Below are 56,782 nucleotides of genomic sequence, written 5' to 3' on the forward strand. Positions count from 1 at the left end.
GGTGTCGCGCTCACGGCGTCCCCCTCGAGCACAGGTGGCGCAGGCCGTGGCAAAAAGGCCTTTGTTTATGGAGTGTTACGCGACTATTGCAAGTCCCCGAATAATGCATTGCGTCGAATGATGACAATGATTTCGGGCTGCGCACCTATACTACGTTCCGCGAGAAGTAGACTTTTGCGTTGAGTGAAAAGTCTCCAAACCTTGGCGCGGCCTGCGTGGCCGCGCTTTTTTTTTTGCCCGCGATTTCCGCGGCGCTTCCGGTGCTGCTTTCGGCCGAACTTCATCGCACCTTTCGTTGTACTTTCGGCCGACCCTGCGGCTACGCGCAATATCCCGCGCGCAACGCTTCGCCGCAATCGCGCACGTGCGGGATGCTCAACTGCTTGAGCTTGCGATAGAGCGATGCGCGGCATACCCCGAGCGATCGGGCAGCAGCGGAAATATTCCATCGATGTTGCGAGAGCGCCTGCAGGATGCGCTCACGCTCCTGCGTTCGAGGCGACGCCGGTCCACGCGCGCCGACGAACGCGCTGCCGTGGGCGGGACCGAAAGCATCGGCACGCCCGCCGCCGATCGGACTCGCGCTCGGCAGGCGAGGCGCCTCGTCGAGCCGGGAAAAAGACGGCGACACCGGTGAAGACGCCGAGCCACGCGACATCGACCCTTCGGTCAGTTCAGGTGGCAAATCGCTTGCCCGCAGCACGTTTGCGTTCATGACGGCACACGCATAGCGCAGCGCCGCGCGCATCTGGCGCAGGTTGCCCGGCCATGCATGCGAGAGCAGGCACGTCATGGCCTGCGGCGATACGCGCTCGAGCGCCTCGTCCACATGCACACCCGGCCACTCGTCGCATAGCATGCGGCCGATCAGCTCAACCTTGTCGTCACGGTCGCGCAGCGTCGGCAGCGTGAGCACGCCGACCGCGATGCGGTAATACAGATCCTCCCGAAACACGCCCTGCGCGACAGCGCCCGGAAGATCCTGGTGCGTCGCACAGATGAGCTGGACGTCCACGGGCACCGGCTGGCTTGCGCCCAGCGGCGTGACTTCGCGCTCGGAGAGCACGCGCAGCAGGCGTGTTTGCAGCGCGAGCGGCATGTCGCCGATCTCGTCGAGAAAGAGCGTACCGCCGTCGGCCTGCTGCAGCTTGCCCTTCATGCCGCCGGGCAGCGCGCCGGAGAACGCGCCGCGTTGATAGCCGAACAGCTCGCTCTCGACGAGATGCTCCGGCAGCGAAGCCGTATTGATGGCAACGAACGATTGGGCGCGGCGCTCGCTGTATTCGTGCAGGGCGCGGGCAAGAAACTCCTTGCCTGTGCCGGTCTCGCCGAGGATCAGAATCGGCAGGCCGCGATCGACGAAGCGCTTGCCGCGCGCGAGCAGCTCGCGCATGCGAGCGTCGGTGCCGCACAGGTCGTCGATGGCGAGGTAGTCGGGGCGCATCCGGCTGGCGGCCGCTTGCATTGCCGGCGTCGTGGGGGACGGCGCACGGGCGAGGCGTTCGGCGAGGGCGGCAATGTTGCCGAATGCGGTGTTGGCGCTGGCCGTGGCGCGTTGGCCTTGGCCGACAGGTCGAGCGGGGGCAGGCGCTACAGCAAGGTGAGCGGGCATGACTTGTCTCCTTCTCGTATCGGTACGAAAGGGCGCCGTCGGTGGCTTGTGGCCTGGCGATTCCTGACGTTTCTTTATGTTGCGGCCTGCTCGGGTAGCGACCGCCAATGCAGGATACGTCCGCTCAGTCATAACATCCAATACAATATAGATGCGCCATTAATACCTTCGGGGTATAAGATGATCGAACTGCGTCATTTGCAGTATTTCGTCGTGCTCGCCGAAACACTCCACTTCGGCCGTGCCGCCCAGCAATTGCACATCTCCCAGCCGCCGCTGTCGCGCCAAATCGCGCTCATGGAGGCGGAGCTCGGTGTGCAGCTCTTCGAGCGCACGCGCCGCAGCGTGAGACTCACGCGCGCCGGCACCCGCTTCTACCAGGACGCCGTCGAAATCCTCAACGCCGTCGATCGCGCGCGGCGCAACGTGGTGGCGGCCAGCCGCGGCGAAGACGGCGCGATTACGGTCGGCTTCATGATGTCCTCGGCCTACAACATCCTGCCCGCACTCACGCGCACCTACGCGGCGGCGTACTCGCGCGTGGACATGAAACTCGCGGAGACGCTGCCCAACCTGCTCGCCGAAGCCGTGCGGGCCGGCAAGACGGACGTCGGCATCATGTATCGCCCCGAGGACCTCACGGGGCTCGATACGGCAACGGTCTTTCGCGAGGAGATGGTGGCGGTGCTGCCGCGCACGCACCCGCTGGCCAAAGTGCGGGTGCTCGACGCCAGGCAGCTCGCCGACGAATCTTTCGTGAGCATTCCGCGCGAGATTGCGCCGCTGGTCTACGACCTGATCGTGGTGCATTGCCGGCGTGCGGGCTTCTCGCCGCATATCCGGCTCGAGACGAACCTGCAGCAGACGATCATCAACCTGGTGGGAGAAGGACTGGGCGTGGCGATGGTGCCCATGTCGATGAGCAGCGCGAGCGCGTCGGGCAATGCGGTGTTCAAACCGCTGCGCGACGCGCCGGTCGCGGAGGTGGCGCTGCTGTGGAGCCGCGACAATCACAATCCGTGTGTGGCGACCTTCGTGGAGAATGCGCGCAACGTATGGCGCGAGATGCAGCGCGCGCCGGGGGCGCGGCTGGTGCCGGACATGCCCGACACCGGCGGGGAGTGAAACCGCGCACGAGGCCCCGCCGGGCCTCGATGCCGGCCGATTTTCAGATTTCCAGAATCCCGGCGGCCACGAAACCGCCGTCGACCGGCAGGATGTGGCCCGTCACGTAGGACGCATCGTCCGACGCGAGGAAGCTCACCGCGCCGGCGATCTCACGCGGCTGCCCGTAGCGGGCAAGCGGCGTCGTTTCCGTATAGTTGCGACGCGAGACGTCCGAGTGCAGCACCTGCGTGAGCGGCGTATCGATGGGGCCGGGCGCGATGCCGTTGGCGGTAATGCCGTATGGGGCGAGCTCGATGGCCATCTGCCGCGTCAAGCCGATGACGGCCGCCTTCGACGTGCCGTAGGCCGTGCGCCCGGCGCTGGCCAGAATGCCGGCCACCGAGGCCATGTTGATGATCCGTCCCCAACGCTGCTCGCGCATGAGCCGCGCGGCGTGCTGAGCGCACAGCAGCGTGCCGGTCACATTTACCGCCATGACCTGGTGCCAGTGATCGATCGGATATTCGAGGAAGGGGAACGTCTTGGCAATGCCCGCGTTGTTGACGAGCACGTCGCAACACCCGTACTGCTGCGCAACCTTCGCGAACCCCTCGGCGATCGACGCCTCGTCGCCCACGTTCATCGCCAGGGCCAACGCCTTGCCGCCCGCTTGCCTGAGCGCGGCGACCGTCTCTTGCGCCGCGCTCTCGTTGAGATCGGCCACGACCACGGTCATGCCATCGCTGGCCAACCGTTCGCAGATCGCCGCGCCGATGCCCATGCCACCACCCGTCACTACTGCAACTTTCTCCGTCATGCTATGGACTCCTAAATTTGTTGACATCTACAGCACGGGCCCCGCCGCCAGCGATGCGGCGGAGCCCGTCGGTGAATCGAGAAACCGTTGGCGGTTTGTCCTACTTCAGAAAACCGATCGAGATCCAGGGAATGAAGACCACCACGAGCAGTGCCACGAGCAGGGCGCCCATGTAGGTCCACATCCGGTTGAATACCTTGTCGGGCGAGGTCTTGCCGATCGCGCAGGCGGCGTAGAAGCCGACGCCGAGCGGCGGCGCGAAGAGGCCCATGCCCATCGAGAGAATCACGACCATCGCATAGTGCACGTCGTGAATGCCCAGCGAGCGCGCCACGGGAAAGAGCAGCGGGCCGAACAGCACGATGGCCGGAATTCCTTCGAGCACGCTGCCCAGCACGATGAACACGACCACCGAGATGAGCAGGAAGCCAACCTGTCCGCCCGGCACGCCGTGCATCAGGCCGACGAGCTTGGCCGAGAAACCCGACTGCGTGAGTGCCCAGGCCATGGCCGTCGCCATCCCGATGATGAGCAGAATGGCGCCCGAGAGCGCGGCCGTCTCGGTGAGCAGCGGGTACAGGCGCTTGAAGTCCAGGTGTTTCCGGAACGCGTGAACGATCAGGCCGATCACGATCGTGTAGGCAATGCCCACCGTCGACACTTCAGTGGCGGTGGCGGCGCCCTCGATGACCGCCGTGCGGATCAGCACGGGCAGTGCGAGAGCGGGCAGCGCCACGACGAACGTCTTGGCGATCACGCTCCACGGCGCGCGACGCGCCGCGTTCGGCGCTTCCTTGCGCGAGCGGGCGAAGCAGACCACGACGATGGCCAGCGTGGCGATGACCGCCGGCAGCAGGCCGCCGACGAAAAGCGCCGTGATCGACACGCCGCACACGGCGCCGATGGTGATGAGCACGAGGCTCGGGGGAATCGTCTCCGTCATGGCGCCGGTCGACGAGAGCAGCGCCACGAGGTCTTCCGGCTTCGAGCCGCGTCGCTGCATCTCGGGAAAGAGCGCGGGCGCGACGGCCGCCATGTCGGCCGCCTTCGAGCCCGAGATGCCCGAGACCAGGAACATCGCGCCAAGCAGCACGTACTGCAGCCCGCCGCGCACGTGGCCGAGCAGCGACGCCATGAATTCGATCAGGCTGCGCGCCAGGCCGCTCATCTCGATGAGGGCGCCGAGCAGCACGAACAGCGGCACCGACAGCAGAATCAGGCCCGACATGCCCTCGTCCATGCGGCTCACGACGATTTGCAGCGGGGCGTCCGTGACGAGCGCCAGATAAGCGAGCGTCGCGGTGCCGAAGGCGAACGCGATCGGAATGCCGCCGGCCACGCACCCGCCCACGATCAGCACGAAGAAGATCAGCAGGTTGTAGTTGCCCATGGCGATGAGCGCCGGACGGCCAAGCCACAGCGCAGCGCCGAGCGCGGCCACGAAGAGCACCCCCAGGCCGAACTGGCGCATCGTCGAGCAGCGCGCCATGCGCGAAATCGCAGCGATGAGCATGAGCGCCGCGCCCACCGGCAGGGCGGCGGCGCGCAGCCCGTCCGGGATTTCCAGCGCGGGCGTGGTAATGTCCATCTGCTCGATGGCATGCGTGTAGGCGGGCATGATGATCAGCGCGACGAACACGCACACGGTGAGCGCGGCCATCGTCTGGAACCAGTCGCGCCACGCCACGGGGAGTTTGTTGACGATGGCGGACAGGCGCATGTGCTCACCGCGATCCAGGGCGAGCACGGCGCCGAGCATCGACAGCCAGATGAACAGAATCTGGGCGAGCTCGTCGGACCAGGTGAGCGGATTGTCGAACCCGTAACGCGAGACCACGCCCGCGAGCAGGATGAGAGTCTCCGCCACCACCAGCAGCACGGCAGCCGCCTCGGTGACTTTCATCACCGCGCGGTTGACGTGGCAGAAGAGGCGGGCGAGCGCGTGCGTCGGCTCGGCCGTCATCGTCAACGTTTCCATTTACGCGAGCTTCCCGGTGTACTTTTCCAACATGGCCCATGCCTCGTCGCCGAACTTCTTGTGCCATTCGGCATAGAAGCCGGCCGAGCGAAGCTTCTCGCGGAACTGCTCGTTGTTCGGTGCGTTGAACACGAGCCCCTTCTGCTTGAGTTCGGCCATCACGCCGTCGTTGAGCTTGCGCACGTCTTCGCGCTGAGCCACGGCGGCCGCGTTCACGTTGGCGGTCACGATCGCCTGCAGGTCCTTGGGCAGCTTGTCCCATTTCTGCTTGTTGGCGAGGAACCAGAAGCCGTCCCACATGTGATTCGTCATCGACACGTACTTCTGCACTTCGTAAAGCTTGGCCGTGGTGAGCAGCGCGAGCGGGTTTTCCTGCGCTTCGACGATGTGCGTCTGCAGGGCCGAATAGACTTCGGCGAAGTTGATCGACGTGGGCGAGGAGTCGAACGCGCGGAACATCGAGGTCCACAGCGGGCTCGTCGGCACGCGGATCTTCAGGCCTTTGAGGTCGGCCGGTGAATTGATCGGACGGCTGCTCGTGGTGATCTGGCGGTAGCCGTTCTCCCAGATCTTGTCGAACGCGAACACCGACGTCTTGGCAATCTGGCCGCGCACGTGCGCGCCGAGGTCGCCGTCCATGGCCGCCCACACCTGGCTGTAGTCCTTGAACGCGAAGCCCACGCCGGAGATCTGCGCCGCCGGCACGAGCGTGCCGAGAATCAGCGGCGAGAGCGTGAAGTAGTCGATGGCGCCCGAGCGAATCTGGCTGAGCATGTCGCTATCGGAGCCGAGCTGATTGTTCGGGTAGATCTGGAAGTCGATACGGCCTTTGGACTGCTCCGCGATCTTCTGCGCCATTTCCTTGGCGCGGATGTTCATCGGATGGCTGATCGGCAGGTTGTTGGCGAACTTCAGGGTGAATTCGGCGGCGCGGGCCTGCGTCTGATACAACCCCGTGGCGGCGGCAGCCGAAGTGGCGGCCACGACTTTGATGAAGTGGCGACGATCCATAGTGCTCATACTGCATGTCTCCTGTTATAGGTGTGGTGACTGCGTCTGAAGCGCGAAGCGATTGCGCGTGTTGCCTTGCAACGTTTCGGCCAACTCGGCATTCGCGCGCTGGGCGACTCGCAAGTGGCTTGGCTATCTTACGCAAATCGAATGCCAGATCGCAGGCTGGACGGGAAAACCCTTACGTTGTTAAGCATTAGTGAAATCCCGGGGCCGACGCCCCTCGGTCCGCGCCGACCGCGCGCCGCACGGGTATGTAGGGCGATGCGAGGCGAAAAGCGCTTCGTCCACCGAAACGGCCGGCGGCCCGCCGGCGGGGGCCGGCCATGCGACACCTGTCGCACTGGCGCGGCATGCTGCGACAGGTGTCGCCGCCCGGGCGCGACACCCGTGCGACAGGTGTCGCACGCAGGTGTCTCGTTCCTGCCGTGTTGCGGCACAGCAAATTCCTCTCACCACGTGCGCATCCGAATTCACTTGATGGTGTAGGGAAACCGGCTTTACGCTTACGTCAATTGCACGCGCGCCACCCGCGCGCGAGGTCGCCGTGGCGGCGCAATTCGCAGTCGATGACCACTACCCGTGCGTCGTTGTCGTGCCGCACGCATGTCTGGCATCGAAATTGCTCACCGGAGTCTGGATGACCCCACTTCCCGGAGACACTTCATGGTTGCTGCATGCCTTACCGGCTGGGCCCACTCCCAGTTCGGCAAACTCGATAACGTCGACGCCGAGGTTCTGCTGGCCGATGTCGCACAGGCCGCCCTCGACGACGCGGGCCTCGCGCCCGAGCAGATCGATTCCGTTCACGTCGGCACTTTCAACGGCGGTTTCCTGTATCAGGACTTCCCGTCGTCGCTCGTCTTCAATCGCATTCCCGGCCTGCGTTTCAAGCCCGCCACGCGCTATGAGAACGCGTGCGCCACGGGCTCGGCCGCAGTGCATGGCGGCCTGCAGTCCATCGAAGCGGGCAAGGCCACGCATGTGCTCGTCATCGGCTTCGAGAAGATGACCGAACTGGCCACGCCACAGGTCGGCGAAGTCCTGCTCAAATGCTCCTACGCGCGCGAGGAGGCCGGCATTCCGGGCGGCTTCGCCGGCGTGTTCGGCACCATCGCGCAGGCGTACTTCGATCGCTACGGCGATCAGTCCGACGCGCTCGCGCGCATCGCCGCGAAGAACCATCGCAACGGCTCGGTCAATCCGTATGCGCACATGCGCCGCGACTTCGGCTACGACTTCTGCCGCAACGTCTCCGACAAGAACCCATACGTGGCCGGCCCGCTCAAGCGCACCGACTGCTCGATGGTTTCCGACGGCGCCGCCGCGCTCGTGATCTCGAAGGCCGACGTGGCGCGCTCGATGCCCAAGGCCGTCGGCTTTCGCGCCGCGGTGCAGGTCAACGACTACCTGCCGCTCTCGCGCCGGGACCCTCTCGCGTTCGAAGGCGGCCAGCATGCCTGGCGTCAGGCGCTGGGCGTGGCGGGCGTGTCGCTAAAGGACCTCTCGCTCGTCGAGACGCACGACTGCTTCACCATCGCCGAACTCATCGAGTACGAAGCCATGGGGCTTGCCAAGCCCGGACAGGGGGCGAACGTGATTGCCGAGGGCATTACCGAGAAAGACGGGCTCCTGCCGGTCAACCCCTCGGGCGGCCTGAAGGCGAAGGGCCACCCGGTCGGGGCGACGGGCGTGTCCATGCACGTGATGGCCGCGATGCAGCTGACCGGCACGGCCGGCGAGATGCAGATCCCGGGCGCACGGCTCGCTGGCGTGTTCAACATGGGCGGCGCCGCCGTGGCGAACTACGTGAGCATTCTCGAAGCGCGCTGATTCGCGACAACGCGAGCCGGGCGTCCCGGCGGCGTTTCGAGAACGTCCTGCAAATGCCCGTGCGCGCGCCGCACGGCGGACGCACCGGGCGCAGGGCAGGCAGCAAGACTGAGCAATAAGAATTAGGAGACGAGCGAAATGCTCAAGAAGGTGATGAATCTCGGCCGTCTGCTGGCCGACGTTGCAAGGCGGCATCCCGACGAGCCCGGTGTGATCATCGGCGAGAAGGTACACACCTGGGGCGAAATCGACGCACGCGTGAACGCGGTCGTCGACGCGCTGCGCGAGCTGGGCGTGGGCAAGGGCGACAAGCTGCTGGTGCACTCGCGCAACAACCTGCAGATCTTCGAGAGCGCGTGGATCGCATTCCGGCTGGGCGCGGTCTGGGTGCCGACGAACTTTCGCATCACGGCGCCCGAGGCGGCGTACCTCGGTCAGTCGAGCGGGGCGTGCGCCATGATCTACGACGCGGGCTTCGAGGGCCACGTGGACGCCGTGCGCGCCGCCTCGCCCGCGCTGCGCCATGTGATCGCGCTGGGCGCGCCGCGCGCCGGCGAGCTGCACTACGAGACGCTGGTAACCGAGCATCACGGCGCACCGGCCTACGAGGCGGAAGTCGAGTACGAAGACCCGTTGTGGTTCTTCTACACGTCGGGCACGACCGGGCACCCGAAGGCCGGCGTGCTCTCGCACGGGCAAATGGCCTTCGTCGTGACGAACCATCTGGCCGACCTGATGCCCGGCATCACCTATCGCAGCCGTTCGATGGTCGTGGCACCGCTCTCGCACGGCGCGGGCATTCACGCGATCGTCAACACCGCGCGCGGCGCGGCGAGCGTGCTGCTGCCCGGCGAGAAGATGGACCCGGAGCAGGTCTGGCAGGCGATCGAGCGCCACCGTGTGGACAACATGTTTACGGTGCCGACCATCGTCAAGATGCTGGTCGAGGATCCTGCCGTGGATCGCCATGACCACAGTTCGCTGCGCTTCGTGATCTATGCCGGCGCGCCGATGTATCGCGCCGATCAGAGGTACGCGCTCCAGAAGCTGGGCCGCGTGCTCGTGCAGTACTACGGCCTGGGCGAGGTAACGGGCAACATCACCGTGCTGCCGCCGTGGCTGCACAGCGAGGACGACGACGCGCCCGATGCGCGCGTAGGCACCTGCGGCATGCCGCGCACCGGCATGGAGGTGGCGATTCTGGACGAGTCGGGACAGCGTCAGCCGCCGTTCGCCTCCGGCGAGATCTGCGTGCGCGGGCCGGCGGTGTTCATGGGGTATCACAACAATCCGGAGGCAAACGCCAAGGCGTTCAAGGACGACTGGTTCCATACCGGCGATCTGGGACACGTGGACGAGCAGGGCTTTTTGTACATCACGGGCCGTGCGTCGGACATGTACATCTCGGGCGGCTCGAACGTCTATCCTCGCGAGATCGAGGAAGCGCTGCTCACGCACCCGGCGGTTTCCGAGTGCGCGGTGCTGGGCGTGCCCGACCCCAAGTGGGGCGAGAGCGGGCTCGCAGTGGTGGTACCCCGGGAAGGCATGGCCGCTCAGGCCGATGAACTGCTCGGGCATCTCGAAGCGCGTATTGCCCGCTACAAGTGGCCGCGTCGCTTCGTCTTCTGGAATGCCATGCCCAAGTCGGGCTACGGCAAGATCGTGAAAAAGCAAATCAAGACGATGCTCGAAGAGCAAGGAGACTATCGACTATGAAACCTGCGCTTTCACGGATCTATCGACATGCAGGCGCCCCCACGTTACCCCGTGTGGAAGACTGCGTGTTGAGCGGGCAGCACGAACTGCGCGTGACGATCCGGTCTGGTGCGAATCTCGGCGAGTCGTTACGCGCGGCGTTATCCCGCTATGCGCATGGCGGCGGCGTCGGCCGTTTTTGCGCGGGCACCGCGCGAGGTCTGCGGTATCACATGATCGAGAACACCGCGGACAAGGAGCGCCCCTTCGGCTATGGGGCGCCGGTCGACGAAACCCGGGAAGTGGATCTGATCGGCGGCGCGATCACTGTAGGCCGGACGGCCGACGGTGCCACGTTGATGCATTGCCATGCAGGATTTTCCGATCCTGGCGGCGAACTGCATGGCGGGCACCTCATCCTCGATCACACATGGGCCGGCGACGAGCCCGTGGTCATCCGCCTGTGCCTGTTCGAGCATGGCGGCTATGTGACCGCCGAGGACGAGGAGACACGCTTCCATCTGCTCCATCCCGTTGCCGGAGATCTGTCATGAGCGCAGCAGCCGACGTAGCCGACATTCCCGTCGCCATCGAGAATGGCACGCTGGGCCGACTGGTGGTGGCCCGTCTCAAGCCAAATCAGGACCTCACCGAGAGCATCGAGGCGTTGTGCACCGAGCACGGCATTGCGCGGGCCATCGTGCGTGGCGCGGTCGGCAGCCTGATCGACGCGCGGCTCACGTTTCGCGCAGGCGACGGCTGGCGCGAGCAGATCGTCACCGGCCCGGGCGTGGAGATCCTCAACGTGTTCGGCGAGGTCGACGCGCGGGCCGACGCCTCGCGCGAATTGCCGATGCTCCACGGCATGGTCGCCGATACCGACGGACGCATGTTCGCAGGGCGTTTCGTGCGCGGCGGCAATCTCGCGTTCATCACCATCGAGGTGACGCTGCAGGAATGGTTGCCGGCGTGAGGCAGACGCCGCCGGCCGAGGGCGCCGCGTGACGTGAAAAAACGGGGAGACGCACGTCTCCCCGTTTTCGTGTCGGCGCGGCGATGCGCTCGCCGTTCAGGCGAGCGCGGGCTGCACGAGTCCGTCCTCGCGGAACATGTGTTTGATGCCGCGCACGGCCTGGCGAATGCGTGATTCGTTTTCGATCAGCGCGAAGCGCACGTATTCGTCGCCGTACTCGCCGAAACCGATACCGGGCGAGGCCGAGACTTTCGCCTGGGCGAGCAGCTTCTTTGCGAATTCGAGCGAGCCCAGGGCGCGATACGGCTCGGGAATGCGCGCCCAGATGTACATCGACGCACGCGGCAGATCCACGACCCAGCCCGCTTCCGTCAATCCCTTGTAGAGCACGTCGCGGCGACGCTGATATTGCGCGCGAATCTCCTCCACGCATTGCTGATCGCCTTCGAGCGCGGCGATGGCGGCGACCTGAACGGGCGTGAAGGTGCCGTAATCGTGATAACTCTTGATACGCGCGAGGGCGGCCACCAGTTCCGCGTTGCCGACCATGAAACCGATGCGCCAGCCGGCCATGTTGTAGCTTTTCGACAGCGTGAAGAACTCGACGGCGACGTCCTGCGCGCCGGGCACCTGCATGATCGAGGGTGCCTTGTAGCCGTCGTAGACGATGTCGGCGTAGGCCAGATCGTGTACGACGAGTATGTCGTGCCTGCGGGCGAGATCGACCACGCGCTCGAAGAACTCGAGCTCGACGCATTGCGCCGTCGGGTTCGACGGGAAGCCGAGAATCACCATCTTCGGCTTCGGATGGCTCTCGCGTATGCCGCGCTCCAGTTCAGTGAAGAAGTCGATGCCGGGCGTCATCGGCACCGAGCGGATATTGGCGCCGGCGATCACCGCGCCGTAGATGTGGATCGGATAGGACGGATTCGGCACGAGCACCGTGTCGCCCTGATCCAGCGTGGCGAGCATCAGGTGGGCGAGACCTTCCTTCGAGCCGATGGTGACGATGGCTTCGCGCTCCGGATCGAGCTCGACGTCGTAGCGGTCCTTGTACCAGCGCGTGATGGCGCGGCGCAGACGCGGGATGCCGCGCGAGGTCGAGTAGCCGTGCGTGTCGGGACGTTGCGCCACCTCGACGAGCTTGTTGACGATATGCGGCGGCGTGGCCCCGTCGGGGTTGCCCATCGAAAGATCGATGATGTCCTCGCCGCGTCGGCGCGCCGCCATCTTCAGTTCGGCGGTAATGTTGAAAACGTAGGGGGGAAGGCGATTGATGCGCGCAAAGCTGCGCGAGCTCTGGGAGCCTGACATGATGATCCTGGAACGTAAGCGCCCGGAACCGTCCGAGCGACGCCGGCGTGCTGGCCACACCGTGACGGGGACTGTAGCGCGGCGCGGCGCAAATGCGCAAGCGGTTTTTGCTTGAGGTGGCGAGGCCGTGCGCGGCCGATCCGGGGCGCCGGGTCGGCGCCTCCGGGCGTCGGGGCTGGACGCGGGCCCGGCGAGGCCGTCGGTTAAGATGAGCGATTCGCGAGTCCACAGGCAAAAGGAGAGGGGATGGCGTACATGTACTTGCTGGTCGCGATCGTGGCGGAGGTGATCGCCACGTCGGCGCTCAAGGCATCGGAAGGATTCACGCGCGTGGGGCCGGTGGCGATCGTCGTGGCCGGTTATGGTTCGGCGTTCTACATGTTGTCGCTCACGCTGCGCACGATTCCCGTGGGCGTCGCCTATGCCATGTGGTCGGGCCTGGGCATCGTGCTGATCTCGGTCGCCGCGCGCGTGCTGTTCGGCCAGAAGCTCGACGCGCCCGCCATGCTCGGCATGGCGCTCATCATCGCCGGCGTGCTCGTCATGAATCTCTGCTCGAAGTCGGCGGCGCATTGAGTCCGGCGCGGTGCGCCGATGCAAGGGGGCGCCACGGACTTCGCGCGCCGACGTGCAGCAAGAAACGCTTTCATCGATGCGCCGATCGGCGCCGTATCGAGCAGTTGCCGAGCGCGTGTGGAACGCGTGTGGACCTCATGTGGAGCCCATGTGGAGCCCGCGTGGAGCCCGTGTGGAGCCCATGGTGGCGCGGCGCCGCGGCGACTCAAGGGCGGTCTTCGGCTTCGGCCAATACTGCTTTGAGCGCGGCAATGCAAAGATCGATTTCGCTGCGCCCGATGACGAGCGGCGGCGCGAGTCGCAGCACCGTCGTGCGCGTCTCCTTGGCGAGAATGTGGCGCCGCAGCAGCTGCAATGACAGTTCATGTGCGCTGGCAAAGGATGGATCGATTTCGATGCCGGCCCATAGCCCGCGTCCGCGCACCTCCCGAATGACGGGGGAGTGGATCGCGTGCAGGCGCGAGAGCAGATACTCCCCCATCTCCGCACTTCGCCCGGGCAGGTCTTCGTCGGCCATGACGTCGAGCGCTTCGAGGGCGACGGCAGCCGCGAGCGCGTTGCCGCCGAACGTCGAGCCATGGCTGCCGGGTTCGAACAGGTCGATCACGTCGCGTCGCGCCACGAAGGCCGACACGGGTAGCAGGCCGCCGCCAAGCGCCTTGCCGAGCATGACACCGTCGGGCACGATGTTCTCGTGCTGATACGCAAACCACTTGCCGGTGCGGCCGAGCCCTGACTGGATTTCGTCGAGCAGCAGGAGCACGTTCTGTTCGGTGCATAGCTGGCGGAGTTCGCGCAGGAAGCCGCCGGGCGGTACGATGATGCCGCCTTCGCCCTGAATGGTCTCGAACAGCACGGCGCAGGTGTTGGGCGTGATGGCCGCGCGTACCGCGTCGATGTCGCCGAAAGGCACGCGCACGAAGCCGGGGGCGAACGGACCGAAGTCGGCGCGATAGGCGGGCTCGGACGAGAAGCCGACGATGGTGGTGGTGCGCCCGTGGAAATTGCCCTCGGCGACAATGATCTCGGCCCGCCCGGCCGGAATGCGTTTGACGCTGTAGCCCCAGCGGCGCGCGGCCTTGATGGCGGTCTCCACGGCTTCGGCGCCGGTGTTCATCGGCAGTGCGCCGCCCAGCGTGGTGAGGTCGCAGAGGCGTTCGAGGAAGGCGCCGAGCCGGTCGGAGTAGAAAGCACGGGAGACCACGGCGAGGCGCTGCGCCTGAGCAGTGAGCGCGGCGACGAGGCGGGGGTGCGCGTGACCGTGGCTGACGGCGGAGTAGGCGCTCATCATGTCGAGGTAGCGGGTGCCGTCGACGTCCCACACCCAGACCCCCTTGCCGTGCGAGAGCACGACGGGCAGCGGCGCGTAGTTGCGGGCGCCATATCGTTCTTCGCGTTCGATCTCGTTCATGATCGCGGCCCTCCACGCTTGCAGTCTAGATGCGAACGCCGGGGCGCGCCAAGAGGGCAACTCCCTGAGGGCGCGCCAATGAAATTGGCATGCGCGTGCGCTATAATCGCCGATTCCTCGGGCGCGGCGCGCATGATTGGCGCGTGATTGACGCGTGATTGACGCATGATTGGCGCGTGATGGCATGAAAGCACCAGCGGTGCAGAATGCTGGCGCATCGCTCTCCCGAGACATCTCCGGCAGCGACATCCGGTCGTTGCCGTCACGCACTGCCCATAGCTCAGTTGGATAGAGCATCGGCCTTCTAAGCCGACGGTCGGGGGTTCGAATCCCTCTGGGCAGGCCATCCAGTACAGGCCATCCCGTGCAGGCCATCCCGTGCAGCCCATCCGATGGATCGATTCGCCCAGCGCATTGGGCCCGCCGCATGCGCCGGCTGGGCCGGCCGGGTCCACCGGGGCGTAACGCGAACGGTCCAGACCCACAGGGGCGAGCCCGAGGCTTGTTGTGACCGTGGGGGTGCGGCAAAATGGGCTGCGTCTCATGCTGCCCCGGTGCCATTTTCCGATCCCTCGCGTTGCCGCCGACATGCCCGACTCCGTGGACCTCTTCGAACGTCACCGCCCGCGTCTGCACGCGATTGCGTACCGTATGCTCGGCACGGTCGCCGAAGCGGAGGACGTGGTGCAGGACGCATGGCTGCGCTGGCACGGCAGCGACCATCACGCCGTGGAGAATGCCGAGGCATGGCTCGTTACCGTCACCACGCGCCTGTCCATCGACCGCCTGCGTGCTGCCAAGGCAGAGCGCGAGACCTACACGGGCGTCTGGCTGCCGGAGCCGGTGCTGATGTCTGCGCCCAGCACACCGGAACAGGTCCATGAGTTCGCGGACGACGTCTCGGTCGCTTTCCTGTACACGCTGGAGCGCCTGTCGCCGGACGCTCGCGCCGCGTTTCTCATGCGTGACGTCTTCGACGCCGACTACGACGACATCGCCCTCACGCTGGAAAAGACGCCGGCCGCCGTCCGCCAACTCGTGCGGCGCGCCCGCCTGCAACTGCGCGAAGGCACGCCGCGCGAGCAAGTGCCGCGGGCGACGCTGCACCGCCTGCTGCTCGCCTTTGCGCAGGCCATGCAGCGTAGCGACTTTCATGGCCTGCACGCCTTGCTGAGCGACGACGCCGAACTCATCGGCGACGGCGGAGGCAAGGTGCCCAGCTTCCGCCGCCTCGTGGGCGGCAGGCGTCTGGCGCAACTGTTCTACGCAGGCAAGCGCCGCCATGGTGACGCCCTGCACGTCGAAGTGCTGCAGATCAATGGGCAGTGGGCGTTGCTGCGTTTCATCGCGGGCGAACTCGAGTCCGCGCAGTCTTACGAGACGGACGGTGAACGGCTCACCCGGGTGCTCGTGCAACGCAATCCCGACAAGCTCGCGCGGATCGCGCAGGCGCTTGCAGGGCCCGGATCCGGACGCCCGCAGCGGTACTGATTCCGGGCCGGCGCCACGTTGCCCCGCCAACCCGGGAGAGGCTTGGAGCAAGGCTTTTCAGCGCAAATGCGGATTCTTTTCGAGTCCGATGTCACAGATTCCCGGGGCGGGCCGTCTTAAGGGCAGGATCAACGAAATGGGGATCTGCCACCATGTCCACACCGCTATTCATTCCGCCTGCCATACCCGCGCCGGCCAGGCGAGCTGACTCCCTGGCCGACAGCTTTGCCACGAGCTACGCCGGCGTCGTGGCCTTTATCGCCGTGGCCGCCGAAGGCAATTTCGCGCGGGCCGGCGACCGTCTCGGCATTGGCCGATCGGCGATCAGCCGCAGCGTGCAGAAGCTCGAAGATCAACTTGGCACGCGGCTCTTCGTGCGCACCACGCGCAGCACCACGCTCACCGTCGAGGGCCAGCGTTTCTACGAGCAATGCCAGCCGGGCGTGGCACGGATCGTCCAGGCGCTCGACGACATGCGCGAGCTGCGCGAAGGCCCGCCGTCGGGGCGATTGCGGGTATGCTCGACCGTGGGCTTCGGCCGCAAGGTCGTGGCGCCGCTGCTGCGGGGCTTTCGCGACATCCATCCGAATATCTCGATCGAATTGCTGCTCGACGACGGGCCTACCGACTTCACGACCGACCGTGTCGACGTCTCTTTCCGCAACGGGCGCATGGAAGACAGCCGCGTGATCGCCAAGAAAGTGATTCCGATGCAGATGGTGTTGTGTGCCGCGCCGGCCTACGCCGCAAGGCATGGTCTGCCGGACAGCGTGGAGGAGCTCTCCAGGCACGATTGCGTGAACTTCCGGCTCGCGTCGGGCCGTGTGTACGAGTGGGAGTTCAACCTCGGCGGACAATTGCGCAAATTCGCGCCGGCCGGCTCGCTCACGTTCAACGACGCCGACCTGGTGCTGCAATCGGTGCTGGACGGCCACGGCATTGCGCAGATGGCCGCCTATCAGGTGTGCGATCACTTGCGAGCCGGCGCGCTCGTTGCATGCCTGTCGCCCTATGCGCCCGACGATCGCGGTCATTACCTGTGCTTCCTGAGCCGCGAGCATTTGCCCGCGCGAATGCGCGTGTTCATCGACTACATGACCGAGCGCATTCGTGCGTTGGACCTGCAGATATCGGACCGCCCGCTGTTGATGCGGGCGTAGGCGTCGCTTAGCCGAACCTGGCCTTGTCGAGCCCATACGCCTTGTCGGCCGAGCCCGGCACCGTGCGCAAGCCGACGTTCAGACGATTCCAACCATTGATCGCCATGATGGCGAAGCTCAGATCGGAGATTTCCTTCTCCGACAGTTCGGCGCGCACGTGCTCGTACACGTCGTCGGGCACGCCATGCACGCCCAGCGTGGTGAGCGCTTCGGTCCACGCCAGGCAGGCGCGCTCGCGTGCCGAGAACTGGTCGGACTCGCGCCAGATCGCGATGTGATGCAGGCGCAGCTCGCCTTCGCCGTGGATCTTGGCTTCCTTCACGTGCATGTCCAGGCAAAAGGCGCAACCGTTGATCTGCGACGCACGAATCTCGACGAGCGTCAGGATCGATTGTTCGATGGCGCCCGACTTCACGAGCGTGCTGAATTCGATGTACTTCTTGAAAAGTTCGGGGGATTGCGCAAAGGCGTTCAGACGTTGACTCATGGTGGTGACCTCGATGGGTTGGCGCGAACCGGCAGAACGGACCGGCGTCGCAGACTGGGACGACACGTCCATCGTAGGATCGCCCGCGGCGCAAGGGAAGCGCCGGTGGAGGGACCATGGTGTTGCGTCGACGGCAACAATTCGATCGCACCGGCTCCGGCTCGAGAGCCGCCGCCGTGGGGGTATTTCACGAGGGCGCCCGCTCGCGCGTGCTCGGCATGGCGTCTGCCTCCGGCGCGAGCCGGCGTCGAATCGCCGGCCGGATGAAGTCCACCCACGCGCGGATCTTTGCGTCGAGGTGCCGGCGCGAGGCATACAGCAGGTAGAGACTGAGCGACGCCGGGGGGAATTGCGGCAGAAGTTCGACGAGGCGTCCGTCCTCCAGATCGTCCTCGACGACGAACCATGGCAGCAGCGCGATACCGGTGCCTTGCCGTGTTGCGATCACGAGCGATGCCGAGGTGTCGACCGTGAGAAACGGGTCGATCTTCAGCGGCGCGTCCCGGGCGTCGCCGAAACACCACAGGCTGTTGTCGTATTCCGGGGCCATCAGTTGCAGGCACCGGTGTTGCAGGAGATCCGGCGGCTGCGCCGGCGTTCCGTGCCGTGCAATGTATTCGGGCGCGGCACACAGCACGTTGCGAATGCGTCCGAGTTCGATGCCGACGAGCTCGGAGCCGGCCAGGGAGCGCGCCGCGACGAACGCCACGTCGAAGGGTTCGCGGATGAGGTCGGGCGCACGCGGCCCGATCGTCAGGTCCAGCGCCACTTCCGGATGCGCGCGCCCGAACGGCTCCACCAGCGGGATCAGCAGACGGTTCGCGATACTCGCGCTGCAATGCACGCGCAGCCGACCACGCGCGTGTACGCCCGTGCCCCTGGCTTCGCGCTCGCTCTGGTCGATCGCCGCAATGACTTCACGTGTGCGACGCAGATACTGCTCGCCCGCCGGCGTGAGCGACATGGCGCGCGTCGTTCGGTGCAAAAGCCGGATGCCGAGATGCGCCTCGAGCGACGAAATCGCGCGGGTGATCTGAGACGGGGTCTGGTCCAGTTGCTCCGCGGTGCGGGCGAAGCTGCCCGCGTCCACGAGCAGGACGAACGTGCGCATGCATCGAAGAAGGTCCATCGGTTGCAGATTGGCGGGCGCAGGCGCCCGCCGCGGATTGCCGTGGTCTTCAGTCTATTGGAAAGCCCGTGCGATTCGCGCGCGCGATGTGCGCAACCGTCGTCGCGATCCGGACATCGCTCCTCGCCCTCGTTGTGCGCTGTCTCCTTCTTTGCCTCCCTCGCCTTTCTTCAGCGCGCGCGGAAGTACTCGCTCGGCGGCACGCCAAGCGTCTTGCGAAACATCGCCGCAAAGGCGCTAGGGCTGTCGTAGCCGAGTTCGAGCGCGAGCGCCAGGATCGGCGTGCCAGCCGCGAGCTTCGGCAAACTGAGCAGCACGCGGGCATGGCGGCACCAGGCGCCATGCGTCATGCCGGTTTCCCGCTTGAAGGCGCGCGCGAACGTGCGCTCGTTCATGTGGGCGCGCGCTGACCATTCGGCGAGCGTCGCGGGCACGCAAGGGTCTCGCAGCAAGGCGGTGCACAGGCTCGCGAGCGCCGGATGATGCGGCATCGGGACATGCAGCGACAGCTCGGGTGCGCGTTCGATTTCGTCGAGAATGAGGGCGAGCACGCGGCCGTCGCGATTGACGTCCTCGGGCCGCGAGTGTCGGTCGCCTGCTTCGTCCGCCGTCAGGATCAGCTCGCGCAGCAGCGGGCTTACGGGGATGACCCGACAGCGCTCGGGCAGCGTGGCGCGCGTGCCGGGCGCCACGAACACGGTGCGCATGGCGACGTCGACCGCCATTTCGATGGCATGCTCCGTGCCGCCTGGCACCCACACGGCGCGCCCCGTGGGCACGACCCAGTTGCCTGCGGCCGTGCGCACAATCATTACGCCGGCGATGGCGTGAATCAATTGTCCGTGACGATGCGCGTGTGTCGGGTAGGCCGTGCGCGAAGGGGAGTCGGTGGCGACTACGGCGACCGGGGCGCTCGCCTCACCGGCATGCAAGGCGTTGATGAAACTGTCCATTTTGCGACGATGATTGTGCAGTCTGCGTTCGATTGGTGCAGGCACATCACCATACCATCGAACTTCCTGATTTGTCAGACGAGCAAGTCCGCCATGGTTCATCCAACACGCCCGAAACACCCGGACCGCCTGGAGCGCGTGAAATGCCTGAAATACCCGGGAACGCCATCTCGCCGGCGGCGCTTGCCGGTCGTCTTCGCCGTCTGCGCGCTGAGCGCCTGCGGCGTCGGGCCGACGTACCACGCGCCGCAGCCGCCGGCAGCATTGCAGGGCGGCTTCGTCACCGAGAGCGCCGCGCCGACGAGTGCCGCGACGCCGCCGGACGAATGGTGGCGGCTCTATCGCGATCCCGTGCTCGACGCGCTGGTCGCGCGAGCCCTGACCGAGAACCGGGATCTCGCGGTGGCGGCCGCACACATCCGTCGCGCGCGCGCCGCGTTCGGAGAACAGGAGGCGCAACGGTTGCCGCAGACGTCCACATCGTTCGGACCGCGCTACGGCAAACCGGCGCCCGACCAGATCGTCGCCGCGAGCCGCGGCACCGACAGTCCGTCGGCTCGATGGGGATGGGCGCCATCGTTCGCGCTGTCCTGGGAGGTGGATCTCTGGGGGCGCGTCGACCGTCTTGGCGCGGCGGCGGGCGCCGATGCCGAGGCCGTGGCCGCCGAGCGCGATGCCATGCGAGTAAGCGTCGTTGCACAGACCGTTGCCGCCTACCTGCGGGTCTGCGGATTGGCCGAACAGGCACGCGTGACGCGGCGCACGCTCGACATTGCTACGCGCATTGCCGATCTCACGCGTCGACAACAGGCGGACGGGCTCGTTTCGGACCTCGAAGTCACGCGCTCCGAGGCGTTCGTCGAGGACACGCGAGCCAGCCTGCCCGCGCTCGAGGGCGATCGGCAGTCGGCGCTCTACGAACTTGCTGTGCTGACCGGGCGCGCGCCGGCCGAACTGCCGCGCGAGACCGCGCAATGCCGGACGGTGCCGACGCTGGCGCAACCGTTTCCCGTGGGCGACGGCGCACAACTGTTGCAGCGCCGCCCGGATCTGCGCGCGCTCGAGCGGCGCCTCGCGTCGGCTACGGCTCGGGTGGGCGTCGCCACGGCGGATCTGTATCCGCGCATCACGCTCGGCGGCTCCGTCGACTGGCTCTCGAGCGACAACCGCCTGTCGTCGCTTGGTGATCGCTACGCGGTGAGCTGGGGCGTCGGGCCGCTGATCCAGTGGCAATTCCCGAACCTGAGCGCCGCGCGGGCGCGGTTGCGAGCGGCGAGCGCCGACGGCGATGCGGCCCTGGCGGCTTTTGAGGGACGCTTGCTCGTCGCGGTGAAGGAGACCGAGCAGGCGCTGGCGCACTACGGCGCCGACTGGTCGAAGGGCCGCTCGCTCGAAGCGTCGCGCGCCAATCATCAACGCGCGCTCGTGCTGGCGGAGCGCAGTTACCAGGCGGGTGCCGCCGACTTTCTCGACCTGCTGGACGCGCAGCGCTCGCTCGCGCACGCCGACGCCGAGCTCGCCCGTAGCGCCCTGCAGATCGGAATCGACCAAGTCACGATATTTAAGGCGCTGGGCGGCGGATGGCGGCGCGCCGACGCAGCGGCTGCCTCTTCCGGCTCTTCTGCCTCATTGGCCGCATCCGCCCCCTCGGTCTCATCGGCCGCATGGGCTTCGCCGCTCGATACGTCCGTCGAGCCTTCGGTCGCACGCGACGAAACCCTATCCCACAGGACAGCCGCCCGCTGACGCACGCCGGTGCGGCGCAGTTCATCGCGCGGCTCTCCGCGGTTGCGCCTCAACACGCGTCGCTGTGCACGGTTGCGCGGCGTCGCATTCCTTTCCGTTATCTGACGAGAGATTGTTATGAGTACTGTTGCCTTGCCGAGCCGGCTGCGCTTTGCGAGTCGCAAGACGTGGATGGTCGCCGCGGGCGTCGCGCTGAGCGCGGCCGCTATCGCCGCTGCTGGCCACTGGTGGCTCGTCGGCCGCTTCATCGAGAGCACCGACGACGCTTACGTTCGAGCCGATGTCACGCGTGTCAGCCCGCGAATCGCAGGATACGTCAGTCGTGTCGAAGTCGACGACAATCAGCACGTGCGGGTGGGCGACGTGCTGGTGCGACTCGACGATCGCGACGCCCGGGCCGGCGTCTTGCACGCGAAGGCGACGGTGCAGTCCGCGGCCGCGGACGTGCAGGTGCAGATCGATGCGGCCGCGACACTCGACGCCGAATGGGTCCGCCAACGCAGCCTCATTGCACAGGCGCAAGCCGACGTGGATGGCGCGCAGGCGCAATACGCCCGGCACACCGCGGACGCGCAACGCTATCGCGCGCTACTGGGCGACGGGGCGGCGAGCCGCCAGCGCTTCGAGCAGGCCGAAGCCCAGGCGCTGCAAGCAAGCGCGTCGCTAGCGCACGCGAAGGCGGCAAGTCAGGCCCAGCGCGAACAGTTGACGGTGCTGCAGCGCCGGCGCGAGCAGAGCAAGGCCACCATCGCGCAGGCGAACGCCCGGCTCGCGGCAGCGCAGGCGGCGCTTACGCAGGCTGAGCTCACGCTCTCGCACACCGTGGTGCGAGCGGCGAGCGACGGCGTCGTCGGGCAGCGCAGCGTGCGCGTCGGACAGTACGTCGAGGCGGGCGACCCGCTGCTCGCCTTGGTGCCGCTCGCGGACGTCTACGTGATCGCCAACTTCAAGGAAACCCAGGTGCGCCGAATGCGCCAGGGCCAGTCGGTGAGCGTGGATATCGACGCCTACCCCGAGCACTCGCTGCGCGGCACGGTCAGCAGCTTCTCGCCCGGCTCGGGCGCCCAGTTCGCGCTGCTGCCGCCGGATAACGCGACGGGCAACTTCACCAAGATCGTACAGCGTATCCCGGTCAAGATCCGCATCGACCATGCGCCGGATCGCGGGCCCGTACTGCGCCCGGGAATGTCGGTGATCGCGCAGGTCGATACGCGCAATCGGCGCGATGGGAACGATGGGGGCGACGGGAACGATGGGCGCGAGGGAGCGCGGGAGGCAGGCCAATGAGCACCGCGGCTTCCTCGCCCGCCCACGCCCGCGAATCCGACGGCGTTTCGCTGCGCGCGTGGGTCGCCGTGCTCGGCGGCGTGTTCGGCTGCTTCATGGCCGGCATGAATGTGCATGTGACCAATGCCTCGCTGCCCGACATCCGAGGCTCGCTCGGGGCGAGCTTTGAGGAAGGGTCGTGGATCACGACAGCGTATCTTGTCGCGGAGATCATCGTGATCCCGCTCACGGGCTGGCTCGTCCAGGTGTTTTCCGCACGGCGCGTGCTGCTGGTCGGCACCGCGGGCTTTCTGGTGTTCTCGCTGGCATGCTCGCTCGCTCCGGACATCTCGACCATGATCGTGGCCCGGGCCCTGCAGGGCGCGTTCGGCGGGGTGCTGATTCCGTTGTCGTTTCAACTGATCGTCTCGGAGCTGCCGCCATCCCGGCACCCACTCGGGATGGCGCTCTTCGCCGTGGCAAACAACGTGGCGCAGGCCGCGGGGCCGTCGCTGGGCGGATGGCTCACGCAAATGTACTCGTGGCGCTGGATCTTTTATCTCCAGATTCCGCCCGGCGTCGTACTGCTCGCCGCCATCGGCTGGTCCATCAAGCCGACGCCGGTCCATCTGGAACAGTTCAAGCGCGCCGACTGGTTCGGCATCGGCGCGATGGCCATCGGGCTGAGCGCGCTGCAGATCGTGCTGGAAGAAGGCGGGCGAAAGGACTGGTTCGCCTCGACGGAAATCGTGCAACTGTCGATCGTCGCCGCCATCGGCCTGGCGGCATTTGCCTGGACGCAGTGGCGCCGCGCCGAGCCCTTCATCAACCTGCGCCTGCTTGCGCGCTACAACTTCGGTGTGGCGAGCCTCATGCAGTTCCTGTTCGGCGCCGTGGTGTTCGGCGTGGTGTTTCTGGTACCGAACTATTTCGCGGAGCTGCACGGCTTCAGCGCGCGCGACATCGGCCTGACGATGATTCCATACGGGGCGGTGCAGTTCGTGATGTCCTTCCTCACCCCGCCGCTGATGCGCCGCATCGGGCCACGCACCACGATCGTCGCCGGCTTTGCGCTGGTGGCGGCCGGGTGTCTCATGAACGTGCATCTGAACATCGACGCCGGCGTCAACGTGATCGAGCCCTCGCTGATCGTGCGCGGCGTCGGTCAGTCGCTGGTGGTGGTCGCGCTGTCGGTGATGGCCGTAGCGGGCATCGAAAAGACGCAGGTCGGCTCGGCTTCGGGGCTGTTCGCGATGGTACGCAACGTCGGCGGCGCCATCGGTATTGCGGTGGCCAGCCAGATCGTCGTAGAGCGCCAGAAGCTCCACGCCATGCGCATCGGCGAGGCAGTGACGCCGTATGCGGACGCATTTCGTGACCGGATGCACGCCATGGAGCACTGGATGGCGAAAATGGGCGTAGCCGGCGCCCAGGCGCGCGACGCCGCGCTCGGCCTCATCGAGCAGCGCGTGATGCGCGAGGCGCTTTTCATGGCGTACAGCGACACGTTCCTGATCGCCGGGGTCGCCATGCTCGGCTGCACGGCGGCGGCCTTGCTATTGCGCGCCAAGGCGAAACCCGCGGCGGCCTCGTGACGGCCGGGCAGCGGTGCCTGCGCACCACCCCCGGGGCCCCGCTCGCGCAAACGCGCAACGAGGGATCAGCCCGGCTCCGAACTCGCCCGCAGCAACTCTGCAAAGCGAGCCTCGCACCACCGCATGACATCGTTTGGTTCGCGTCCGAAGCGCCAGAGCATGCGCACCGGCAACTGCGGCAGGCCGAGGTCGTCACAGCGAAGCTCGTGCAGGTCTTCGTACTCCGCAATATCGATCGGCAGCACCGCCCAGCCCAGCTTGTCCACGACCATGCTGGCGATCACGTATGAACTGTCCGCCCGCCAGATCGACGGGCTCAGTTGCAGCGGCGTGATGTCGTCCATCTGCAGCAGAATCTGGCGGTACTTGGCCAGATCGCCGCGCGTGACCTGATCGCGAAAGGCCAGCGGATGGTCGCCGGCCACGAACACACCCTGCACGGCGGAGCCGACGTACTTCTGTCCGAACGCCGACGAGATCGGTCCGCGGTCCACATGAAAGCCGATGTCCGCGCGCTGCTTTTCCACGTATTCCGCCACTTCCGTCGACGTACCGTTGAGCAGTGTGAGCTCCAGATACGCGAATTGATAGGCCAGATCGCGCACGAGCTCGCTCACCGCCTGATACGGCAGCGCCTCGTCGAGCGCCAGCGAGAGCTGCGGCTGCTCGCCATAAGCCAGCGCGTTCGCCCGGTGATTCAACCCTTCCGCCTGACGCAGCAGCTCCTTCGCTTCGAGCAGCATCACCTCGCCCTGGTCGGTCAGCCGGGCGTTGCGGCGGCTTCGGTCGAATAGCTCAAAACCCAGATCGGCTTCGAGCAGCGAAATCGCCGTGCTCACCGCCGACTGGGCTTTTCCGAGGCGTCGGGCGGCAGCGGATATCGAGCCTTCCTCGGCCGCCGCCACAAAGTAGCGCAATTGTTCTATGGTCCAGTTCATCCATTCATTTTATAGATAGGTTCCAACTTTTTCTAACATGAATTTCGCGTCAGAATCGCGTTTCTCCAAATAAAACGCCGAATTGAAACGCCAGCATAGGCGAGGCAGCAGACGACCGGATCCCACCGGTGCGGCGGTCTCGGGCAAAGACCTCCTTCGCGCAACGCGCACCCTGCTACCCACGGCGCTCCCGGAGAGATGCGGACTCCCCGGTTCCCGCATCGCTGGCTCAGCCATAGGTCGTCGTCGCGCACCGAACGCGACCCGACGCTCTGACCGGATGTTGTCAATCCAACGCTAATACATGTCATCGAATATCGATTACCGAACCCGCTTCGGGGTGCTAACGGGTGTGACCGCCAGTCTGGTCGCCAGTGTGCTCGTCCTTGCCGCCTGCTCCGAGCGCGCAAAGGACGGGAAGGCCGATGCCGCGCCGGAGGCGGTCGTGCGCACCGTGGAGCGCCGCGCCGAGCCGATCACCACCCGTCAGCCGGGGCGTCTGGAGGCCTATCGCAGCGCCGACGTGCGCGCGCGCGCCGGTGGCGTCATCCTCGAGCGCCGTTATCAGGAAGGACAGACGGTGGCCCGAGGTGACGTGCTCTTTCGCATCGACCCGCAGCCGCTGTCGGCCGCCCTCGACGCCGCTCGCGGTGCGCTCGCCAAGGCCCAGGCCGAACACGACTCCGCTCGCGACAAGATCGAGCGTTATCGCGGACTGCTCGACGAGCGAGCCATCAGCGCGCGCGAGGACGCCGAGGCCCGTGCCGCCGAGGCGCGTACCCGCGCCGAAGTGCTGGCCGCTCGCGCCGAAGTCCGTCGCGCGGAACTCAATCTCGGCTACACCAGGGTGGTCGCACCGATTGCCGGCCGCGTGCGTCGCGCGGAAGTCACCGAAGGCGCCCTCGTGGGGCTCGACTCCCCCACGTTGCTTACGCGCGTGGAGCAGATTGACCCGATCTACGTGAACTTCTCGCAGCCGGCCGCCGAGGTCTATGCGATGACGCGCGACTTGCGCGCGGGCAAGCTGCGGCACGGCAACGAGGCGGCCGCCCCGAAGGTACACGTCACGCTGCCCGACGGGCGCGAGTACGCACTGCCCGGCAAGTTGCTCTTTACCGATCTGGCGGTCGATCCCGGCACGGACACCATCGCCATGCGCGCGCTCCTGCCGAACCCGGACGGCGTGCTGCTGCCCGGCGCGTTCGTGCAGGTTCGCATGCAGGGGGCGGTGAATCCGAACGTCGTTCGCGTGCCGCGCGAGGCGCTGACCCGAACGACCGAAGGCGCTGTCGTGCGCGTGGTCGATGCACAAGGCAAGGTGCATGACACCCAGGTGCGCGCCGAAGCCATCGAAGGCCACGACTGGCTCGTGACCGAAGGGCTCAAGGGCGGCGAGACGGTCATCGTGCAAAACGTCGCGCAGTTCTCCGACGGCATGCAGGTCAGGATCAAGGCCGACGCCGTCGCCCAACCCGGCAACCGGCCGGCCGAGCCCGCTCGCGCCGGCCCGGGCTCCAAAGCGGAGACGCAATAACAATGGCTCGTTTCTTTATCGATCGCCCGGTCTTCGCCTGGGTGATCTCCCTGTTGATCACGCTGGTCGGCGTACTCGCGATCCGGGCGCTGCCCGTGGCGCAGTACCCGGACATCGCCCCGCCGATGGTGAGCGTGTGGAGCACCTATCCGGGCGCGTCGGCCAAGGTCGTCGAGGACTCGGTCACGGCGATCATCGAGCGCCAGATGAACGGCGCTCCGGGCCTCATGTACACGTCGGCGACGAGCGGCAACGGCGAGTCGTCCGTCAACCTGACGTTCCGTCAGGGCACCAGCCTCGATCTGGCAGCCGTGGAAGTGCAGAACCGTCTGAAGACGGTCGAGTCGCGTCTGCCCGAAGTGGTGCGGCGCTACGGCGTGAAGGTCGAGCGCGCGGCGGACAACGTGCAGATGGTGGTCACGCTCTCGTCGCGCAACCCGGCCATCGGGGAGTTCGATCTCGGCGAGATCGCCGCCTCGCAGGTCATGAACCAGTTAAAACGCGTGCCCGGCGTCGGGCAGGTGCAGTTCTGGGGCACCGAGAAGGCCATTCGCATCTGGCCGGATCCCGCCAGACTGGTCGCCGTCGAGCTCACCGCCTCGGACATCGTCTCGAAGGTGCGCGCCTACAACGCCCGCGTGACCGTCGGCGACCTGGGCGCGGGCGGCACGCCCGCATCGGCTCCCATCAACGCCAACGTGGTCTCCGACAGCGCCCTGTCCACGCCTGAGGAGTTCGCCAACATCCCGTTGCGCGTGCGCGCCGACGGCTCGGCCATTCGATTGGGCGACGTCGCGCGCGTGGAACTCGGCGCGTCGGACTACAACTTCTCGTCGCGCGTCGACGGGCGCCCCGCCACGGCCATGGGCATCAAGCTCGCGGCCGGCTCGAACGCCGTGGAAGTGATGAAGGCGGTGCGCAAGACGATGGACGAGCAGGCCGCGCTGTTCCCGGCGGGCGTCGAATACCAGTTGCCCTACGAGACGGCGTCGTTCGTGAAAGTGTCGATCGAGAAGGTCATCAAGACGCTGCTCGAAGCCGTGGTGCTCGTGTTCCTCGTCATGTATCTGTTCATGCAGAACCTGCGCGCCACGCTCATCCCGACGCTCGTGGTGCCGGTCGCCCTGCTCGGTACGTTCGGCGTACTGCTGGGACTGGGCTATTCGATCAACACGCTCACGATGTTCGGCATGGTGCTCGCCATCGGCATTCTGGTGGACGACGCCATCGTGGTCGTGGAGAACACCGAGCGAATCATGGTGGAGGAGGGCCTCTCGCCCTATGCGGCCACGGTCAAGGCAATGCGGCAGATCAGCGGCGCCATCGTCGGTATTACGGTGGTGCTGGTCACGGTGTTCGTACCCATGGCGTTCTTCTCGGGCGCGGTGGGCAACATCTACCGGCAGTTCGCGATCACGCTGGCCGTGTCGATCGGTTTCTCGGCGTTCCTGGCGCTCTCGCTCACGCCGGCCCTATGCGCCACGCTGTTGCGCCCGATCGCGCATGATCATCACGACAAACGCGGCTTCTTCGGCTGGTTCAATCGCACGTTCGCGCTCGGCACGCAGCGTTACACGCGCACGGTCGGCAACACGCTGCGCCGTCCGTGGCGCGCGCTCGTCGTGTATGGCCTGGTGCTGATCGCGGTGCCGCTGGCGTTCATGCGTCTGCCCTCGGCGTTCATTCCCGAGGAAGACACGGGCAGCTTCATGGTAATGGCCTCGGAGCCGCAGGGCGCCACCTTGCCGGAGGCGATGACCGCGCTCAAGCGCATCGAGCGATATCTGGTGGAGAACGAGCCGGTCAAGCATGTGTTCGTGCTGGGCGGATGGAACGAGTTCGGTGCGGGGCCCGGCGGCGGCATGCTGTACGTCACGCTCAAGGACTGGCACACGCGCACTTCGAAGCATGACGGCGTGAACGCGATCGTCGATCGCGTGAACGAGAAGTTCGGCGGCCAGCCCGATCGCATGATGATCGCGATGAACAGCCCGGCGCTGCCGGAGCTCGGTTCGTCGAACGGTTTCAATCTGCGGCTGCAGGATCGCGCCGGCGTCGGCAAGGAAACGCTGATCGCCGCGCGCGACGAACTGCTGCGCAAGGCCGCCGGGGATCCGGTTCTCAGGAACGTGATCTTTGCCGGTCAGGGCGACGTGCCGCAGATCGACGTGAGCATCGACCGCCGCAAGATGGAAGCGCTCAAGGTCGGCATGGACGAAGTGAACACCACGCTCGCCACCATGTTCGGCTCCGACTACGTCGGCGACTTCATGCTTGGCTCGGAGAACCGCCGCGTGCTGGTGCAGGCCGACGGTCGCCATCGCGTCTCGCCCGAGAACATCGGCAACCTTCGGGTGCGCAACGCCGATGGCGACATGGTGCCGCTCTCGGCCTTCGTCTCGCTCAAATGGAAGCTCGGCTCGCCGCAACTCAAGCGCTATAACGGCTACCCGTCGTTCACCATCCAGGGCGAATCCGCGCCGGGTCGCAGCAGCGGCGAGGCGATGGCGCGCATGGAGCAGTTGATGGCGGATCTGCCCAAGGGTATCGGCCATGAGTGGAGCGGCCAGTCGCTCGAGGAGCGCATCTCGGGCGCGCAGGCGCCGATGCTGTTCGCGTTGTCGGTACTCGTGGTGTTCCTCGCGCTCGCCGCGCTGTACGAAAGCTGGGCGATTCCGGCGGCGGTGATCATGGTGGTGCCGCTTGGCGTCATCGGCGCGCTTGGCGCCGTCAGTCTGCTGGGCATGCCCAACGACATCTACTTCAAGGTCGGCCTGATCGCCACGATAGGCCTGTCGGCGAAGAACGCGATCCTGATCGTGGAAGTGGCCAACGATCTGGTGAAGCAGGGTATGGCGTGGTTCGACGCTGCCGTGGAGGCGGCTCGCCTGCGCCTGCGCCCGATCGTGATGACCTCGCTTGCGTTCGGCTTCGGCGTGGTGCCGCTCGCCATCGCTTCGGGGCCGGCCTCGGGGGCGCAGCGCGCCATCGGCGTGGCCGTGCTCGGCGGGATCGTGACGGCCACCGTGCTCGCGATCTTCCTGGTGCCGCTGTTCTTCGTGTTGGTCGGCCGCTTCGTGCGCCGGCCGTGTCCGGACAATAGGGACGCGTCGGGCGATGCCGCGCCGGCCGTCGAGGGGAAGGTATGACGATGTTTCGAGCCCGCTTGCGCGGGATGACGTTGGCGCTCGCGAGTGTCTTCGCGCTGGGTGCGTGCACGCTTGCGCCGACCTACGAGCGGCCGGCCGCGCCCATACCGACGAAGTTTGCGACGGCGTTCGAGGGCGCGCCGCAAAGCGGCGTGAATCTTGCGCTGGCCGAGCCGCTGGCGGCCGACGCCGACTGGGCCGAGGTGTTCACCGACCCGGAGCTGCAGGCGCTCATTCGCCGTGCACTGGAGCGCAATCGCGATTTGCGACTGGCCTCGCTGCGCGTGCAGGAAGCGCGTGCGTTATACGGCATCGAAGGAGCCAACCTGCTGCCCAGCGTGCAGGCCGGTGGTTCGTTTTCGCGCCAGCGCTACTCCGGTTCGTCTGGCACGTCCGGTCCAGCCGCGCAGCTCGACGGGCGCGGCAGCGCTCCCGGCGGCTATGTCGCCAACGAACTGCGCGCGACCGTCGGCGTGAGCGCGTTCGAGCTGGACTTCTTCGGGCGTGTGCGCAGCCTGCGCGACGCGGCGCTGGAGCAATACCTCGCGAGCGAGGAGGCGCAGCGCGCGGCGCAGGTGAGTCTGGTCGCGGAGGTGGCGACGTCCTACATCGGGCTCGTCGCCATCAACGAGCAGATCTCGTATGCGCGTGAAGTGCTGGCCGCGCGCGAGGAGGGCATACGCGTCATCCGCTTGCGGGCAGAGCGCGGGCTGGTCGACGACCTCGATCTCAATACGGAGACCACGCAGGTGGAAGTCGCGCGCGCGGCGCTCGCCGAGCGAGAGCGCCAGCGCAGCCAGATCCTGCACGCGCTGCAGCTGCTCACGGGCGAGGTCGGCGCCAAGCCGGTGGCCGCGGCCCGGCTCGACGACGCCTTCGTGGCGCCGGTGGCGGCGGGGTTGCCGTCGTCGCTGCTGATGCGACGCCCCGACATCCGTCGCGCGGAGGCGCAGTTGCGCGCGGCGAACGCCAATATCGGCGCGGCGCGCGCGGCATTCTTCCCGTCGATCAAGCTCACGACCGATATCGGCACCGCCAGTTCGCGCTTTGCCGATCTGTTCAGCGCAGGCACCGGCGTGTGGTCGTTCGTGCCGCAGATTACCGTGCCGATCTTCGAGGGGGGCCGTAACGTGCAGGGCCTGAATCTCGCGAATGTTCGCAAGGAGATGGCTGTGGTGACATACGAGCAGACCATTCAGACGGCGTTCGCCGAAGTGGACGACGCGCTCGTCGCGCAGCAGCAGCTCGCACGCCAGTTTCAGGCGCAAAGGCGCGTGTGGGAGGGCGAGCGCGAACGCCTTCGTCTGGCGCAGCGTCGTTACGCCAACGGCGTGGCGAGCTATCTCGAATTGCTCGATGCGCAGCGCAGTGAGTTTCATGCCGCACAGCAGCTGATCGACGTGAAGCAGCGGGTGCTCGTGAACCATGTCACCCTCTACCGCGCGCTCGGCGGGGGATGGCGGGGCCAGACGGACGCCACTTGACGCGACCTGGCGCCTCGCGATACGTGCGGCGTGTCGGCCCACGGGAAGCGCCGCGCGCCTCCTGAAACGCCAACCCCCGCCGGGCGTTGACCCGGCGGGGGTTGGTGCGTGGCGATGCCGCCGCGTGGACGGCCTCTCGCCGTCAGAACGCGAAGCGGCCTTCCGCGGCGATCTTCGGGAGCGGCTCGCGCGGACTCGGCGCTTCACGCGAACGCAGGCCGTCGGGCAGCGTTGCGGGGTCGCCGGGGCGGCCGATGGCGATGGCGGCTTCGATCGTGTACTTCGGCGGCAGATCGAGCGCGTCGCGGATCTTGTCGTGCTCGATGCCGGCCATGGCATGCGTGGCCCAGCCCGCGAGCGAGGCCTGCAGCGCCAGATAGCCCCACGCGGCGCCCGTGTCGAACGCGTGCGTCGGCGAGGGGGCTTCCTGATCGGCGCCCGGCGGCTTGAGCGTCGCCTTCGAGATCACGATCACGATGGCGGCCGCGTGTTTCGCCCAGCTTTGGTTGAATTCGTTGAGAAAGCCGAGGAACGGCTCCCAGTGCGGCGTGCCGCGGCGCGCATACACGAAGCGCCACGGTTGCGCGTTGTAGGCCGACGGCGCCCAGCGTGCCGCTTCGAAGAACGACAGCAAGGTGGCCTCGGGCAGCGTTTCGTCGGTGAACGCGCGCGGCGACCAGCGGGCGATGAACTGCGGGTCGATCGGATGATCGGCCTGGCGTGCGGTGGTATCGGTCATGCGGATGTCTCGTGCAATGGGGAACGTCAATGTGTCGGGCAATGGTGCTCGGGCCGCCAGGATACCGTGCCGGCAAGGCACGCCCAACCAATATCGCGGCACGGGCTTATATCACTGCCCGTCATGCGCGCCTTCGGGCGCCCGCCGCGCCAGGCGCTGCAGCGCGAGCGAGGCAGCCGCAATGAGTACGCCCACGCCGAGCGAAACCCACAGAATCGCCGTGTCGCCCCACTGTTGGCGCGCAAGCGAATAGCCCCACGGTGCGACGGCCGACACGGCGAACGCCGGCGTGAGCAGCGTGCCGAGCGCGCGGGCATAGGCGTCGTGCGGGAAGAGCTCCAGCGGCAGGCTGGCGCGCAGCAGCGTTGCCAGGCCATTGAGCGCGCCGTAAGCGAAGATGAAGATGCCGGCGGCCAGCGGCGACGACATGCCGGCAAGGGCCAGCCCGAAGCACAGCGGCAAACCGCATCCCACCACGACATTGAGCCGGATCGCACTGGCTTGGCGCGGCTGCAGCCATTCGAGCGTGCGAGCGCACACTTGTCCCAGTCCCCACAGCGCGGCCAGCGTGACCGGCAGGCCCTGCGCCCCGAGCCATGCCGTCAGGTGCGCGGCGAGCCCGGACGACAGGATGGACACGAGGGCCATGGTCGCGCCGTAGAGTCGTGCGGGCGCCTGCGGCGTGTTCGGCGTGTTCGGCGTCTTCGCCGCCGTCGCCGCCGTCGCCGCCGTCGTCGCGGTTTTCAGCGTACACGGTGTCTTCGGCGCCTTCGGCGCCTTCGGTGCCTTCGGTGTCTTCGGCGGGGTGGGCGGCAGCGTGCGCAACAGTGCCCATGCCAGCAGGCTGAAGGCGCCATAGACGAGCACGCCCGCGCGCCATCCCCATGTGTCGCCAAGCCAGTTGCCGAGCGGCCAGAAGACGGTCGTGGCCAGCCCGCCCATGAGCGTGATCTGCGTCATCGGCCGGCGTGCCGCGCCGCCATAGAGCGACGCCAGCGTGGCGAAAGCGGCGTCGTAGAGCGATAGCCGCATCCCGACGCCGAGCAGGCCCCACGCCGCATAGCACTGCGCGAGCGTCGTGCTCGTTGCGAGCAGCGCGCACCCCGCCGAACAGAGCAGCGTGCCGGTGCACATGACGCGCCGCCCGCCCATGCGATCGAGCCACTGGCCGGAGAGGGGGGAGATGGCAGCCATGACGAGCATGGCCAGCGACGGGCCGGCGAAGACCCACGACGGCGGCCAGCCGGTCGAGTGAACGATGCGCCAGGCGTAGGCCCCGGGCAGATAGAAGCTCACGCCCCAGTTGATCAGTTGCGCGAGGCCAAGCGTGAGGCTGGTGCGGAGTGTGGACATGTACGGGGGAGCGGCGCCAGGGGCGGCGCCGTGCGGCCGGGGCGAGACGCGATGACGGAACGGGAGCGTGCATGGTGCGCCGGCCGCATCTCTTGGTAAAGTCTTGACATCTTATCGCGTTCATAAGGAAAACTTTGAGATGAGGCGTCTGAATCTGGACCAGTTGCAGACGTTTACCGAGGTTGTCGATGCGGGCAGCTTTTCGGCGGCTGCCGCGCGGCTCGGCTTGTCCCAGCCCGCCGTGAGTCTGCAGGTGCGCCAATTGGAGCAGCGCCTGAACGTGCGCCTGATCGAGCGCGTGGGCAAGCGGCTCAAGCCCACGCCGGCGGGTTCGGCGCTGCTCGAGCACGCGGTGCGCATCGACGCCGCCGTCGAGGACGCCATGCAGGCGCTCTGCACGCATGCGCAGGGCGTTGCGGGCGAAGTCGCCATCGGCACCGGCGCCACGGCATGCATCCATTTGCTGCCGCCAATGCTGCGCACCATGCGCCGCCGCTACCCCGCGCTCGATATTCGGGTGAGCACCGGCAACACAGACGACGTCGTCGCGGCGGTGACGGAAAACCGACTGGACGTCGGGCTTGTGACGCTGCCGGCTGCCGGACGCAGCCTGCACATCACGCCCGTGCTGCAGGATGCGTTCGTCGCGATTGCGCCGGCGAGCGATACGCATTGGGCCGACGAACTCACGCCGCCCGGGCTGGCTGCCGCGCCCATGGTGGCGTTCGAGTCGGGCAGCAGTACGCGGCTTCTGATCGACGAGTGGTTTCTCCAGGCAGGATTGCGCGTGCGTCCCGTCATGGCGCTGGGCAGCATCGAGGCGATCAAGGAAATGGTCGCGGCAGGGCTGGGCTGCAGCATCGTGCCCCGCATGTCGGTGAGCGCGGCGCACCACCGGCGAGGTCTGCGCGTCTGCACGTTGGCCCCGGCGCTCTCGCGCACGCTGGCAGTGGTCGTCCGTCAGGACAAGCCGCTGACGCCGGGACTGCGCAAGGTGCTCACGGCGCTCGAGGCGTTGGGCCGAGGCGGGACGAGCCTTCCGAATCCGGGCACTCGCCGCGCAAATGATTGGCAGTCCACGTGAATGCAAGGCGCTGTTTCATCGGCAGAAATTACTGTCCGCAAAACGTAAAGCTAGGACTACAATGCGCGGATAACGGCCTTCCATCGGCAATCAACAAGAAAGTGCAACTCGCAATGCATCACAATCTTTACCGATATGAGGGGCTGCTCAATGCCCGCTCGGTCGAAGCGCTGGACGCCGAGTTCCGGAATTTGACGCAGACGCTCGGATACGACGCGCTGTTTTACGCCCCCTTGTTGCCGAGACGCGAACGTGAGGCCGCGGCGTTTCAGATCGACGACCAGCGCATTACGGCGCAGGGAATGCCGAGCCGCCACATCTTCACGACGTATCCGGCGTCATGGATCGAGCGCTATCAAAGCGCCGGATATGCCGACCACGATCCGGTATTGGTGGCGGCCAATCTGTCGCCGTTGCCCATTCGCTGGCGAACGTTTCTGGCGCAGAAGCGGCCGCATCCCATCTTCGCCGACGCCCGCGCCCATGGACTGGCCAGTGGCGTGTCGATTCCGATCTACGGGGCGGCAGGCGAGCGCGCGATCTTCTGTGCCGCGACGGGGAAGTCTCCCGAGGAATCGGCCGAGCATGAAACGCGAATGCTGGGCGAGATCTATCTGAGCGCCGTGTATTTTCATCAGGCGATTCAGCAACTCGACATGCAATGGGTCGCAAGCCGCAGTGCCGGCAAGCTCAGTCCTCGCGAGCTCGAGAGCCTGTTGTGGGCCGCGCGCGGCAAGACGGCGTGGGAGATCGGTTTGATCCTGAAGATTTCCGAGCATACCGTGACGTTTCACATCAATAACGCCAAGCGCAAGCTCGGCGCCGTGAATCGGCATCAGGCCATTGCGGCGGCCATCAGCACAGGACTGATTTCCCCGTGATCCGGTACTGACGCCCTGCTGATTGCGCTTGCGAATCCATAAGCGCGGGCGCGCCCGCCGCGCTTGCCCCTGCCGTTTCTGCTGTTTCCGCCGTTCCGAGCCCTTCCGGGCCATTCAGGGCCATTCAGGGCCATTCGCCCCCATATTCCGACGCTGCGTGGGCGCGATCTCCGGCCGATTTCACGACTTTCCGAAACAGTGTGTTGCCGCATTCGGTCTGGTTCAAAACTAAGGGAAAACTATAATTTACTCAGGGCGCGAAATCGAAATCTGCCGGTTTCGGCGCCTTCTGGCGACACATAAACGACAAAAGGAGTTTTCCATGAAAAAGAACCTGTTGAGCGCCGTTGCGCTCGTCGGCCTGACGATGGCTGCCGGCTCGGCATTCGCGGCTGATTCGCAAACGAGCGGCGTGAGCCGCGAGCATGTGCGCGCCGAGCTGCAAGCGGCGCGTGAGCTCGGCCTCTCGCCGGTGACGGAGTTCAACTTCCCGTATACCTTCGAGCAATCGGTGCAATTGCAAAAGCGCACGGCCGAAATCGAAGCAATGCAGCGCGGCGCAGCGCCGCAGGTGCCGAGCGCCAACTGAGTCGCAGCGACGATGGCCTCAGGGCTATCGACGCAGCACCCGCAGCACCCGACTTCCCGACGGCTCGCCCGATCTGCTGACGGAGCCGCCTACACCACCGAGTCCCGCTTTACCGACGCCTGTCACGCGTCACTTACCACAGCCCCGCCCGAGGATCGCGTCCCGACGGGGCTTGTGTGTTTCCGCAGGCGCGGCGCCTTCACGACTCGCGCCGCCGCGGACCCCGTCTTCCAATTTCAGCGAGCCGCGGTTTGAGCGGCTCCACCGGCCCTATTGGCTCTATCGGGCTCTATCGGGCCTTATCGGACCTTATCGGACCTTCCGGCCTCGGGCGGCGCATGCTGCGCGGCGCCCGTTGGGGCGAACGACGCCTTGTCGCTCGCGGCGCCCGATTGCCAGCCGCCGCCCAGCGCGAGGAAGAGGTTGATCTGATCCATCGCGACCTGTGTCTGCGAGGCGGCCAGCGCGGCTTCCGCGCTCGCGTGCGTGCGTTCGGCGTCGAGACTCGTCAGATACGGCGCCCGGCCTGCGCGATACAGCTTTTGGTTCTGTTGTGCCGCGGCGCGCGACTTGTCGCGCGCATCGCGCAGTGCGGCGTCGCGCTCCAGCGCTCGCGTATAGGCGGACAGTGACGTTTGCGTCTCCTGGAGCGCCTTGAGCACCACGCCGTCGAAATGCGCGAGCGCGGCGTCGGCCCCGGCTTCCATGCCCTTGATGTGAGCGCGCACGCCGTTGGTCGGCAGCGACCAGGTGATCATCGGCCCCACGCTCCATTGTTCCGTGCGAGCCTGACCGAAGTGCTCCAGCACGCCGCTCGCACCGACCGAGGCGCCGATGCGAATCGACGGGTACAGGTCGGCCGTCGCCACGCCAATCTTCGCCGTTGCCGCGGCGAGTTCGCGCTCGGCCTGGCGTATGTCGGGGCGGCGCTTGAGCAGCGCAGTGCCATCACCGACGGGAAGCGGCTGGCGCAGTTGCGGGATCCGGCGGCATTGCGCGGCGCTCGCGTCGAGCGTGCCGGGCACCTTGCCCAGCATTACCGCGAGCCGATAGGCCGCGGCTTCGTGCTGCGCCTGAAAGCGCGGCAGGGCGGCGCGCAGCGTGTCGGCCTGCGCCTGCGCGCGCAGCAGATCGGTCGGCTGATCGCGGCCCGCGTCGACGAGCTTGCGCGTAATGGCCACGCTCTTTTCCTGAAGCCTGAGCTGCTCGTTGGCGATGTCGTATTCGTGATTGGCGGCGCAGCTTTGCACGTATGCCCGCACGGTCTCGGCCGCCACACTCACGCGGGCCACGTCGAGCGCAGCCTGGCTCGCTTCGGCGGCCGCCAGCGCGGCTTCGTCCGCGCGCGCGAGCTTGCCGAAGAAGTCGATCTGGTACGAGACCGACAATGCGGCGGCGGCCAGATTGATCACCGGCAGCTTCTCTTCCTTCAGGAAACTCTCGCCGGAGAGCTGCGCGCGCGCGGCATTGGCTTCCACGCCGCCCTGCGGCAGGTTCTCCGACTCGACCTCGTGATATGTCGCGATGGCGCGCCGCACATTGGCCAGCGCCACGCGCACGTTCGTGTTGGCAGCGAGCGCCTGCTTCACGAGCGCATCGAGCTGCGGGTCGTCATAGCTTTGCCACCAGTCGTCGGGCACGGCGGCGGCGGAGACCGCGCGCTGGGCACCGTCGACGAGCGGCCCGTTCGCCTCGGGCGAACGCATGATGGACGCCTCGGGCAGATGGTAGTCCGGGCCGACGGTCGTGCACCCGGCGACCAGCGCCGCGGCGCTGGCCACGGCGCTCATCAGGAACAGTCGCGCTTTCACTGCCGTGCTCCGGACTGGGCGCCGGTCCGGCGCGCGAGGAGGGCGACGTGGGCGACCTGGGCGGCGGGCGCGGCGTGCGCCGCCCGGCCGGCATCCGCGGTCTTCTCGTGTCGGCCTTCGATGACGGTTACCGTGGCCGTGCGCCCGGCCACAAGCCGCATGTCCTTGGGCACGTCGTCGAGCGCGATGCGCACCGGAATGCGCTGCGCGAGGCGAACCCAGTTGAAGGTCGGGTTGACGTTGGGCAGCATCGACGCGCCGCTCGTGCGGTCGCGATCCTCGATGCCGGCGACGATGCTCTGCACGTGGCCGTGCAGCACGTCGCGCTCGCCCATCAGGCGCACTTCGACCTTGTCGCCGATGTGAATGCCGCGCATCTTCGTCTCTTCGAAATAGCCTTCCACGTGCAGCGAGTTCGCATCGACCATCGAGAGCACCGGGCGGCCGGTGCTGACATAGTCGCCCACGCGCGGCACGCGGTCGTTCAGATAGCCGTCGGCCGGCGCGAGCACACGCGTGCGTTCGAGATTGAGTTTCGCCAGCCGCACGGCGGCCTCGGCTTGCGCCACGGCGGCTTCGCCGGACTCGACCTTGGCCTGGCCGGCTTCCACCACTTCTCTGGCGACGACTTCCGTCAGTTGACGATTGCGGGCGTTCTCGCGACGGGCCTGTGCAAGCGTGGCGCGCAGGGCGGCGGCATTGGCTTCGGCCTGCTGCAGCGCAAGCGCGTAGCGATCGCGATCGATGACGAAGAGCAGGTCGCCGCGATGCACCGGCTGATTGTCCTTGACCTCGACGTCGGTGACGAGGCCGGAGACGTCGGGCGCGATCTGCACGATGTCGGCGCGAATGCGACCGTCACGCGTCCACGGGGCGACGGTGTAGTAATCCCACAGGTGCAGGAGCACGAAAATCGCGACGCACGATACCGCGAGCGTCAGGACGACGGAGCCGATGGAGCGAAGTTTCAGTTTCATGGTTGGCAGGCCCGCGCGATGGCGACGATGCCGCCCAGCGCGATGATGTACACAGCGAGGTTGAATAGCGAACGGTGCCAGACGAGCTTGTAGAAGCCCAGGCGCGCGAGCGCGAAGCGCAGCACGCCGGTCACCACGAAAGCAACGACCATCAGCGCCAGCAGCATCGGCACGAACACGCCATAGATATCGATCTCTGCGCTCATTGAGCACTCCGGGGTTGTGTGGTCGGGAACAGTGCGACGTGGATGTCCATGAGCGATGCGCGCGCACTGCGCGACGCCTGATCGCCGTGAGCCACCAGAGAGCGCACCGCGCCCAGCAGTTTGTCTTGCAGCGTGGCGTCAGGGCGGCTCACCGCTTCGTCGAGACGCGCCTGGTAGAAGCGCGCCACGTCGTTGAGCACCGCCTCGATGGCGCTGCGCTGCGAGGGATTCAGATGCGGCAGCTCGCGTTGCAAGGCGAGCGCGGAGAGTTCGACGCGCACTTCGGTGAAGCCGTCGCTCGACGTCTCGCTCTCGCTCGCGGCCAGGCGCGGCACGAGTTGGCCGAGCCGGTCGAGCAGGCGCGAGCGCAGGCGCCCGTGCTCGGCAACCGAACGCCCGCGCGCGTTCCTGGCGATGTCGCGCCAGCTCGCATGAATGAGGCGGCGCATCGCCACGCGCGTGCCGAAGGGGCGCGTCTGCAGGGTCCACAGCAGCGCGAACAGCACGCCGGCCAGCCCGGCAAGATTGCTGTTGAGGAACGCGCTGAAGTCGGCGTTGTAGCCGCCCTGAATGCCGACGAAGCTCGCCGTGTTGACGGCCACGAGCATGGCCACCATCGTGAAGCGCGGCTGCACGATGAGCGTGCCGAGCAACAGATACGGAACGGCGAAGAGCGCGACGAGCAGGCCGAAGTCGTGGGCGTTCGTCAGGATGAAGAAGACGTACACGGCGGCGAACACGACACACACGGCCGTCGCCCAGAAGAACGAACGGATGAAGGGCGCCGGTTCGTCCATCGCCGCGAAAAAGCAGCACGCCACGGCGCCGAGCGACACGCCGGCCGCACCGTCGTTCCACCCGGTGTAGATCCACGCCATGCCCATCAGGAACGTACACAGCGCGGCGGAGAGCGTCGAGAACAGCAGCAGGCCATGATCATAGTGACGCGCGCCGCCGAGCTCCCAGTGGGCAAACGCGGGCGACCATTCGGGAGCGTCGTCGGGCTGGCCGAAGCGCCGCTGCAGCGTCGCGCAGTCTTGCCAGAGCTGCACGAGCGAGCGCAGGCGGTCCTCGGTCGCGGCGACCAGCGCGCCGTACCAGTCGGACGCTTCGCCGGCGGCCTGCGGCGGGCTGAGCAGGTGCGCCGGTGCGGGCGAGGGGGCGCCGCGGCGCAGCCATGCGACCACGTCGGCCATCTTCGCCTCGAGCGCGCCGGGCACCCCTTGCGGATGCTGGCGCAGCGTCTGTACGAGCGACGCCACCGTGGAGAGCACGGGCATCATCATCGTCATGCGGCCGCGCAGCTCCTGTGCGTCGCTCACCCGTGCGGACGTGTCGGCGTCATACGAAAGCTGGCTGATCAACTGGTCGAGCGCCAGGATGTCGGCGGCCATGCGGTGCCGGCTCATGTGGCGCGTCGCCTTGCCGTCGGGGTCGGCCGAGAGCATGTCGGCCGTCCAGCGCGCGGCGTCGGCGAGCCAGCGCGCCGAACGGTCGTGCAGTACCTTGGCCACGCTCGTGGGCAGGACGACCGCACCGACCACGCTCGCACAGACGATGCCGAGAATGATCTCCTCGGCGCGCGCGATGGCGATGTCGAAGATGACGTCCGGCGTGTTCACGGCGGGCAGGGCGATGAGCGGCAGGGTGTACGAGGCGAGCAGGAATACATAGCTGCGCGGCGAGCGATGCAGCAGCGAGATATAGAGCAGCGTGCCGGTCCACAGCCCCACGGCCGCCATCAGCAGTTCCGGCGTGTTGACCAGCGCCGGGACGAAAGCGATGGAAGCGGCGGCGCCGAGCAGCGTGCCGAGCACACGGTACAGCGCCTTGGAGCGTGTCGCCCCGGTGAGCGGGTGCGACACGATGTAGACCGTAGCCATGGCCCAGTACGGGCGCGGCAGGCCGAGCGCGAGCGCGATGTAGAGCGCCAGCATGGAAGCGGCGAACGCCTTGATCGAGAAGATCCAGTCGCGGGAGGAAGGCCAGTTGAGCACGGTCTACTTCTTGGGAGGCTCCATCGCGAGGAGGGTCGCATCCGGACCGGCCGCGCTGGAGAGAGCTTCGAACACACGCAGCACCGCTTCGAAATCCTCGCGCGAGACGCTCGCGAAGACTTTCGCGCGCAACTGGCTGAGTTCGCTTTCGAGCTTTTCGGCGAGCGCCTCGCCGGCCTCGGTCAGCCGCAGGGCGTTGGCGCGCCGGTCGCTGGCGTCCACTTCGCGCCGCACGAGGCCGGCGGCGCACAACTGATCGAGCAGCCGCACCAGCGACGCCCCTTCCAGGCCGACGTATTCGGCGAGCTCGACCTGACGCACGCCCTGGCCGAGCCGGCGGATGAACAGCAGCGGGCCAGCGCTCGCCGCCGAAATGCCGTATTCACCGATGGCGCCCTGCGAGAGCTGGCGCCACTGTTTGCCCGCGAGCAGCAGATGACTGGTGAAGGCGAAGCGGAGGGATTCCAGGGAGGTCATGGAGAAAGATTATATGTTAACTAATAATTAGCATGCTAGTTAATGCCGTGTTGCACGAGACGGCGAGGTTCCGATAAGTCCTTGTCGTGATTGGGGTTTTGGGCCGAAAAACAGTCGCGCAAAGCGCTTTCGGATGCACGTTTGCGGCGGTCTTCGCCCGTTTTATTTTCGAATGGGGTGACATGGCCGGGCTCGGCGCGACCGGTCACGGGGCGTCGCGGGGCGCGGTAGTGTTGGCCGAAGTGCGCTGAGGTGCGCCGAGGTGCGTGACTCGCTGCCCGGTACACCCGCGGGTAAGATACAGAAATTCAAATTGCGCGAGACGCCGCAGTCGGGGGCGCGAACGAATGCGCCTCGCGCCTCGCCTCGGAAGTTCAAGGAATACAGAGATGACATCGAAGGGACTGGATAGCGAATCGTTCGACCTGCTGCTCGCGGCCGTGCAGCGCTTTATCCGCGAGCGGCTGGTGCCGGCCGAGAACGACGTCGAGGAGCAGGACGAAGTGCCGCCGGCCATCGTCGACGAGATGAAGGCGATGGGGCTCTTCGGCCTGTCGATTCCGGAAGCCTATGGCGGCATCGGGCTGTCGATGGCGCAGGAGGCGCGCGTTGCGTTCGAGTTCGGGCAGACCTCGCTCGCGTTTCGCTCCGTGTTCGGCACGAACGTCGGCATCGGCTCGCAGGGCATTCTGATGGACGGCACCGAAGCTCAGAAGCGCGAGCTGCTGCCCCGCGTGGCGAGCGGCGAGCTCATCATGTCGTTCGCGCTCACCGAGCCGGATGCCGGCTCGGACCCCGCGGCGCTCAAGACACGGGCCGTGCTCGACGGCGACGCCTATGTCATCGACGGCGTGAAACGCTTCATCACCAACGCTCCGCGCGCGGGGGCGTTCACGCTGATGGCGCGCACCGGCGGCGAAGGCGCGGGCGGCATCTCGGCGTTCATCGTCCCGGCCGACACGCCCGGTCTGTCGCTGGGCAAACCGGACAAGAAGATGGGCCAGCGCGGCACCAGGACCTGCGATGTCATTCTTGACGGCGCGCGCGTGCCGGCTGCGAACATCATCGGCGGCGAAGCGGGCAAGGGCTTCAAGACGGCCATGAAAGTGCTCGACCGTGGGCGCCTGCACGTGGCTGCACTGGCTTGCGGCATGGCGCAGCGCATTCTCGACGAGTCGGTCGCCTACGCGCGCGAGCGCAAGCAGTTCGGCCAGCGCATCGGCGACTTCCAGCTCGTGCAGGCGATGCTCGCCGACAGCCAGGCCGAGCTCTACGCCGGCTGGTCGATGGTGCAGGACTGTGCGCAGCGCTACGACGCGCGTCCCGCCGGCAGGCGCGACACCGACGTGAGCATGCGCGCCTCCTGCGCGAAGCTGTTTTGCACCGAGATGGTCGGGCGCGTGGCGGACCGCGGTGTGCAGATCCACGGCGGCGCGGGCTACATCAACGAGTACAAGGTCGAGCGGTTCTACCGCGACGTGCGTCTGCTGCGGCTGTATGAAGGCACCACGCAAATCCAGCAATTGATCATCGGCCGCGCGCTCATGCAGGACGACTGAGGCGGCGCCCGCGACGCCCATCGGGGGCGCATTTGCGCCCCGCCGGGCGCTTCATCGTGGTGCGCCCGCTGCGGCATGCAGAACATCTTGCACTGCTGCGGTGCGGAAAATTTCCGAGCAATTTCAGATTCTCCCTATGGGGGATGCGCCGCTCCAGCCTTGTCCTGTCGCGCTTTTCCCGATATTTCCCCCGGCCTGGCACGCTTGTTGCGTTAGCGTAAAGGCCAGCGGCAAAGGCGTCGCCGGCAACGAATTCGAAGGCGGCGTCGGGGCGCAATGGTCTGCGACGTCGCCACAGGACAACGGCGTCCCTCCGTGCTTCGGCGCGGACGGACGCCGTTTTGTTTTTCGGGCGCAGCAGGCATTGCAATGGGAGAAGAGAGCATGCGCAAACCTCGTCTGGTCGTTATCGGCAATGGCATGGCCGGCATCCGCACGCTAGAGGAATTGCTGGAGATCGCGCCGGATCAGTACGACATCACCGTATTTGGTGCCGAGCCGCATCCGAACTACAACCGCATCCTGCTCTCGCCGGTGCTTGCCGGGGAGCAGTCGTTCGCCGACATCGTGCTCAACCCGCTCGAGTGGTACGAGAGCAAGGGCATCACGCTGCATCTGGGCAAGGAAGTCACGCAGATCGACCGGCCCCGCCGCGTCGTGCGCTGCGCCGACGGCACCGAAGCGCCATACGATCGGCTGCTGATCGCCACCGGCTCGAGCCCGTTCATCTTGCCGGTGCCGGGCAACGACCTCGAGGGCGTGATCAGCTACCGCGACATTCGCGACACCGAGATCATGATCGAGACGGCGCGCGTGAAGCGCCACGCGGTGGTGATCGGCGGCGGCCTGCTGGGGCTGGAGGCGGCCAACGGTCTCAAGCTGCGCGGCATGGACGTGACCGTCGTGCACCTGGCCGACACGCTGCTCGAGCGTCAGCTCGACAGCACGGCCGGCAAGCTCCTGCAGCAGTCGCTCGAGGCGCGCGGTCTGGCGTTCCGCCTCTCGCATCAGACCTCGGCCATTCTCGACGACGGCCACGGGCGCGTGAGCGGCGTGCGTTTTAGCAACGGCGACGAGATCGCGGCCGAGCTCGTCGTGATGGCCGCGGGCATCCGCCCGAACACCGCGCTCGCCGAAGCGGCGGGCCTCCATTGCTCGCGCGGCATCGTCGTCTCCGACACGTTGCAGACCTACGATCCGCGCATCTACGCGGTAGGTGAGTGCGTGAGCCACCGCGGCGTGGCGTACGGTCTGGTCGCCCCGCTCTTCGAACAGGCGAAGGTCTGCGCGAACCATCTTGCGCTCATGGGCATTGGCAGCTATCGCGGCTCGGTGCTCTCGACCAAGCTCAAGGTCACGGGCATCGACCTGTTCTCCGCCGGCGACTTCCAGGGCGGAGAGGGCACCGAGGAAATCGTACTGTCCGACCCGGCCGGCGGCGTCTACAAGAAGCTGGTGATACGCGACGACAAGCTCGTCGGGGCTTGCCTTTACGGCGATACGGCCGACGGCGCGTGGTACTTCAAGCTGCTGCGCGAAGGGCGCGCACTGGGCGAGCTGCGCGAGCGCATCATGTTCGGCGAATCGAGCGTGGGCGACGTCGGCACGCAAGGGCAGAACCGCGCGGCGGCGATGGCCGACAGCGACGAGGTGTGCGGCTGCAACGGCGTGTGCAAGGGCACCATCGTCAAGGCGATCACCGAGAAGGGCCTGTTCACGCTCGACGAGGTGAAGAAGCACACCAAGGCCGCGAGTTCGTGCGGCTCGTGCGCGGGGCTGTGCGAGCAGATTCTGATGAGCACGCTCGGCTCGACCTACGACGCCGCACCCAAGGAAAAGGCGGTGTGCGGCTGTACCGATCTCTCGCATGCCGAGGTGCGTCGCGCCGTTCGCGAGCATCACCTGACCACGCACCGCGCCGCCTTCGACTTTCTCGAGTGGCGCACCCCCAACGGCTGCGCAACCTGTCGCCCGGCGCTCAATTACTACATGCTCAGCACCTGGCCGAAGGAGGCGGTGGACGATCCGCAGAGCCGCTTTGTCAACGAGCGCGTGCACGCCAACATCCAGAAGGACAACACGTTCTCCGTGGTGCCGCAGATGAAGGGCGGCGTGACGAACCCGAGCGAGCTGCGCCGCATTGCCGACGTGGCCGACAAATACCGGATTCCCATGGTCAAGGTCACCGGCGGCCAGCGCATCGATTTGCTCGGCGTGAAGAAGGAAGACCTCGTCAACGTGTGGCGCGATCTGGGCATGCCCTCGGGACACGCCTACGGCAAGTCGATCCGCACGGTGAAGACGTGCGTGGGCAGCGAGTTCTGCCGCTTCGGCACGCAAAACAGCACGCAGATGGGGATCGACCTGGAGACGATGCTCGCGAACATGTGGTCGCCGCACAAGGTGAAGCTCGCCGTGTCGGGGTGCCCGCGCAACTGTGCTGAAGCCGGCATCAAGGACGTGGGCGTGATTGCCGTGGACTCGGGCTGGGAGCTCTACGTTGGCGGAAACGGCGGGATCAAGACCGAAGTCGCGCAGTTTCTCGTGAAGGTGAAGACGGCCGAGGAAGTGAAGGAGTACACAGGCGCCTTCCTGCAGCTCTACCGCGAGGAGGCGTACTACCTCGATCGAACGGTGCATTACATCCACCGCGTGGGGCTCGACTACGTGAAGCAGCGCGTGGTGGCCGACGCCGCCAATCGTCGCGCGCTCTACGAACGGCTGCTCTATTCGCTCGACGGTCTGCCCGACCCGTGGCAGGCGCGCATCGACGGTGCGCAAGCCAATGAATACCGTCCGCTCGTGCCGCAGCGCGTCGAGCCGGCGACCGTGTGAAATCGACGGAACCGCCTGAAATTGCTGGAAATCGCCTGAAGGAAACTGCCATGACGCTATCCGAACCGATCTGGCTGCACGTGTGCGACATCGACGCGATCCCGCGACTGGGCTCGCGCGTCATGCCGCACGCCGGCGGCGACATTGCGCTGTTCCGCACCGAAGCGGACAAGGTCTTCGCGCTGCGTGACAAGTGTCCGCACAAGGGCGGCGCGCTCTCGCAGGGCATTGTCCACGGCGAGCGCGTGACGTGCCCGCTGCATGCCTGGAACATCGATCTGGCGACGGGGCAGGCGTGCGCGCCCGACGTGGGCTGTGCGCGGCGCTTTGCCGTGCGGATCGACGCGGACCAGGTGTACCTGTGCGTGGATGACGTGGACGACGCGGGTGACGAGGCGCCCGGAAAGACCACGGAACCGGCGGAACCGGCCGCCGCCTGACGTGCCGGTAACGCACTCGCAATGCCGCCAACGTCACCCTGCCGATCACGCCCTTGCTACAGCCGGAGCCGTCCATGAACACCATCACGCAAACCACCTGCTGCTACTGCGGCGTCGGTTGCGGCATGCTCGTCGAGAGCGACGGTGAGCGCATCGTCGGCGTAAGGGGCGACCCGGCGCACCCGGCCAACCAAGGGCGCCTGTGCAGCAAGGGCATGACGCTGCCGATGACGACACAGTCGTTGACCGGGCGCGTGCTAACCCCCGAACTGCGCACCGCGCGCGATGCCGCTCGCGCGCCCGTTGCATGGGACGAGGCGCTCGACACGGTCGCCTCGCGCTTTGCGGACGTCATTCGCCGCCACGGGCCCGACGCCGTGGCGTTCTATGTCTCGGGGCAACTGCTCACCGAGGACTATTACGTCTTCAACAAGCTCGCCAAAGGGCTGGTGCGCACCAACAACATCGATACCAACTCGCGGCTGTGCATGTCGAGCGCGGTGAGCGCCTACAAGATGGCGCTCGGCGCGGATGGTCCGCCCACGTGCTACGACGATCTCGAAGCCGCGCGCACGGTACTGTTCGCGGGCAGCAACATGGCGTATGCGCATCCGGTGCTGTTCCGGCGGCTGGAAGCGGCGAAGGCCGCCGATCCGTCGATTCGCTGGATCGTGGTGGACCCGCGCCGCACCGACACGGCCGCGATGGCCGATCTGCACCTGCCCATCGTGCCCGGCACCGACGTGGCGCTCTTTCACGGCATGCTGCACCACCTGATCTGGGAAGGGCGCATCGACCGGGAGTACATCGACGCGCATACCGAAGGGTTCGACGCGCTCAAGCAGACGTTGCGCGACTATCCGCCGCAACACGCGGCGGACATCTGCGGCATCGACGAAGCGGCGCTGCGCCAGGCGGCCGACTGGTTCGGCGAAAGTCCGGCCGCGCTCTCGCTTTACTGCATGGGGCTCAATCAATCGAGCCACGGCACCGAGAAGAACCTGGCGCTCATTCATCTGCATTTGGCCACCGGGCAGATCGGCCGCGCCGGCGCGGGTCCGTTTTCGCTGACCGGCCAGCCGAACGCCATGGGCGGGCGCGAGGTCGGCGGCCTCGCGACGATGCTCGCGGCGCATCGCGAGATCGGCAACGCCGCGCACCGCGCCGAGATCGAGCGCCTGTGGGGCGTGCAGGGACTGTCCGACCGGCCCGGCCTGCCGGCCGTCGAGATGTTCGATGCGGTGCGCGACGGCCGCATCAAGGCCATCTGGATCGCCTGCACGAACCCCGTGCACTCGATGCCCGACAGCGCACGGGTGCGCGAAGCGCTGGCGTCGGCGGAGTTCGTGGTGGTGCAAGAGGCGTTTCACCAGACCGACACCGTGCCGTATGCCGATGTCTTGCTGCCCGCGGCAAGCTGGGGCGAGAAGGCGGGCACCGTCACGAATTCGGAGCGGCGCATCTCGCGCGTGCGCGCGGCCGTGCCGCCGCCCGGTGCGGCGCGCGCGGACTGGTGGATTGCGAGCGAAGTCGCGCGCCGCCTTGCGCCGATGCTCGATGCGTCGCCCGAGCCGTTCGCCTTCTCGTCGCTCGAAGCGATTTTCGACGAGCATCGCGCGCTCACCGTCGGCCGCGATCTCGATATCGGCGGGCTCGACTATGCGCGACTGGAACAGCTCGGCCCGCAGCAGTGGCCGTTTCCGGCTGGCGCCTCGCAGGGGCTTGCGCGCCGTTATGAAGACGGCGTGTTCGCCACCGCCGACGGACGCGCCCGCTTTCATGCGTTCGAGTACCGGCCCGTGGCCGAGCCCATCCATGCGCGGCATCCACTGCGGCTCATCACGGGGCGACTGCGCGACCAGTGGCACGGCATGAGCCGCACGGGACGCGTCGGCCAGCTCTTCGACCACGCACCGGAGCCGACGCTCACGATGCATCCGGCCGACGCGGCGCGACGCGGTCTTCGGCCGGGCGACTTCGTGCGGCTTTCCAGTCGTCGCGGCGAACGGGTGCTGACGCTCGCGCTGAGCGACGACGTGGCCTCCGGCACGGTGTTCGCCGCGATGCACTGGAGCGGACAGTTTCTGAATGGCGGGGGCGTGAACGACGCCACGACGGGAGCGGTCGATCCGTACTCGAGGCAGCCGGAGCTCAAGCACGCGGCCGTGCGCGTCGATCCGCTTACGTTGCCGTGGCGCGTGGCGGCCGTGCGGCGCGGCGATGCGCTGCGCTTGCACGCGGCCGTGCAGCCGCTGCTCGCCGCGCGGCGTTTTGCGACGGTGCGCCTCGAAGGTGACGATCGCATCGTGGTGACGGCCGCCGACGATCAGCCCGATGCCGACTGGCTCGAGCGCCTGCACGCAGCGCTCGATCTGCCGCGCGACGAATCGCTGCTCGAGTATCGCGATGCGCGCCGTGTCATGACGAAGCGCGTGGCATGGCGCGAGACGCTGATCGACGGCGTGCTCGTCGCGGGCAGCGAGGCGGACGTGGCGGGCTCGGCGTCGCTGCTGGCGCGGGTGCGCGAAGGTTTGCCGTGGACGCGCCCGCGGCACGCCGTGTTCGTCGCCGACCGTGCTCCGGCGGCGCCACGCGACCTGACGGTGTGTCAGTGCAAGCAGATCAAGGCATCGCGTATTACGGCGGCGATCGCGGCGGGGGCGGACCTCGCCGGACTCAAGGCGACGCTCGGCTGCGGCACCGTGTGCGGATCGTGCGTGCCCGAGCTGCAGCGCATGTGCGCCGCGCCCGGGGTGAAGGCGGCCGTGCCGATGGCGAGCGGCGCCGCATGAGGGCTCGCCGCGCGCCGTCGCGGCTCACTGCCGCCCGTTGCGCTGCATCCGGACATTACGAACATTACGAACCTTACGAACATTACGGACGTTGCGCATGTTGCGCACACGAGTTGCAAGACACAAGGCGGGCAGTACGGGACTCGTCGCGCGAAGCGATATGCAGGATATCGGGGAACCAAGGGAGAACGATCATGAAGCCAGGCAAAGTCACCCTGCTCAGCGCCGGACCGGGCGCGCTGGACTTGCTCACGCTGCGCGCGGCGCGCGTACTGGGCGAAGCGGACGTGCTGCTCGTCGACGATCTGGCCAATCCGGAGATCGCCACGCTCGCGCCCCAGGCTCGCGTGATTGCCGTGGGCAAGCGGGGCGGCTGCCGGTCCACGCCGCAGGTGTTCATCGAGCGGCTGATGTGTCGCCTTGCCCGGCGCGGCGCGCATGTGGTGCGGGTGAAGGGCGGCGACGCGCTGATGTTCGGCCGTGCGGGCGAGGAGATGGCGGCCCTGCGCCGTGCGGGCGTGCCGGTCGAGATCGTGAACGGGGTCTCGGCGGCGTTCGCTGCCGCGGCCGGTCTTGGCATGTCGCTCACGCACCGCGATCACTGCGCCGGCGTGACTTTCGTTACCGCGCACCGTCAGGACGGCAGTGCGCCGAACTGGTCGGCGCTCGCGGCGACGGGAACGACGCTCGCGATCTACATGGGGCTGCAGCGCGTGGAGACGTTGACCGCGACGCTGCTCGGGCATCTGTCGCCTGCCACGCCGGCGGCGGCGGTGCAATGGGCTGGCACGCCGCAGGAGCGCCGCATGGTGACGTCGCTCGGGCGGCTGGCCGCGGACGTGCGCGCGGCCGGCTTCACGAGCCCGGCCATCCTGCTCGTGGGCGGCGCGGTCGGTGAGGCGGCGTGCGCGGACCGCGACGGACGCGATGCGCTTGGCGCGGCGGCGCCCGACCGGCTCGCGAGCGGCGTAATGGCGATGGCAGACAGTGTCATCGCCCAGGCCGCCTGAAGCGTTGTGTCGTAGCTGCCTATACTTGAATGGCCCGAAGTCGTGGCTTGAAGTTGCGGCTTGAGTTGTTCGAAGTCGTTGCTTGACCGGATTGCCTGACTTGCCTCGTTGGCTTGATTTGACCGCTTGACCCGACTGGACTCGATGCAGCCGCACTCGCGGCGCACCGGAACCCAACCTTACGACCGGCCTGCTGGCCCCCACGAACTTGCCGAAAAAAACGGACGCCGAGGACATCGATCTTTCGGCTGACCCATCCGTCCCGACGCCTTCGTCGCGTTTTCCCGCAGCGCCGGACGGCGCGCAGGGCATGTTGCGCGTGCTGCTCGTCACCGACACGGACAAGCCGATCGGCGAACTGCGCGCGGCGCTCGCTCGCCTGGGCTGCGAGATGCTCGCCGAAGTGGCCAAGCCGCAGGCGCTGCCGCGCGTGGTCGAGAGCGAGCGTCCTGACGTGGTCATCATCGACACGGAATCGCCCTCGCGCGACACGCTCGAGCAGCTCGCGGTGATGAATGCGGCCGCACCACGCCCCGTGCTGATGTTCTCGGCCGACGGCAATCAATCGCTCATCCGCGCGGCCGTCGATGCCGGCGTCACGGCGTACTCGGTCGAAGGGCTCGCGGCCGACCGCCTCGCGCCCATTCTCGAGGTCGCGCTCGCGCGCTTCGCGCATGAGGAGAAGTTGCGCGCACGGCTCGCCAAGGCGGAGAGCGAACTGGCCGATCGCAAGCTGATCGACCGCGCCAAGCGTCTGCTCATGGACCGGCGCCGGATTTCCGAGCAGGAGGCGTATGCCATCCTGCGCAAACGGGCAATGGATCAGGGCGAGAAGCTCGCCGAAGTGGCGCGCCAGCTCGTCTCGATCGCCGAATTACTGGGATAGACACTGCTCATGTCCACGTCATCATGGTTGACTCCCCAGGCGCCAACGACAGGCGGTGCGCCGGAGAAGCGTCATTTGCGGGTGGGGTTCGTCGCGCTGTCCGACGCCGCGCCGCTGATCGTGGCCAAGCGCCTCGAGCTGGGGCACGAACACGGCCTCACGCTGGAGCTGAGCCGCGAGTCGTCGTGGGCGGCGATTCGCGACAAGCTGCTCACCGGCGAGCTCGACGCCGCACATTCGCTCTACGGGCTGGTGTATGGCGTGCAACTGGGCATTGGCGGGCCGCGCGAGGCGATGGCCGTGCTGATGGTGCTCAACCGCAACGGGCAGGCGATTACGGTCACGCCTTCGCTGGCCGACGCGATGGCGCAGACGGGCGACGTGCGCAGCGCGCTCGCGTCGCTCGGGCGCAAGCCGGTCTTTGCGCAAACCTTCCCGACCGGCACGCACGCGATGTTCCTGAACTACTGGTTCGCGGCCCAGGGCGTCGATCCGCTCACGGAGATTTCGCGCATTGTGATTCCGCCCGCGCACATGGTCGCGGCGATGGACGAAGGCGGGCTCGACGGCTTTTGCTGCGGCGAACCGTGGCACGCCGTGGCGCAGGCGCGCGGGCTGGGGCGCACGGTCGTGGTGTCGAGCGACATCTGGCCGAATCATCCGGAGAAGGTGCTCGCCTGCCGGCATGATTTCGTGACTCGCTATCCGCGCACGGCTCAGGCGCTGGTGCGCACGCTGCTGAGTGCTTGCCGCTGGCTGGACATGCCGGGGCATCGGGCCGAGGCTGCCGGATGGCTCGCCGAACCGGCGTGGGTCGGCGCCCCGCGCGACCTGATCGCCGCCCGGCTGCTCGGCGACTTCGGACGTCTGCCCGGCAGGCATGCGCTGCTGCCCGTGAGCTTCTTCGACGACGGCGCCGTGAACTACCCGCATCCGCTCGACGGCATCTGGTTCATCGCGCAATATCGCCGCTGGGCGATGGTGGGGGACGAGGCGCTGGCGCAGGCGGCGCAAACGGCCGCGGCGATCAATCAGACGGCGCTGTTCGAGTCCGCCGCGCGTGCCGAGGGGTTGCCAGCAGCGGCCACACCCGCCGGCGACGTGCTGTGTGACGGTAGAGTCTGGGCGCCGGGGAGCGTGCACGACCTGCGTGCCTACGTCGACGGCTATGCGATTCGCGCACCGTGAGCGCGGCGACGGAGGTGGCGGTGGAGCGGTGGGGCGCGGCGGTGGGGCCTCAGCCCGCCAAGGCGTCGCAGTCGTGCAATTCCTCGAATTCCATCGGGGAGCCGAAGGCCGGCGTGCCGGTGATGCCCCTGATGCCTTCGATGGCACCGAGGGCATCGAGGGCATCGAGGGCATCGAGGGCATCGGCGTGCTTGCGGCAGGCGCGCAGCGCACGCGCGCCATGGCGGGGGTGCAGGTTCAGATGGTAGACGAGCGCGAGGAGCACGACGTGGCGAGAAAGATTGGCCAGCATCGGCTCTAGCCCGGCGGCGCTGGCCAGCGCGCGGCGCGCGCCGGGATGCAGGCATGCCAGGGCGAGGATCGCGAACGACCCGGGTACCGCGAGAAACGCTGCTAACGCAATCTTCTTTGTCATGACCGTCGGCTGTGGTGAGGGCGCGCCGCGTTCGGGGTTTGCTGCCGCGCCGGGGAGACGGTGGGGTTCGCAACGCAAACCGGCGCACGTCGTTGTGCGCCGGTGGCTTCAGGCGGGCGTCTCGTCCCGCCCCAGTGCATGCTCATGAGCATACGGATCGGCGCGGGACGGATAAAGCGTCGAAACGGAAAACGTCTGTTGCGCAAAGTGAGGAGAATGGCGAACGGCGCTCGCGCGGCGGGCGCCATGCTCGGACGTGCGTCGGCGCGAGCGACGCTGGCGACCAATTAGTGGCGATACCGGTTCAGTTTCAGGCGGGATTCGGCTATTTTCTTGGGGTGTCCGGGCCTGAAGCCCAGTGTGTCCCCAACTCCAGCGATGGCAGCAGCCGTTCCTTTCCCTATCCGTGTCGAATGTCCACCGGGCGCCTGCTCATGCGAGCGCGAGGCGCTTTTGCGCGAGCCGGGCGGCGACATCCGGGTATTGCGATTGACGCAGACCGAGGAGAAGCGGTTGATCGAGCGGATCGAAGCCATCGCGAGTTACGAGGAGCTCAAGCGCATCGCAGGTCTCATGCAGGCGCAGCTCGGCATCGTGCTGCAGATCGCGCCGGGGCCGAACGAGGTGCGCACGGTGCGCGGCATCGGCATCCAGCTCGCGCAACAGCCTGGCCTGTGCCGCAAGACCAGAAAGACCATTCCGGCGGCCGTGCGCCGCTGTCTCGATCGCAATCCCGACATTGCTTACGCCATTCTCGACGAGCACGACCTGCTCGGCGGTGGGGCCGCCTGAGCGCACGGCGCGTCTTACCCGAGCATCGTCACGGCGTCGTCGAGCGAGAGCAGGGGCGTGCGCGATTCGAACGATGTCGCGAACAGACGCTCGTGCGCGAGCTCGTCAGGGTCGTAGCAGCAATCCTTGACGGTGAACAGGCAGTAGTCGGCATCGCTGGCATGGGCGACGGTGGAGAACATGGCTCCCGTCGGACCGGGCTCGTGGTGCAAGCGCGTGGAACGCCGCCGCTCGCGCCAGAAAGACAAAAGCCCGTCGATCTTGCGATCGACGGGCTTTCCAATCTGGTTGCGGGGACAGGATTTGAACCTGTGACCTTCGGGTTATGAGCCCGACGAGCTGCCAGACTGCTCCACCCCGCGTCTGAGAAGAAGAATAATACGGGTATTCTGCGCATCGTGTCAAGCATTTATGACATTAACTTTATTGGGCGGATGAAAATCGTGCGGGCCGCGAGCGTTTTACGGGCGCGTCACGCGCACAAGGCCGGGGCGCATGCCCTCGGCGCCCAAGCAGGCCATCGGGCGCGATCAGCGAGACGCGTGGCGCTCGGGAATGAGGACTGGGGCCGTCATGGGACCGGTTGGACCGGCTGGACCGGCTGGCGTCGGGTTCCCTCGACGCGCCTGCCTGGCATGTACGCGGGCGCGGGTCGGTTGGCACACCGATGCAGTTGCCTTGTCACGATACCGCGCTTACCAGCGGAGGGTGACGCCGGCCTGCACGGAGTGATTCAGCGAGGCGGGGTTCAGGCCGCGCTTGTAGCCGACGTCGAAGTCGAGATCCTTTGTCGGGCTGTAGATGGCGCCGACCAGCGCGTAGGCCGGCTTCGTCTGCGTGGCGGTGTCGGGGTTGGTGGCCAGTCCCACGTCGGCGACCAGACGCACGGCGTCCGTCACGCTGAATAACGCTGCCGTTGACGCATTCCACAGACTCTGGCGGTTGCCGATGCTGTTGTTGTTCCATGTGTAGCCGACGTTGGCCAGGAACGTCCAGCGATCGAGGTTGTACTGCATCAGCAAGTTCGCGCCGGTCGTGGCCCGGCCATTGCCGAGCCCGCGGTCTTCGCTGGCCGTCGGCAGCGAAACGAACGGCTTGAGGCCGAGACTCCATGTCTCGCCTTCGAGGAAGCGCCATTTCGCCTGCAGTTGCAGATCGGTGAAGCCGCTGGTCCAGCCGTCGCCATCGGGGCGCATGCGCTGATAGGGCGCCTGGATGGCGACGTCGAGGTTGGGCAGCACGCCGTAGGTCAGCGTGTTCGTCCATTGTTGCTGACGTGCGCTCGGCAACGTGATCCATTCGCTGTTGAGTTCGAGTTGCCAGTTGCCCGTGTCCTGCGTGCCGGTGTCGTCGGTGACGAGCGGGTTTGTCGCGTGCGCGGCCAACGGCATGAGCGTGGCGGCGACCAGAAGCAGCATCCTCTTCATCGAAAAACTCCCTCGTGCAGTCCGAAAGCCGGAAAATCAGTGGGGCGGATCGTACGGGGCGCACATGACACCGTCAACCATGGCACGCGATGTGTCGTATTTCCGTGTTGGCCGGGCGGGGCGATGATAGACTTCGCCCCCCATTTTCGAAGTCTGACGAGGTGGGGCGATGCCCACGATGCCCACGACGCCCCATGGGCACTCCATAGCCACCTCATAGGCACCCCATAGGCACCCCATCGACGTCCGTCTGCCATGCAAGCCAGAAGTCATCTCGTTTTCGGTATCGGCGCCACCTGGTTGATGCATCGCACCGGCTGGGCCGCGAGCGTCCACGACTGGCCCTTGACGCTCGTTGGCGCGCTGCTGCCCGACATCGATCATCCCAAGAGTCTGCTGGGGCGACGTATCGCGCCACTGTCGCTCGCTATTTCGGGAGTGTTCGGGCATCGCGGCATGACGCATTCGCTTTTGCTGCCCGTGCTTGCCGCCCTCGCGTGCCTCTATGCCTGGGGCCGGGTGCCGCCGTGGATGCTCGCGCTATGCGCCGGCTACCTTTCTCACCTGCTGGCAGACTGGCTGACGCCAGCCGGCGTGCCGCTTTGCTGGCCGCTGCGCACGCGGTTTCGTTCGCCGCTGTATGTGACGACCGGATCGACCGCCGAGTGGTGCGTTGCCGCCGCGCTTGTCTTCGTCATGTGGCGATGGTGGTAAGCGGGGAAATTCAGCGCCACACGAGTGGCGGCTCGTCCATCAGCGCGACCTGCTCGCGCAGCTCCAGAATGCGATCCTGCCAATAGCGTTGCGTGTTGAACCACGGGAAGGCAGCGGGGAAGGCGGGGTCGTCCCACCGGCGTGCCAGCCAGGCGCTGTAATGCAACAGGCGCAGGGTGCGAAGCGCTTCGGTCAGGTGCAGTTCGCGCGGATTGAAGTCGGCAAAGTCCTCGTAGCCGGACAGGATCTCGTCGAGCTGGACGGTCATCTCGGCCCGCGTTCCCGAGAGCAACATCCACAGGTCCTGCATGGCGGGCGCCATGCAAGTGTCGTCGAAGTCGACGAAGTGCGGGCCGGCGTCGGTCCACAACACATTGCCGCCGTGGCAGTCGCCATGGACGCGCAGCAGTTTTACGTCTCCGGCTCGCTCGTATGAGCGGTCGATGCCTGCGAGCGCGAGATCCACGATGCTGCGCCAGGCGTCTCGCAGATCGGTCGGGATCAGACCGCTCTGCCAGAGGTACTCCACCGGCTGGCGGCCGTAGGTGCCGGCGTCGAGCGTCATACGGTGGCAAAAGGGCTGCGTGGCCCCGACGGCATGGATGCGTCCCAGGAAGCGTCCGAGCCAGTGCAGCGTGTCGGGGTCTTGCAGCTCGGGGGCGCGTCCGCCGCGTCGAGGAAAGAGCGCGAAGCGAAAGCCGTGGTAGTGATGGAGCGTCCGGCCATGGATGGCGAGCGGCGCGACCACCGGAATCTCGTGCTCGGCCAACGCCTGGGTGAAGGCGTGTTCTTCGAGAATGGCGTCGTCCGTCCAGCGATTCGGACGGTAGAACTTCGCGATCAATGGCGGGCCGTCTTCCATTCCGACCTGATAGACGCGGTTTTCGTAGCTGTTGAGCGCGAGCAGCCGCCCGTCGCTGTAGCTGCCGAGCTGTTCGACGGCGGTGACGACGGTATCGGGCAGCAAAGCCGAGAAGGGATGGGCTTGACCCGAGGGATCGGGAGAGAGGTCGGTGTTCATCGCGATATTTTGCCAAAGGCGGGGGCGCCGGCGCGCGTCCGTGATGCATCGTTCCTTATATATAGAAGAAAACGGCGCCGCAGCGAGAGGGGAGCGAGCGCTGGAAAATTGCGGGATTTCAAAATAGTTTCACAAACTCCTTGCATGTCGCGGCGATCCTGTCTAATATCTCGTCTCTCGCAACGACGGCGACGCGGCGCAAGCAGCGAAGCGACGGGGCGGGAGGGGCCGAGAGGCCCCGGTGGTTGGCGGTTTTTGAGCGGGCGAGTCGCTACGGCGGCGAGCGGGAGGTGCGAAAAAACTGTTGACGACGACGAGAAGCTGCGACAT

46 protein-coding genes, 2 tRNA genes and 1 pseudogene are annotated in these 56,782 nt (G+C 66.9%); 27 read left to right on the forward strand and 22 right to left on the reverse strand.

The genetic code is table 11. The features are described from left to right. Positions 1-319: 319 nt before the first annotated feature. Positions 320-1,612 carry a sigma-54-dependent Fis family transcriptional regulator gene (locus PNO31109_RS15825; RefSeq protein ID WP_306345267.1) on the reverse strand — a complete coding sequence of 431 codons (1,293 nt, stop codon included), beginning with the start codon at positions 1,610-1,612 and terminating at the stop codon, positions 320-322. Between the two features lie 180 nt (positions 1,613-1,792). Here PNO31109_RS15825 and PNO31109_RS15830 point away from each other — a divergent pair, with 180 nt between their 5' ends. Further along, the gene (locus tag PNO31109_RS15830) at positions 1,793-2,737 is read left to right on the forward strand and encodes a LysR family transcriptional regulator (protein WP_150556421.1); all 945 of its coding nucleotides are present in this window, start codon (positions 1,793-1,795) and stop codon (positions 2,735-2,737) included. Positions 2,738-2,780: 43 nt separating this feature from the next. Here PNO31109_RS15830 and PNO31109_RS15835 read toward each other — a convergent pair whose 3' ends face one another. The 3 genes from PNO31109_RS15835 to PNO31109_RS15845 form a co-directional block, all read right to left on the reverse strand. Beyond that, positions 2,781-3,536, reverse strand: coding sequence for an SDR family NAD(P)-dependent oxidoreductase (locus tag PNO31109_RS15835; protein ID WP_150556422.1), 756 nt, complete (start codon positions 3,534-3,536; stop codon positions 2,781-2,783). A 100-nt stretch (positions 3,537-3,636) separates the two neighbouring features. Continuing rightward, positions 3,637-5,499 carry a TRAP transporter large permease gene (locus PNO31109_RS15840; protein ID WP_241014129.1) on the reverse strand — a complete coding sequence of 621 codons (1,863 nt, stop codon included), beginning with the start codon at positions 5,497-5,499 and terminating at the stop codon, positions 3,637-3,639. Between the two features lie 15 nt (positions 5,500-5,514). Next, positions 5,515-6,534 carry a TRAP transporter substrate-binding protein gene (locus PNO31109_RS15845; RefSeq protein ID WP_150556424.1) on the reverse strand — a complete coding sequence of 340 codons (1,020 nt, stop codon included), beginning with the start codon at positions 6,532-6,534 and terminating at the stop codon, positions 5,515-5,517. 657 nt (positions 6,535-7,191) lie between these two features. Here PNO31109_RS15845 and PNO31109_RS15850 point away from each other — a divergent pair. The 4 genes from PNO31109_RS15850 (at position 7,192) to PNO31109_RS15865 (ending at position 11,026) form a co-directional block, all read left to right on the forward strand. After that, positions 7,192-8,358 (forward strand): acetyl-CoA acetyltransferase, encoded by a 1,167-nt coding sequence (locus PNO31109_RS15850; protein ID WP_150556425.1) that lies wholly within the window; start codon positions 7,192-7,194, stop codon positions 8,356-8,358. Between the two features lie 138 nt (positions 8,359-8,496). Then, positions 8,497-10,074 (forward strand): acyl-CoA synthetase, encoded by a 1,578-nt coding sequence (locus tag PNO31109_RS15855; protein WP_150556426.1) that lies wholly within the window; start codon positions 8,497-8,499, stop codon positions 10,072-10,074. A gap of 212 nt (positions 10,075-10,286) precedes the next feature. Continuing rightward, complete coding sequence (locus PNO31109_RS15860) at positions 10,287-10,607, forward strand: PPC domain-containing DNA-binding protein (protein ID WP_241014127.1); 321 nt, start codon at positions 10,287-10,289, stop codon at positions 10,605-10,607. Next, the gene (locus PNO31109_RS15865) at positions 10,604-11,026 is read left to right on the forward strand and encodes a PPC domain-containing DNA-binding protein (RefSeq protein WP_150556427.1); all 423 of its coding nucleotides are present in this window, start codon (positions 10,604-10,606) and stop codon (positions 11,024-11,026) included. The genes PNO31109_RS15860 and PNO31109_RS15865 overlap by 4 nt, the downstream gene beginning before the upstream one ends. A 96-nt stretch (positions 11,027-11,122) precedes the next feature. On the opposite strand, the gene alaC is transcribed toward PNO31109_RS15865, so the two are convergent. Next, positions 11,123-12,340, reverse strand: coding sequence for an alanine transaminase (alaC, locus tag PNO31109_RS15870; RefSeq protein ID WP_150556428.1), 1,218 nt, complete (start codon positions 12,338-12,340; stop codon positions 11,123-11,125). Positions 12,341-12,586: 246 nt separating this feature from the next. On the opposite strand from alaC, the gene PNO31109_RS15875 reads away from it, so the two are divergent. Further along, positions 12,587-12,916, forward strand: coding sequence for a DMT family transporter (locus PNO31109_RS15875; protein ID WP_150556429.1), 330 nt, complete (start codon positions 12,587-12,589; stop codon positions 12,914-12,916). A 205-nt stretch (positions 12,917-13,121) separates the two neighbouring features. Here the strand turns inward: PNO31109_RS15875 and rocD are convergent, their stop codons facing one another. Continuing rightward, positions 13,122-14,327 carry an ornithine--oxo-acid transaminase gene (rocD, locus tag PNO31109_RS15880; RefSeq protein ID WP_174966426.1) on the reverse strand — a complete coding sequence of 402 codons (1,206 nt, stop codon included), beginning with the start codon at positions 14,325-14,327 and terminating at the stop codon, positions 13,122-13,124. 269 nt (positions 14,328-14,596) lie between these two features. On the opposite strand from rocD, the gene PNO31109_RS15885 reads away from it, so the two are divergent. The 3 genes from PNO31109_RS15885 (at position 14,597) to PNO31109_RS15895 (ending at position 16,978) form a co-directional block, all read left to right on the forward strand. Further along, positions 14,597-14,673, forward strand: a tRNA-Arg gene (locus PNO31109_RS15885). Between the two features lie 242 nt (positions 14,674-14,915). Beyond that, positions 14,916-15,818, forward strand: coding sequence for an RNA polymerase sigma-70 factor (locus PNO31109_RS15890; RefSeq protein ID WP_150556431.1), 903 nt, complete (start codon positions 14,916-14,918; stop codon positions 15,816-15,818). A 152-nt stretch (positions 15,819-15,970) separates the two neighbouring features. Continuing rightward, positions 15,971-16,978 carry a LysR family transcriptional regulator gene (locus PNO31109_RS15895; RefSeq protein ID WP_150556432.1) on the forward strand — a complete coding sequence of 336 codons (1,008 nt, stop codon included), beginning with the start codon at positions 15,971-15,973 and terminating at the stop codon, positions 16,976-16,978. A gap of 7 nt (positions 16,979-16,985) precedes the next feature. Here the strand turns inward: PNO31109_RS15895 and PNO31109_RS15900 are convergent, their stop codons facing one another. The 3 genes from PNO31109_RS15900 to PNO31109_RS15910 form a co-directional block, all read right to left on the reverse strand. Continuing rightward, a complete protein-coding gene (locus PNO31109_RS15900) occupies positions 16,986-17,465 on the reverse strand; it encodes a carboxymuconolactone decarboxylase family protein (protein ID WP_150556433.1) in 480 nt (159 codons plus the stop codon). 187 nt (positions 17,466-17,652) lie between these two features. Next, positions 17,653-18,576, reverse strand: a complete 924-nt coding sequence (locus PNO31109_RS15905; protein ID WP_150556434.1) for a LysR family transcriptional regulator — start codon at positions 18,574-18,576, stop codon at positions 17,653-17,655. Positions 18,577-18,764: 188 nt separating this feature from the next. Beyond that, positions 18,765-19,547 carry an AraC family transcriptional regulator gene (locus tag PNO31109_RS15910; RefSeq protein WP_150556435.1) on the reverse strand — a complete coding sequence of 261 codons (783 nt, stop codon included), beginning with the start codon at positions 19,545-19,547 and terminating at the stop codon, positions 18,765-18,767. A gap of 93 nt (positions 19,548-19,640) precedes the next feature. On the opposite strand from PNO31109_RS15910, the gene PNO31109_RS15915 reads away from it, so the two are divergent. The 3 genes from PNO31109_RS15915 to PNO31109_RS15925 all read left to right on the forward strand — a co-directional run bounded on the left by PNO31109_RS15915 (position 19,641) and on the right by PNO31109_RS15925 (position 24,154). Next, entirely contained in the window at positions 19,641-21,293 is a 1,653-nt protein-coding gene (locus PNO31109_RS15915; protein WP_150556436.1) for an efflux transporter outer membrane subunit, read from the forward strand. 117 nt (positions 21,294-21,410) lie between these two features. Continuing rightward, entirely contained in the window at positions 21,411-22,580 is a 1,170-nt protein-coding gene (locus tag PNO31109_RS15920) for an HlyD family secretion protein (protein ID WP_150556437.1), read from the forward strand. Continuing rightward, positions 22,577-24,154 carry a DHA2 family efflux MFS transporter permease subunit gene (locus PNO31109_RS15925; protein ID WP_150556438.1) on the forward strand — a complete coding sequence of 526 codons (1,578 nt, stop codon included), beginning with the start codon at positions 22,577-22,579 and terminating at the stop codon, positions 24,152-24,154. Before PNO31109_RS15920 ends, PNO31109_RS15925 begins: the two co-directional genes overlap by 4 nt. A gap of 65 nt (positions 24,155-24,219) precedes the next feature. On the opposite strand, the gene PNO31109_RS15930 is transcribed toward PNO31109_RS15925, so the two are convergent. After that, the gene (locus tag PNO31109_RS15930) at positions 24,220-25,092 is read right to left on the reverse strand and encodes a LysR family transcriptional regulator (protein WP_174966427.1); all 873 of its coding nucleotides are present in this window, start codon (positions 25,090-25,092) and stop codon (positions 24,220-24,222) included. 304 nt (positions 25,093-25,396) lie between these two features. Between PNO31109_RS15930 and PNO31109_RS15935 the strand changes: the two genes are divergently transcribed. From PNO31109_RS15935 to PNO31109_RS15945, 3 genes are read left to right on the forward strand one after another with little or no spacing between them, the layout of a single operon-like run. Beyond that, on the forward strand, positions 25,397-26,626 hold the full coding sequence (locus tag PNO31109_RS15935) for an efflux RND transporter periplasmic adaptor subunit (protein ID WP_150556439.1): 1,230 nt from the start codon (positions 25,397-25,399) through the stop codon (positions 26,624-26,626). A gap of 2 nt (positions 26,627-26,628) precedes the next feature. Next, positions 26,629-29,775 carry a multidrug efflux RND transporter permease subunit gene (locus tag PNO31109_RS15940; protein WP_150556440.1) on the forward strand — a complete coding sequence of 1,049 codons (3,147 nt, stop codon included), beginning with the start codon at positions 26,629-26,631 and terminating at the stop codon, positions 29,773-29,775. Further along, positions 29,772-31,259 carry an efflux transporter outer membrane subunit gene (locus PNO31109_RS15945; RefSeq protein ID WP_150556441.1) on the forward strand — a complete coding sequence of 496 codons (1,488 nt, stop codon included), beginning with the start codon at positions 29,772-29,774 and terminating at the stop codon, positions 31,257-31,259. The genes PNO31109_RS15940 and PNO31109_RS15945 overlap by 4 nt, the downstream gene beginning before the upstream one ends. Positions 31,260-31,401: 142 nt before the next feature. Here the strand turns inward: PNO31109_RS15945 and PNO31109_RS15950 are convergent, their stop codons facing one another. Together PNO31109_RS15950 and PNO31109_RS15955 are read right to left on the reverse strand one after the other, a co-directional pair. After that, positions 31,402-31,998 carry a nitroreductase family protein gene (locus PNO31109_RS15950; RefSeq protein WP_150556442.1) on the reverse strand — a complete coding sequence of 199 codons (597 nt, stop codon included), beginning with the start codon at positions 31,996-31,998 and terminating at the stop codon, positions 31,402-31,404. Between the two features lie 111 nt (positions 31,999-32,109). Then, positions 32,110-33,351, reverse strand: coding sequence for an MFS transporter (locus tag PNO31109_RS15955; RefSeq protein ID WP_150556443.1), 1,242 nt, complete (start codon positions 33,349-33,351; stop codon positions 32,110-32,112). A 139-nt stretch (positions 33,352-33,490) separates the two neighbouring features. On the opposite strand from PNO31109_RS15955, the gene PNO31109_RS15960 reads away from it, so the two are divergent. The 3 genes from PNO31109_RS15960 (at position 33,491) to PNO31109_RS15970 (ending at position 35,905) form a co-directional block, all read left to right on the forward strand. Next, entirely contained in the window at positions 33,491-34,435 is a 945-nt protein-coding gene (locus tag PNO31109_RS15960; RefSeq protein WP_150556444.1) for a LysR family transcriptional regulator, read from the forward strand. 113 nt (positions 34,436-34,548) lie between these two features. Continuing rightward, complete coding sequence (locus PNO31109_RS15965) at positions 34,549-35,316, forward strand: helix-turn-helix transcriptional regulator (RefSeq protein ID WP_150556445.1); 768 nt, start codon at positions 34,549-34,551, stop codon at positions 35,314-35,316. Positions 35,317-35,638: 322 nt separating this feature from the next. After that, on the forward strand, positions 35,639-35,905 hold the full coding sequence (locus PNO31109_RS15970) for a DUF4148 domain-containing protein (protein ID WP_150556446.1): 267 nt from the start codon (positions 35,639-35,641) through the stop codon (positions 35,903-35,905). 299 nt (positions 35,906-36,204) lie between these two features. Here PNO31109_RS15970 and PNO31109_RS15975 read toward each other — a convergent pair whose 3' ends face one another. Genes PNO31109_RS15975 through PNO31109_RS15995 form a run of 5 tightly spaced genes read right to left on the reverse strand, consistent with a single transcriptional unit; the run spans position 36,205 to position 41,373 of the window. Further along, positions 36,205-37,695 carry an efflux transporter outer membrane subunit gene (locus PNO31109_RS15975; RefSeq protein ID WP_150556474.1) on the reverse strand — a complete coding sequence of 497 codons (1,491 nt, stop codon included), beginning with the start codon at positions 37,693-37,695 and terminating at the stop codon, positions 36,205-36,207. Positions 37,696-37,712: 17 nt separating this feature from the next. Beyond that, entirely contained in the window at positions 37,713-38,693 is a 981-nt protein-coding gene (locus tag PNO31109_RS15980) for an efflux RND transporter periplasmic adaptor subunit (RefSeq protein WP_241014126.1), read from the reverse strand. Then, complete coding sequence (locus PNO31109_RS15985) at positions 38,690-38,899, reverse strand: DUF1656 domain-containing protein (protein WP_150556447.1); 210 nt, start codon at positions 38,897-38,899, stop codon at positions 38,690-38,692. Before PNO31109_RS15985 ends, PNO31109_RS15980 begins: the two co-directional genes overlap by 4 nt. Then, on the reverse strand, positions 38,896-40,896 hold the full coding sequence (locus PNO31109_RS15990) for an FUSC family protein (RefSeq protein WP_150556448.1): 2,001 nt from the start codon (positions 40,894-40,896) through the stop codon (positions 38,896-38,898). The genes PNO31109_RS15985 and PNO31109_RS15990 overlap by 4 nt, the downstream gene beginning before the upstream one ends. Positions 40,897-40,899: 3 nt before the next feature. Then, positions 40,900-41,373: a MarR family winged helix-turn-helix transcriptional regulator gene (locus PNO31109_RS15995; protein ID WP_150556449.1), complete on the reverse strand. Its 474-nt coding sequence runs from the start codon at positions 41,371-41,373 to the stop codon at positions 40,900-40,902. Between the two features lie 389 nt (positions 41,374-41,762). Between PNO31109_RS15995 and PNO31109_RS16000 the strand changes: the two genes are divergently transcribed. The 7 genes from PNO31109_RS16000 (at position 41,763) to PNO31109_RS16030 (ending at position 52,083) form a co-directional block, all read left to right on the forward strand. After that, complete coding sequence (locus PNO31109_RS16000) at positions 41,763-42,932, forward strand: acyl-CoA dehydrogenase family protein (RefSeq protein WP_150556450.1); 1,170 nt, start codon at positions 41,763-41,765, stop codon at positions 42,930-42,932. 384 nt (positions 42,933-43,316) lie between these two features. Beyond that, positions 43,317-45,767: a nitrite reductase large subunit NirB gene (gene nirB / locus PNO31109_RS16005; protein ID WP_150556451.1), complete on the forward strand. Its 2,451-nt coding sequence runs from the start codon at positions 43,317-43,319 to the stop codon at positions 45,765-45,767. A gap of 50 nt (positions 45,768-45,817) precedes the next feature. Further along, complete coding sequence (nirD, locus tag PNO31109_RS16010; RefSeq protein WP_150556452.1) at positions 45,818-46,207, forward strand: nitrite reductase small subunit NirD; 390 nt, start codon at positions 45,818-45,820, stop codon at positions 46,205-46,207. 74 nt (positions 46,208-46,281) lie between these two features. Beyond that, entirely contained in the window at positions 46,282-48,999 is a 2,718-nt protein-coding gene (locus PNO31109_RS16015; protein WP_150556453.1) for a nitrate reductase, read from the forward strand. A gap of 194 nt (positions 49,000-49,193) precedes the next feature. Continuing rightward, the gene (gene cobA, locus PNO31109_RS16020) at positions 49,194-50,009 is read left to right on the forward strand and encodes a uroporphyrinogen-III C-methyltransferase (RefSeq protein WP_241014125.1); all 816 of its coding nucleotides are present in this window, start codon (positions 49,194-49,196) and stop codon (positions 50,007-50,009) included. Between the two features lie 310 nt (positions 50,010-50,319). After that, positions 50,320-50,895: an ANTAR domain-containing response regulator gene (locus PNO31109_RS16025; RefSeq protein ID WP_150556475.1), complete on the forward strand. Its 576-nt coding sequence runs from the start codon at positions 50,320-50,322 to the stop codon at positions 50,893-50,895. A gap of 9 nt (positions 50,896-50,904) precedes the next feature. Beyond that, complete coding sequence (locus tag PNO31109_RS16030; RefSeq protein WP_150556454.1) at positions 50,905-52,083, forward strand: CmpA/NrtA family ABC transporter substrate-binding protein; 1,179 nt, start codon at positions 50,905-50,907, stop codon at positions 52,081-52,083. 49 nt (positions 52,084-52,132) lie between these two features. On the opposite strand, the gene PNO31109_RS16035 is transcribed toward PNO31109_RS16030, so the two are convergent. After that, positions 52,133-52,498 carry a hypothetical protein gene (locus PNO31109_RS16035; protein WP_150556455.1) on the reverse strand — a complete coding sequence of 122 codons (366 nt, stop codon included), beginning with the start codon at positions 52,496-52,498 and terminating at the stop codon, positions 52,133-52,135. Between the two features lie 378 nt (positions 52,499-52,876). Here PNO31109_RS16035 and PNO31109_RS16040 point away from each other — a divergent pair, with 378 nt between their 5' ends. After that, entirely contained in the window at positions 52,877-53,290 is a 414-nt protein-coding gene (locus PNO31109_RS16040; RefSeq protein ID WP_150556456.1) for a hypothetical protein, read from the forward strand. Between the two features lie 14 nt (positions 53,291-53,304). Here the strand turns inward: PNO31109_RS16040 and PNO31109_RS16045 are convergent. The 3 genes and pseudogenes from PNO31109_RS16045 to PNO31109_RS16055 all read right to left on the reverse strand — a co-directional run. Then, positions 53,305-53,481 (reverse strand): annotated as a pseudogene (locus PNO31109_RS16045) (cysteine hydrolase); the annotation flags it as partial. Between the two features lie 94 nt (positions 53,482-53,575). Beyond that, positions 53,576-53,652 (reverse strand) — tRNA-Met (locus tag PNO31109_RS16050). A gap of 333 nt (positions 53,653-53,985) precedes the next feature. Beyond that, positions 53,986-54,717 carry a transporter gene (locus PNO31109_RS16055; protein WP_150556457.1) on the reverse strand — a complete coding sequence of 244 codons (732 nt, stop codon included), beginning with the start codon at positions 54,715-54,717 and terminating at the stop codon, positions 53,986-53,988. A gap of 255 nt (positions 54,718-54,972) precedes the next feature. On the opposite strand from PNO31109_RS16055, the gene PNO31109_RS16060 reads away from it, so the two are divergent. Further along, the gene (locus tag PNO31109_RS16060) at positions 54,973-55,431 is read left to right on the forward strand and encodes a metal-dependent hydrolase (protein WP_150556458.1); all 459 of its coding nucleotides are present in this window, start codon (positions 54,973-54,975) and stop codon (positions 55,429-55,431) included. 10 nt (positions 55,432-55,441) lie between these two features. Here PNO31109_RS16060 and PNO31109_RS16065 read toward each other — a convergent pair whose 3' ends face one another. Further along, positions 55,442-56,452, reverse strand: coding sequence for a serine/threonine protein kinase (locus PNO31109_RS16065; protein WP_150556459.1), 1,011 nt, complete (start codon positions 56,450-56,452; stop codon positions 55,442-55,444). Positions 56,453-56,782: the final 330 nt, after the last annotated feature.

It is taken from the genome of Pandoraea nosoerga (assembly GCF_902459585.1).
GTDB classification, from domain to species: Bacteria; Pseudomonadota; Gammaproteobacteria; order Burkholderiales; family Burkholderiaceae; genus Pandoraea; species Pandoraea nosoerga.

Coding starts and splice junctions, on each gene's coding strand:
- PNO31109_RS15825 (WP_306345267.1), bottom strand. CDS start 1,612: ATGCCCGCTCACCTTGCTGTAGCGCCTGCCCCCGCTCGACCTGTCGGC.
- PNO31109_RS15830 (WP_150556421.1), top strand. CDS start 1,793: ATGATCGAACTGCGTCATTTGCAGTATTTCGTCGTGCTCGCCGAAACA.
- PNO31109_RS15835 (WP_150556422.1), bottom strand. CDS start 3,536: ATGACGGAGAAAGTTGCAGTAGTGACGGGTGGTGGCATGGGCATCGGC.
- PNO31109_RS15840 (WP_241014129.1), bottom strand. CDS start 5,499: ATGACGGCCGAGCCGACGCACGCGCTCGCCCGCCTCTTCTGCCACGTC.
- PNO31109_RS15845 (WP_150556424.1), bottom strand. CDS start 6,534: ATGAGCACTATGGATCGTCGCCACTTCATCAAAGTCGTGGCCGCCACT.
- PNO31109_RS15850 (WP_150556425.1), top strand. CDS start 7,192: ATGGTTGCTGCATGCCTTACCGGCTGGGCCCACTCCCAGTTCGGCAAA.
- PNO31109_RS15855 (WP_150556426.1), top strand. CDS start 8,497: ATGCTCAAGAAGGTGATGAATCTCGGCCGTCTGCTGGCCGACGTTGCA.
- PNO31109_RS15860 (WP_241014127.1), top strand. CDS start 10,287: ATGATCGAGAACACCGCGGACAAGGAGCGCCCCTTCGGCTATGGGGCG.
- PNO31109_RS15865 (WP_150556427.1), top strand. CDS start 10,604: ATGAGCGCAGCAGCCGACGTAGCCGACATTCCCGTCGCCATCGAGAAT.
- alaC (WP_150556428.1), bottom strand. CDS start 12,340: ATGTCAGGCTCCCAGAGCTCGCGCAGCTTTGCGCGCATCAATCGCCTT.
- PNO31109_RS15875 (WP_150556429.1), top strand. CDS start 12,587: ATGGCGTACATGTACTTGCTGGTCGCGATCGTGGCGGAGGTGATCGCC.
- rocD (WP_174966426.1), bottom strand. CDS start 14,327: ATGAACGAGATCGAACGCGAAGAACGATATGGCGCCCGCAACTACGCG.
- PNO31109_RS15890 (WP_150556431.1), top strand. CDS start 14,916: ATGCCCGACTCCGTGGACCTCTTCGAACGTCACCGCCCGCGTCTGCAC.
- PNO31109_RS15895 (WP_150556432.1), top strand. CDS start 15,971: ATGTCCACACCGCTATTCATTCCGCCTGCCATACCCGCGCCGGCCAGG.
- PNO31109_RS15900 (WP_150556433.1), bottom strand. CDS start 17,465: ATGAGTCAACGTCTGAACGCCTTTGCGCAATCCCCCGAACTTTTCAAG.
- PNO31109_RS15905 (WP_150556434.1), bottom strand. CDS start 18,576: ATGCGCACGTTCGTCCTGCTCGTGGACGCGGGCAGCTTCGCCCGCACC.
- PNO31109_RS15910 (WP_150556435.1), bottom strand. CDS start 19,547: ATGGACAGTTTCATCAACGCCTTGCATGCCGGTGAGGCGAGCGCCCCG.
- PNO31109_RS15915 (WP_150556436.1), top strand. CDS start 19,641: ATGGTTCATCCAACACGCCCGAAACACCCGGACCGCCTGGAGCGCGTG.
- PNO31109_RS15920 (WP_150556437.1), top strand. CDS start 21,411: ATGAGTACTGTTGCCTTGCCGAGCCGGCTGCGCTTTGCGAGTCGCAAG.
- PNO31109_RS15925 (WP_150556438.1), top strand. CDS start 22,577: ATGAGCACCGCGGCTTCCTCGCCCGCCCACGCCCGCGAATCCGACGGC.
- PNO31109_RS15930 (WP_174966427.1), bottom strand. CDS start 25,092: ATGAACTGGACCATAGAACAATTGCGCTACTTTGTGGCGGCGGCCGAG.
- PNO31109_RS15935 (WP_150556439.1), top strand. CDS start 25,397: ATGTCATCGAATATCGATTACCGAACCCGCTTCGGGGTGCTAACGGGT.
- PNO31109_RS15940 (WP_150556440.1), top strand. CDS start 26,629: ATGGCTCGTTTCTTTATCGATCGCCCGGTCTTCGCCTGGGTGATCTCC.
- PNO31109_RS15945 (WP_150556441.1), top strand. CDS start 29,772: ATGACGATGTTTCGAGCCCGCTTGCGCGGGATGACGTTGGCGCTCGCG.
- PNO31109_RS15950 (WP_150556442.1), bottom strand. CDS start 31,998: ATGACCGATACCACCGCACGCCAGGCCGATCATCCGATCGACCCGCAG.
- PNO31109_RS15955 (WP_150556443.1), bottom strand. CDS start 33,351: ATGTCCACACTCCGCACCAGCCTCACGCTTGGCCTCGCGCAACTGATC.
- PNO31109_RS15960 (WP_150556444.1), top strand. CDS start 33,491: ATGAGGCGTCTGAATCTGGACCAGTTGCAGACGTTTACCGAGGTTGTC.
- PNO31109_RS15965 (WP_150556445.1), top strand. CDS start 34,549: ATGCATCACAATCTTTACCGATATGAGGGGCTGCTCAATGCCCGCTCG.
- PNO31109_RS15970 (WP_150556446.1), top strand. CDS start 35,639: ATGAAAAAGAACCTGTTGAGCGCCGTTGCGCTCGTCGGCCTGACGATG.
- PNO31109_RS15975 (WP_150556474.1), bottom strand. CDS start 37,695: ATGAGCGCCGTGGCCAGCGCCGCGGCGCTGGTCGCCGGGTGCACGACC.
- PNO31109_RS15980 (WP_241014126.1), bottom strand. CDS start 38,693: ATGAAACTGAAACTTCGCTCCATCGGCTCCGTCGTCCTGACGCTCGCG.
- PNO31109_RS15985 (WP_150556447.1), bottom strand. CDS start 38,899: ATGAGCGCAGAGATCGATATCTATGGCGTGTTCGTGCCGATGCTGCTG.
- PNO31109_RS15995 (WP_150556449.1), bottom strand. CDS start 41,373: ATGACCTCCCTGGAATCCCTCCGCTTCGCCTTCACCAGTCATCTGCTG.
- PNO31109_RS16000 (WP_150556450.1), top strand. CDS start 41,763: ATGACATCGAAGGGACTGGATAGCGAATCGTTCGACCTGCTGCTCGCG.
- nirB (WP_150556451.1), top strand. CDS start 43,317: ATGCGCAAACCTCGTCTGGTCGTTATCGGCAATGGCATGGCCGGCATC.
- nirD (WP_150556452.1), top strand. CDS start 45,818: ATGACGCTATCCGAACCGATCTGGCTGCACGTGTGCGACATCGACGCG.
- PNO31109_RS16015 (WP_150556453.1), top strand. CDS start 46,282: ATGAACACCATCACGCAAACCACCTGCTGCTACTGCGGCGTCGGTTGC.
- cobA (WP_241014125.1), top strand. CDS start 49,194: ATGAAGCCAGGCAAAGTCACCCTGCTCAGCGCCGGACCGGGCGCGCTG.
- PNO31109_RS16025 (WP_150556475.1), top strand. CDS start 50,320: ATGTTGCGCGTGCTGCTCGTCACCGACACGGACAAGCCGATCGGCGAA.
- PNO31109_RS16030 (WP_150556454.1), top strand. CDS start 50,905: ATGTCCACGTCATCATGGTTGACTCCCCAGGCGCCAACGACAGGCGGT.
- PNO31109_RS16035 (WP_150556455.1), bottom strand. CDS start 52,498: ATGACAAAGAAGATTGCGTTAGCAGCGTTTCTCGCGGTACCCGGGTCG.
- PNO31109_RS16040 (WP_150556456.1), top strand. CDS start 52,877: ATGGCAGCAGCCGTTCCTTTCCCTATCCGTGTCGAATGTCCACCGGGC.
- PNO31109_RS16055 (WP_150556457.1), bottom strand. CDS start 54,717: ATGAAGAGGATGCTGCTTCTGGTCGCCGCCACGCTCATGCCGTTGGCC.
- PNO31109_RS16060 (WP_150556458.1), top strand. CDS start 54,973: ATGCAAGCCAGAAGTCATCTCGTTTTCGGTATCGGCGCCACCTGGTTG.
- PNO31109_RS16065 (WP_150556459.1), bottom strand. CDS start 56,452: ATGAACACCGACCTCTCTCCCGATCCCTCGGGTCAAGCCCATCCCTTC.